At 33.9% G+C, this 57,671-nt stretch carries 44 protein-coding genes and 1 pseudogene (1 of these 45 cut by a window edge); 37 read left to right on the top strand and 8 right to left on the bottom strand.

The window, feature by feature from the left end; translation table 11 throughout:
• Positions 1-22: 22 nt before the first annotated feature.
• From LNP81_RS15095 to LNP81_RS15075, 5 genes are all read left to right on the top strand, one after another.
• A complete protein-coding gene (locus tag LNP81_RS15095; protein ID WP_230037194.1) occupies positions 23-994 on the top strand; it encodes a D-alanine--D-alanine ligase in 972 nt (323 codons plus the stop codon).
• A gap of 218 nt (positions 995-1,212) precedes the next feature.
• Positions 1,213-1,905 (top strand): DUF421 domain-containing protein, encoded by a 693-nt coding sequence (locus tag LNP81_RS15090; protein ID WP_230037192.1) that lies wholly within the window; start codon positions 1,213-1,215, stop codon positions 1,903-1,905.
• A gap of 39 nt (positions 1,906-1,944) precedes the next feature.
• The gene (locus LNP81_RS15085) at positions 1,945-2,568 is read left to right on the top strand and encodes a zinc ribbon domain-containing protein (RefSeq protein WP_230037190.1); all 624 of its coding nucleotides are present in this window, start codon (positions 1,945-1,947) and stop codon (positions 2,566-2,568) included.
• Between the two features lie 36 nt (positions 2,569-2,604).
• Positions 2,605-3,063, top strand: a complete 459-nt coding sequence (gene coaD, locus LNP81_RS15080; RefSeq protein ID WP_078008057.1) for a pantetheine-phosphate adenylyltransferase — start codon at positions 2,605-2,607, stop codon at positions 3,061-3,063.
• Between the two features lie 72 nt (positions 3,064-3,135).
• A complete protein-coding gene (locus LNP81_RS15075; RefSeq protein WP_230037188.1) occupies positions 3,136-3,714 on the top strand; it encodes a PhnA domain-containing protein in 579 nt (192 codons plus the stop codon).
• 124 nt (positions 3,715-3,838) lie between these two features.
• On the opposite strand, the gene LNP81_RS15070 is transcribed toward LNP81_RS15075, so the two are convergent.
• Complete coding sequence (locus LNP81_RS15070) at positions 3,839-4,285, bottom strand: hypothetical protein (protein WP_230037186.1); 447 nt, start codon at positions 4,283-4,285, stop codon at positions 3,839-3,841.
• Between the two features lie 345 nt (positions 4,286-4,630).
• Complete coding sequence (locus tag LNP81_RS15065) at positions 4,631-5,980, bottom strand: DEAD/DEAH box helicase (protein ID WP_230037184.1); 1,350 nt, start codon at positions 5,978-5,980, stop codon at positions 4,631-4,633.
• 290 nt (positions 5,981-6,270) lie between these two features.
• On the opposite strand from LNP81_RS15065, the pseudogene LNP81_RS15060 reads away from it, so the two are divergent.
• The 5 genes and pseudogenes from LNP81_RS15060 to LNP81_RS15040 all read left to right on the top strand — a co-directional run bounded on the left by LNP81_RS15060 (position 6,271) and on the right by LNP81_RS15040 (position 10,818).
• A pseudogene (locus LNP81_RS15060) lies at positions 6,271-7,993 on the top strand (M14 family zinc carboxypeptidase).
• A gap of 242 nt (positions 7,994-8,235) precedes the next feature.
• Positions 8,236-8,577: a hypothetical protein gene (locus LNP81_RS15055; RefSeq protein WP_230037182.1), complete on the top strand. Its 342-nt coding sequence runs from the start codon at positions 8,236-8,238 to the stop codon at positions 8,575-8,577.
• A 710-nt stretch (positions 8,578-9,287) separates the two neighbouring features.
• A complete protein-coding gene (locus LNP81_RS15050; RefSeq protein ID WP_230037180.1) occupies positions 9,288-9,518 on the top strand; it encodes a DUF4287 domain-containing protein in 231 nt (76 codons plus the stop codon).
• Positions 9,519-9,564: 46 nt separating this feature from the next.
• Complete coding sequence (locus LNP81_RS15045; protein WP_230037178.1) at positions 9,565-10,014, top strand: GNAT family N-acetyltransferase; 450 nt, start codon at positions 9,565-9,567, stop codon at positions 10,012-10,014.
• 63 nt (positions 10,015-10,077) lie between these two features.
• Complete coding sequence (locus LNP81_RS15040) at positions 10,078-10,818, top strand: DUF6882 domain-containing protein (protein WP_230037176.1); 741 nt, start codon at positions 10,078-10,080, stop codon at positions 10,816-10,818.
• Positions 10,819-11,112: 294 nt separating this feature from the next.
• Here LNP81_RS15040 and LNP81_RS15035 read toward each other — a convergent pair whose 3' ends face one another.
• Complete coding sequence (locus LNP81_RS15035) at positions 11,113-11,709, bottom strand: class I SAM-dependent methyltransferase (RefSeq protein WP_230037173.1); 597 nt, start codon at positions 11,707-11,709, stop codon at positions 11,113-11,115.
• A gap of 238 nt (positions 11,710-11,947) precedes the next feature.
• The gene (locus LNP81_RS15030; protein WP_230037171.1) at positions 11,948-12,550 is read right to left on the bottom strand and encodes an NUDIX hydrolase; all 603 of its coding nucleotides are present in this window, start codon (positions 12,548-12,550) and stop codon (positions 11,948-11,950) included.
• A 7-nt stretch (positions 12,551-12,557) separates the two neighbouring features.
• Between LNP81_RS15030 and pyrE the strand changes: the two genes are divergently transcribed.
• The 3 genes from pyrE (at position 12,558) to LNP81_RS15015 (ending at position 15,122) form a co-directional block, all read left to right on the top strand.
• Positions 12,558-13,208: an orotate phosphoribosyltransferase gene (pyrE, locus tag LNP81_RS15025; protein ID WP_065447470.1), complete on the top strand. Its 651-nt coding sequence runs from the start codon at positions 12,558-12,560 to the stop codon at positions 13,206-13,208.
• 337 nt (positions 13,209-13,545) lie between these two features.
• On the top strand, positions 13,546-13,938 hold the full coding sequence (locus LNP81_RS15020) for an SRPBCC family protein (RefSeq protein ID WP_208681495.1): 393 nt from the start codon (positions 13,546-13,548) through the stop codon (positions 13,936-13,938).
• A 524-nt stretch (positions 13,939-14,462) separates the two neighbouring features.
• Positions 14,463-15,122: a hypothetical protein gene (locus tag LNP81_RS15015; RefSeq protein ID WP_230037169.1), complete on the top strand. Its 660-nt coding sequence runs from the start codon at positions 14,463-14,465 to the stop codon at positions 15,120-15,122.
• 116 nt (positions 15,123-15,238) lie between these two features.
• Here LNP81_RS15015 and LNP81_RS15010 read toward each other — a convergent pair whose 3' ends face one another.
• On the bottom strand, positions 15,239-15,979 hold the full coding sequence (locus tag LNP81_RS15010; RefSeq protein WP_230037167.1) for a biotin--[acetyl-CoA-carboxylase] ligase: 741 nt from the start codon (positions 15,977-15,979) through the stop codon (positions 15,239-15,241).
• 93 nt (positions 15,980-16,072) lie between these two features.
• Between LNP81_RS15010 and rsfS the strand changes: the two genes are divergently transcribed.
• From rsfS to LNP81_RS14935, 15 genes are all read left to right on the top strand, one after another.
• Positions 16,073-16,444 carry a ribosome silencing factor gene (gene rsfS, locus LNP81_RS15005; RefSeq protein WP_065447466.1) on the top strand — a complete coding sequence of 124 codons (372 nt, stop codon included), beginning with the start codon at positions 16,073-16,075 and terminating at the stop codon, positions 16,442-16,444.
• Positions 16,445-16,459: 15 nt separating this feature from the next.
• The gene (gene ftsH, locus LNP81_RS15000) at positions 16,460-18,385 is read left to right on the top strand and encodes an ATP-dependent zinc metalloprotease FtsH (protein WP_230037165.1); all 1,926 of its coding nucleotides are present in this window, start codon (positions 16,460-16,462) and stop codon (positions 18,383-18,385) included.
• Between the two features lie 113 nt (positions 18,386-18,498).
• A complete protein-coding gene (locus LNP81_RS14995) occupies positions 18,499-19,104 on the top strand; it encodes a lactate utilization protein B/C (protein ID WP_230037163.1) in 606 nt (201 codons plus the stop codon).
• A gap of 1 nt (position 19,105) precedes the next feature.
• Positions 19,106-19,996 (top strand): phosphatidate cytidylyltransferase, encoded by an 891-nt coding sequence (locus tag LNP81_RS14990; protein WP_230037161.1) that lies wholly within the window; start codon positions 19,106-19,108, stop codon positions 19,994-19,996.
• Positions 19,986-20,639: a phosphatidylserine decarboxylase family protein gene (locus LNP81_RS14985; protein WP_230037159.1), complete on the top strand. Its 654-nt coding sequence runs from the start codon at positions 19,986-19,988 to the stop codon at positions 20,637-20,639. The genes LNP81_RS14990 and LNP81_RS14985 overlap by 11 nt, the downstream gene beginning before the upstream one ends.
• Positions 20,639-20,908, top strand: coding sequence for an acyl-CoA-binding protein (locus tag LNP81_RS14980; protein WP_230037157.1), 270 nt, complete (start codon positions 20,639-20,641; stop codon positions 20,906-20,908). Before LNP81_RS14985 ends, LNP81_RS14980 begins: the two co-directional genes overlap by 1 nt.
• 6 nt (positions 20,909-20,914) lie before the next feature.
• Complete coding sequence (locus LNP81_RS14975; protein WP_230037155.1) at positions 20,915-21,697, top strand: superoxide dismutase; 783 nt, start codon at positions 20,915-20,917, stop codon at positions 21,695-21,697.
• 377 nt (positions 21,698-22,074) lie between these two features.
• A complete protein-coding gene (locus tag LNP81_RS14970) occupies positions 22,075-26,283 on the top strand; it encodes a hybrid sensor histidine kinase/response regulator transcription factor (RefSeq protein ID WP_230037153.1) in 4,209 nt (1,402 codons plus the stop codon).
• A gap of 207 nt (positions 26,284-26,490) precedes the next feature.
• On the top strand, positions 26,491-29,592 hold the full coding sequence (locus LNP81_RS14965) for a SusC/RagA family TonB-linked outer membrane protein (protein WP_230037151.1): 3,102 nt from the start codon (positions 26,491-26,493) through the stop codon (positions 29,590-29,592).
• A 9-nt stretch (positions 29,593-29,601) separates the two neighbouring features.
• Positions 29,602-31,086: a RagB/SusD family nutrient uptake outer membrane protein gene (locus tag LNP81_RS14960; RefSeq protein WP_230037149.1), complete on the top strand. Its 1,485-nt coding sequence runs from the start codon at positions 29,602-29,604 to the stop codon at positions 31,084-31,086.
• A gap of 80 nt (positions 31,087-31,166) precedes the next feature.
• Positions 31,167-32,225, top strand: coding sequence for a glycoside hydrolase family 130 protein (locus tag LNP81_RS14955; RefSeq protein ID WP_230037147.1), 1,059 nt, complete (start codon positions 31,167-31,169; stop codon positions 32,223-32,225).
• Positions 32,225-33,511 carry an MFS transporter gene (locus LNP81_RS14950; protein ID WP_230037145.1) on the top strand — a complete coding sequence of 429 codons (1,287 nt, stop codon included), beginning with the start codon at positions 32,225-32,227 and terminating at the stop codon, positions 33,509-33,511. Before LNP81_RS14955 ends, LNP81_RS14950 begins: the two co-directional genes overlap by 1 nt.
• Positions 33,512-33,529: 18 nt before the next feature.
• Positions 33,530-35,248, top strand: a complete 1,719-nt coding sequence (locus LNP81_RS14945) for a glycoside hydrolase family protein (RefSeq protein ID WP_230037143.1) — start codon at positions 33,530-33,532, stop codon at positions 35,246-35,248.
• A gap of 136 nt (positions 35,249-35,384) precedes the next feature.
• Positions 35,385-37,007 carry an alpha-glucosidase gene (locus LNP81_RS14940; RefSeq protein WP_230037141.1) on the top strand — a complete coding sequence of 541 codons (1,623 nt, stop codon included), beginning with the start codon at positions 35,385-35,387 and terminating at the stop codon, positions 37,005-37,007.
• A 12-nt stretch (positions 37,008-37,019) separates the two neighbouring features.
• Positions 37,020-37,535, top strand: coding sequence for a cupin domain-containing protein (locus tag LNP81_RS14935; RefSeq protein WP_230037139.1), 516 nt, complete (start codon positions 37,020-37,022; stop codon positions 37,533-37,535).
• A gap of 89 nt (positions 37,536-37,624) precedes the next feature.
• Here LNP81_RS14935 and LNP81_RS14930 read toward each other — a convergent pair whose 3' ends face one another.
• Positions 37,625-39,496: an alpha-amylase family glycosyl hydrolase gene (locus LNP81_RS14930; RefSeq protein ID WP_230037137.1), complete on the bottom strand. Its 1,872-nt coding sequence runs from the start codon at positions 39,494-39,496 to the stop codon at positions 37,625-37,627.
• A 680-nt stretch (positions 39,497-40,176) separates the two neighbouring features.
• Here LNP81_RS14930 and LNP81_RS14925 point away from each other — a divergent pair.
• The 7 genes from LNP81_RS14925 to LNP81_RS14895 all read left to right on the top strand — a co-directional run bounded on the left by LNP81_RS14925 (position 40,177) and on the right by LNP81_RS14895 (position 49,629).
• A complete protein-coding gene (locus tag LNP81_RS14925; RefSeq protein WP_428979518.1) occupies positions 40,177-41,856 on the top strand; it encodes an OstA-like protein in 1,680 nt (559 codons plus the stop codon).
• 164 nt (positions 41,857-42,020) lie between these two features.
• A complete protein-coding gene (locus LNP81_RS14920; RefSeq protein ID WP_230037135.1) occupies positions 42,021-43,217 on the top strand; it encodes an aspartate aminotransferase family protein in 1,197 nt (398 codons plus the stop codon).
• Between the two features lie 278 nt (positions 43,218-43,495).
• A complete protein-coding gene (locus LNP81_RS14915; RefSeq protein WP_065447960.1) occupies positions 43,496-44,893 on the top strand; it encodes a tetratricopeptide repeat protein in 1,398 nt (465 codons plus the stop codon).
• Positions 44,893-45,642 carry a shikimate dehydrogenase family protein gene (locus LNP81_RS14910; protein ID WP_230037133.1) on the top strand — a complete coding sequence of 250 codons (750 nt, stop codon included), beginning with the start codon at positions 44,893-44,895 and terminating at the stop codon, positions 45,640-45,642. Before LNP81_RS14915 ends, LNP81_RS14910 begins: the two co-directional genes overlap by 1 nt.
• Before the next feature lie 68 nt (positions 45,643-45,710).
• Positions 45,711-46,460: a lipid A phosphoethanolamine transferase gene (locus LNP81_RS14905; RefSeq protein ID WP_230037131.1), complete on the top strand. Its 750-nt coding sequence runs from the start codon at positions 45,711-45,713 to the stop codon at positions 46,458-46,460.
• A gap of 248 nt (positions 46,461-46,708) precedes the next feature.
• The gene (locus LNP81_RS14900; RefSeq protein WP_230037128.1) at positions 46,709-48,694 is read left to right on the top strand and encodes a DUF349 domain-containing protein; all 1,986 of its coding nucleotides are present in this window, start codon (positions 46,709-46,711) and stop codon (positions 48,692-48,694) included.
• Between the two features lie 515 nt (positions 48,695-49,209).
• A complete protein-coding gene (locus tag LNP81_RS14895) occupies positions 49,210-49,629 on the top strand; it encodes an OsmC family protein (RefSeq protein WP_065447992.1) in 420 nt (139 codons plus the stop codon).
• A 71-nt stretch (positions 49,630-49,700) separates the two neighbouring features.
• On the opposite strand, the gene LNP81_RS14890 is transcribed toward LNP81_RS14895, so the two are convergent.
• Together LNP81_RS14890 and gyrA are read right to left on the bottom strand one after the other, a co-directional pair.
• Positions 49,701-50,969 (bottom strand): tetratricopeptide repeat protein, encoded by a 1,269-nt coding sequence (locus LNP81_RS14890; protein WP_230037126.1) that lies wholly within the window; start codon positions 50,967-50,969, stop codon positions 49,701-49,703.
• A gap of 40 nt (positions 50,970-51,009) precedes the next feature.
• Positions 51,010-53,652: a DNA gyrase subunit A gene (gyrA, locus tag LNP81_RS14885; RefSeq protein ID WP_230037124.1), complete on the bottom strand. Its 2,643-nt coding sequence runs from the start codon at positions 53,650-53,652 to the stop codon at positions 51,010-51,012.
• A gap of 258 nt (positions 53,653-53,910) precedes the next feature.
• On the opposite strand from gyrA, the gene LNP81_RS14880 reads away from it, so the two are divergent.
• Together LNP81_RS14880 and rimK are read left to right on the top strand one after the other, a co-directional pair.
• On the top strand, positions 53,911-56,457 hold the full coding sequence (locus LNP81_RS14880; RefSeq protein ID WP_230037122.1) for an ATP-dependent Clp protease ATP-binding subunit: 2,547 nt from the start codon (positions 53,911-53,913) through the stop codon (positions 56,455-56,457).
• 143 nt (positions 56,458-56,600) lie between these two features.
• On the top strand, positions 56,601-57,671 hold the 5' portion of the coding sequence (gene rimK, locus LNP81_RS14875) for a 30S ribosomal protein S6--L-glutamate ligase (protein WP_230037120.1). Its footprint extends 303 nt past the window's final position; the window shows 1,071 of its 1,374 coding nt (coding positions 1-1,071); the start codon lies at positions 56,601-56,603; its stop codon lies beyond the right edge, outside the window.

Genomic DNA, 57,671 nt, shown 5'->3' with positions numbered 1-57,671 from the left:
ACATAACAAAATAAATCATAGAATGAAAAACATAGCCATCATCATGGGCGGATATTCAAGCGAATACAAAATTTCGCTTATCAGCGGAAACGTCGTTTATCAATATCTTGACAAAACAAAATACAACGGATTCCGTATTCATATTTTTAAAGAAAAATGGGTTTACGTAGACGAAAAAGATGCCGAATATGCAATCGACAAAAATGATTTCTCTGTAACTATAAACGATCAGAAAATTACTTTCGACTGTGTTTTCAACGCAATTCACGGAACACCGGGTGAAGACGGATTAATGCAGGCTTATTTCGAACTATTAGGAATTAAACAATCGTCTTGCGATTATTATCAAGCCGCATTGACGTTCAACAAACGTGATTTATTATCAGTTTTAAAACCATACGGAATCAAAACGGCAATTTCTTATTACCTAAATAAAGGTGACACTATCAATACAGCCGAAATCGTTAAAAAAGTTGGTTTACCATGTTTCGTAAAACCAAACAAAGCAGGATCAAGTTTCGGAATCTCAAAAGTAAAATCAGAAGCCGAATTGCCAATCGCAATTGAAGTAGCATACAAAGAAGACAACGAAATCATCATCGAAAGTTTCCTTGACGGTACAGAAGTTTCTGTTGGCGTAATCAATTATCAGGGAGAAATAAAAGTTCTACCAATAACCGAAATTGTTTCCGACAATGATTTCTTCGACTACGAAGCAAAATACGAAGGAAAATCGCAAGAAATCACACCAGCCAGAATCTCTGACGAACTAACACAAAAAGTTGGTGAAACAGCAAAACGCGCTTACGAAGTTTTAAAAATGAAAGGTTTCTCAAGAAGCGAATTCATTATCGTAGACAACGAACCGTATATGCTGGAAATGAACACCATTCCAGGTTTAACAACTGAAAGTTTGATTCCGCAACAAGCAAAAGCCGCCGGAATATCGCTTCAGGATTTATTCACAAACGCGATTGAGTTAGCGCTTTCTTAAAGATACTATCCCGAAGTTTCGGGACTGAGATGCTAAGTTACTAAGATCTCAGAACCTTTTTTTTACCCAGTATTGTCAGACTGAGCGAAGTCGAAGTCCCGAAAGCTACGAACTGTACGAATTAGCAAGTGAGATTGCCTCGTTCTTCGCAAAGACAAAAAATTCATAATCTAAAAACCTTAGCAACTTAGCATCTCAGAACCTTAGCACCTTAAAAAATGAAAGAAATCTTCGAATGGAATAGACTTTTTTACAACAATCTTCCCGCAAACTTTGCGCTCGAAGTGATATTTCGTTCTACAGTAATGTTTATCATTTTATTGCTCACCTTAAAATTAGCAGGGAAACGAGGTGTTAAACAATTATCGATTTTCGAAACCGTAATCATAATTGCATTAGGTTCCGCAGCAGGAGATCCAATGTTTTATGAAGATGTTGGTATAGTTCCCGCTGCAATTGTTTTTACTGTAATTATTATTCTATATCGCTCTGTAACCTGGCTTACCGGAAAAAGCAAGAAATTCGAAGAATTTATAGAAGGCAAAACCGAATGCTTAATCAATAATGGAAAATTTTCTATCGCTACTTTCAAGAAAGAAAGCTTAGCACAAGACGAATTCTTCTCTGAACTTCGCATAAAATCTATCGAACATCTCGGACAAATAAAACATGCTTTTATAGAAACAAGCGGAGAAATCAGCGTATTTTTTTATGAAGATCAGGAAGTAAAATACGGATTACCTATCTTACCGGCTGCATTCAATAAAAAAAGCAAAACAATCGAAAAAGAGGGCATTCACGCCTGCACTTTTTGCGGTCATACCGAAGAGCAAAAACCAGGAACCGCAAAATGCGAAGTCTGTAAAAAAGACGAATGGGTTCCGGCTTTAAATACAAAAAGAATAACTTAATAGTAGCTTTGTAAACCAGAAACTTTCAAATAAAAAAATATGCTATTTCTTGTTGGGACTCGAGATTCAAATATCAAAAACGGTGTGATTTTAAACGAAAAATGCCCAAAATGTAATACACAAGATACATTGCATTTTAGCATTTATAAAAAATACACACACGTTACTCTCATTCCATTATTTCCGGTTGGAAAATCTGTTTACATAAGATGTAGCCATTGCGAAGAAAACTTTGATTATGAAGATTTATCTGAAAGTGCTCAATTACAACTAAGAAATGAAAAATTAGATAATTCGATCTGGATGTTTTCCGGTTCTATCATAATAGCCTTATTCCTTATTTTTACAATTAATAGATATTTTGAAAATAAAGACGAAGCAGGAGTTTTAGTAAAAAATCCAATGCAAGGAGATGTCTATAATTTAAAATTAAATAATGGCTATTATTCAAATATGCGAATTGATAAAATTACCGGTGATAGTGTCCACGCCACATTAAATGATTTTCAGGCATATATGCCAAATGAAATAGATGACTTAAACAAACCTGAAAACTACTCAAATCGAAAAGTTTATTATTCAAGAAAAGATCTAATTAAACTTTATCAGGAAAATGAAATATTAAAAATTACTCAAAAAAAAGCTAATGGTTTTAGTAATTAAAACCTTTGTAACTTTAAACCTCTGAACCTAAAAAAAATGAGAAAAGCCATATTCCCAGGATCATTCGATCCTATAACACTAGGACACGAAGATATCATCAAAAGAGGAATTCCTTTATTTGATGAAATTGTAATCGCTATTGGTGTCAATGCCGAAAAAAAGTACATGTTTTCACTCGAAGAAAGAAAACGCTTTATAGAAGAAACTTTCAAAGACGAACCGAAAATTTCGGTAATTACTTATGAAGGATTGACCATCGATTTAGCCAAAAAGGAAAAAGCCAATTTCATCCTAAGGGGACTTCGCAATCCAGCCGATTTCGAATTCGAAAAAGCCATTGCCCATACCAACAGAAAACTTTCTAAAATAGAAACCGTATTTTTATTAACAGCGGCAAGTACTTCATTTATTAGCTCAAGCATTGTACGCGATGTATTGCGTCATGGAGGCGAATACGAAATGCTGGTTCCGGATGCAGTTAGGGTAAAAAAATAACACAAAAAAACATAAACTTGCAAGCGAAGCAAATTATAAGTAATTTCGCATTTTTAAAATAAAAACCAAATAATGAGCATCGAAAGAGAATTAAACAAACGTAGCGGATCTAAATGTGAACTTTGTGGCGCCGAAGAAAACCTAAAAGTATACGAAGTATTACCAACTAAAAAAGGTGGTCTTGACGAAAGTATTTTAGCTTGTAGTACGTGTATTGACCAAATTGAAAACACGGATAATGTAGATTTAAATCACTGGAGATGTCTTAATGACAGCATGTGGAATGAAAACGTTGCGGTACAAGTGGTAGCCTGGAGAATGTTAAGCCGTTTACGCGCTGCAGGATGGCCACAGGAATTACTTGACATGATGTATTTAGACGAAGATACGCTGGAATGGGCAAAGGCAACAGGAGAAGGCGAAGACGACGAGAATAAAATCATTCACCGTGACAGCAATGGTGTAATTTTAGAACACGGAGATTCTGTTGTTTTAATCAAAGACCTAAAAGTAAAAGGATCGAGCATGGTGGCCAAACAAGGAACAGCTGTTCGTAACATCCGTTTAGACCACGAAAACGCCGAGTATATCGAAGGAAAAGTAGATGGTCAGCAGATTGTGATTATTACACAATACGTGAAGAAAATATAAGTTTTCAGTCACAGTTGCAGTTTTCAGTCATTTGCTAACTGAATACTGCGACCGAAAACTGTAAACTAAAAAAGGGCGATTCAAAATATGAATCGCCCTTTTTTTATGCTGTATTTAAAGTAAATTATTTTTGGAATAATTTATTGATCTGATCTTTCAATAATGGCTCAGAAACACTGCTTGTTGCAGAAGAAGCATCTTTAGAAGAAACCATAAACTGAACTGTTGCTTTCTCAGGAATAACACTTCCTGTGTAGTGTAACCAGATATAGTTGTTAGGTAACTCTAATTTGATATCATATAAAGGCGTTGCAGTAAAACCGTTTACAATGATACTGTAAAGACTGTTGTAATCATTATTTACATTTTTGAATGTAAATTTTCTCAAACTTGATGATTCATCATCGTTCTGGATACTTGTATAATAAACAGTATACTCATCTCCAATTTTTTGAATATAATTGTTATTTACTTTTCCTAATCTTTCAACTGGTACAGTTTCAAGAACCTTAATTTGTGCAAAAGAGACAAAACTAAACATCAAAATGGCAATCGTAATAATTCTTTTCATAATTAATTTGGGGTTTATTATTTACGGGCACAAGAAACGCAGAAAATATGATAAATTAAAGCCTTATCCGTTAATTTATTAACAATAAATTAAGATTGTTGTTTAAAATCAATAAAAACTCGCAATGTATTAAATTAAAATATTGAAATTCAATATTTTAACACACACCTAATACCCCAAAATATATTAAAAATCGACCAAATGCAGTGATCTCCAAGGATCAAAATATGTCGCAATTATAAAAATTATACTACAATAAGCACTTCTTGATTTTAATAAACTTCTTTCATTAAAAGAAGATCTGATCCAAAACAAACCTGAAGCTTAAAACCTGCAACAAAAAAACTACTTCTCCTCCTCTTTCTTTACGACTTTACGGGCAACTTCGATTTTAAATTTCTTGCCTTTCATTTTCTCGTCTTTAATATTATGCAACAAGTCTTTTACCTTATTGAATTTTACAGCCGCAAATGAAATAAAATCTTTAACCTCTATTAAGCCTAAATCACCTTTCTCCAATTTCCCTTTTTGGGAAAAGAAACCAACGATATCAATTTTATTTAGTTTTGTTTTCTTTCCGCCACTAATATAAATGGTTTGATATTCCGGTGGTTTAGGTAAAGTTGTGGAGTTTTCGACCTTTAAAACTTCCATTCCGTAGTCGATATAATCCAGTTGTTTTTCACTTTCGTGAATGATAATATATGCCGTTCCCGAAGCCTGCATACGGGCAGTACGACCGTTACGATGTGTAAACTCGTCTTCTTTAAGCGGTAAATGATAATGAATTACGTGTTTCATCTCCGGAATATCCAATCCACGAGCCGCTAAATCGGTTGTGATGAGGTAACTCATACTTCCGTTTCTAAACTGAATCAAAGCACGTTCGCGCTCGTCCTGATCCATTCCGCCATGATAATAGGTAGCGTAAATTCCTTTTTCGTTTAAAGTATCACTAATACGTTCTGCCGCATCACGATGATTACAGAAAATAATAGCCGATTGTGATTTCAGTGAACAAATCAAATTGAACAAACTTCCTAATTTGTCTTTGGAAGGAGAAACAACCATTTTCATCGAAAGATTCGTTTTCTCTTCCTGCTCCGGAATAAAATCCAAAATCGTAGGATTTACCACTCTCGTATATCTTGGAATTTCAATATCTGAAGTTGCAGAAACCAAAACGCGTTTGTTCAGTTTTGTCAACTTCCCAATAATATATGACATTTGCTCATGGAAACCCAATTGCAATGATTTATCAAATTCATCCAGAATTAAAGTCTGAATTTTATCTGTGCGGAAAGTATCTCTGTCAATATGATCTGCTATTCTTCCGGGAGTTCCTATCAAAACTGCCGGAGGATTGCTTAAATTTTTGATTTCGGTATCAATTGAGTGACCTCCGTAACAAATATTTACTTTGTATTGCGTTCCCATTTTTTTCCAAACCTGCTCAATCTGCAAACCTAATTCGCGCGAAGGCACCAAAATCAAACATTGAACCGAAAGAATTTCCGGCTGCAATAATTCTAGAACCGGAAGCAAAAAAGCCAGTGTTTTTCCTGATCCTGTTGGTGAAAGTAATAATACGTTGTTATCGTTTAAAATTGCGTCTTGAGCAACTTCCTGCATTTCGTTTAGGGTTTCAATTCCTAAGTTCGAAAGTATGTTGTTGGAATGGTGATTTTTATTCATTTTGCAAAAGTAGGCAAAAAAAGTTGTTTCAGGTTTGAGGTTTGAAATACTAATAAAAATTTAACCGCAAAGAGCTCAAAGGTTTTTATATAGACTATGTTTAGATTATGTTGACAAACGCAAAGTTCGCAAAGCTTTGCGAACTTTGCGTTTTTATAAAACCTTCCTGATTAAAAAAACTTTGCGCCTTTGCGGTAAAAATCTCAAAGTGGTTTTACTCTCATTTCAACTTGAAACTTTAAACCTGAAACAAATTAGTTATATTTGATTCTCGCTTTAAAACCAAAACCATGAAACTTTTTACCATTCCTTTTTTACTTTTCACCATCGCAATTTTCGCTCAAAACAGTAAAAAATACGATACTTTTTTTGAAAAAGGAAATGGAAATCAATCGGCTTCTTATGAAGAAACAATTGCTTATTTTAAACTTTTAGCCAAAGATTTCCCGACGATTCAGATGACAACAATGGGTCTTACAGATTCCGGAGAACCTTTGCATATGGTGGTTTATAATCCTGACAAAGAATTTGATTTTGATAAAATACAGAAAAACAAAGCAGTTCTCTTTATCAATAACGGAATCCACGCCGGAGAACCTGATGGGATTGGTGCCACGATGCAATTCTACCGGGATTTAGCCATTGGTAAACTAAAAGCGCCTAAAAATACGGTTTTGGTTACGATTCCCGTTTATAATATTGGAGGAGCTTTAAATAGAAATTCAACTACAAGAGCGAATCAGGATGGTCCGGAAATTTATGGTTTTAGAGGAAATGCCAGAAATTATGATCTGAATCGGGATTTAATGAAATCTGATACCCGAAACACGAAAAGTTTTGCCGAAATTTTCCAGAAAATAAATGCCGATGTTTTTATTGATAATCACGTGAGTAATGGATCTGATTATCAATACAAACTAACCTATATCATGACACAACAAACTAGGAACTGTATTGGGTGATTTTTTAAATGATGAAATGATGCCGGCGCTGGTAAAAGATTTACAGCAAAAGAAAATTGAAACGACACCTTATGTAGATTCGTTTAAAGATACTCCAGACAAAGGTTTTGGTCAATTTGTAGATAGTCCGCGTTATACAACGGGTTATACTTCGTTATTTAATACAATCGGTTTTGTGGTTGAAACCCACATGCTAAAAAAATATGCCGAACGTGTAAAAATGACATACGAATACACCAAATCGACTTTGGATTTTACGGATGCCAATTACCAAAAAATAAAAGCGCTTCGAGTGAAGAATCTGGAACAATATCAGTCCAAAAAACGGTATACTTTAAAATGGGAATTAGACAGTACAAAAGCGACCACATTTTCGTTTTTAGGATATGAAGCGAGTTACAAAAAAAGCGATGCTACAACCGGTAATCGTTTGTATTATGACCGAAGCAAACCGTATAAAAAAGACGTTCGGTACATCAAAGAATTCAAATCGGTTAAAGAAGTGGTGATTCCGACAGCTTATGTTATTCCGCGTGGTTACTGGAATATTGTTGATTTGTTGAAGAATAACAATATTAGTTATTCTCAACTTAAAAACGATACGCTTATTGAGGTTGAAAGTTATAGAATTGTCGATTTTAAAACGGTTCCTAATGCGTACGAAGGACATTATTTGCACTACAATACTTCTTTAACTTCTAAAGTTGTAAAAATAGCTTTCACCAAAGGGGACTACCTGGTTCCAACCAACCAAAAAGGCGTTAAATATTTAGTAGAAGCTTTTGAGCCGGAAGGTGTCGATTCGTTCTTTAACTGGAATTTCTTCGATCCTATTTTACAACAAAAAGAACATTATTCTGAATATATTTTTGAAGATACGGCTTCGAAATTGCTAAAAGAGAATCCGCAACTAAAAGCCGAATTAGAAAATAAAAAACAAAACGATCGCGAATTTGCCAAGAATTCTGAAGCACAATTAAACTGGATTTATAAAAATTCTGTGCATTATGAAAAGGCGCATATGCAATATCCTGTTTATCGTATTTTGTAGATTTTTTATTGGTGCGCTTTTTTTTACCGCAAAGTTCGCTAAGGCTTTTTTATTTTACTTTGAATGCTTTGTGTATAAGTTAAGTTCGCAAAGCTGTTCGTGGAAATATTTGTCAAAGTTTTGAACTTTGACAAAGATAAAATTACTTCAATTGATATTACGGATTTCCATAATACTATAGCGTTTTAAGCTTCTATATTTGAAAGTATAATAACAATAATAGAACTTAAACGAATTTAATTATGAGAGAATTTTTATGGATAATATTAATAGTAATTGGTTTCTTTTGGATTGTTGGAAAATGCAGCGAAGAAGACAATACTATAATTTCCGACAAGAGAACTTATGAATCAAGTTGGAGACAAGCAACAAATGAAGAGCTCTTTACAATTAGTAAACTAATGGTAAAAAACAGTATTACAGGTTGTGGTGAGTATCACATAAAAGAGATAGAAAATGGAGAATATATAATTGCTTGCACAAGGGATGGAAAGAATTGGAAATATTATGTCGCTTGGCCAAATATTGATAAAATATACTTAGCAAGTGTAGATATGGAAAAAAAATTAAAACCGCCATATTAACCGTAAAATGCAGATTTTCAAATATTCCGTAGGAATATCTCATCGGTAGAAAAAAAATAATATTGTTTTGAGTTGTGTCCTGTAAGGACACCTGTTTTCAAGGAAATAACACATCTAATCCATTAATCAAACGTTCCTACAGAACGTTAAATTAAATTCTACCCAGCAAACATTCCTACGGAATGGGGTGTTCTTTGTATATTTTATAATAAATATAGATCCAGATAGCAATATTAATATACCCGATAGTGCGGATTTGTAATTATTAAGTGTTCAAAACCTGTTGCTCTAAAAGAGCCATAGCAATAGCATGGTGCGAAGCACTATGAATAAAAAACGATTATATTTTTAAGCCCTGTAACGGCGGAAGCATAATTTCAAAAAAGACGTTTACCCTATTTTACATGATGTTCTCTTAGAAAACTCTTTTTTCTTTGAATCTTTATTCTCAATTTTCTTTTGCCCTTTCAGGGCAATTTCCTCTTTTGATTAATTCGTAGTGCGTTGCACTACGCTATTGCTTTTTAGGGCTTTCAGCCTATTTTTAAAGTTTCGAATACTTATGATTGCAAAACCCAATAGCGCGGATTTGCAATCTGTTGCATTAAACTTTGTCAAAGTTGGACCAAAAGAAATAAAAACCTGAAAACCAATTATATTTTAATTTGTATTTTAGTACTCCATAAAACTAACCCACTAACTACTACTTTATGTCATTTCAAGGATACTTAAAAACTATTAAAGAGAAAACAGGAAATGGTCCGGCTGAGTTTAGAACGCTGGCAGAACAAAAGGGATTTACAATTGATGGAAAACTCAAACCTGAGGTAAAAGCAGGAGACATTGTAAACTGGCTTAAAAATGATTTTGACTTAGGTCAGGGACATTCAATGGCAATTTATGCGCTGCTTAAGGGCATAAAAAATGAAGATAGCGAATAGAAAGTGTAACTATTAAAACTTTTACACGATAATTTTAAAACAAAAAATGAAAATAATTTCGGTCAGGGAAAACCCTCAATATAAAGATAGAGCCATTCAATATTTTCAAAATAGCTGGTCTGAAGTAGCACCAATTATTTATGAGGATTGTATTAGCCATAGTATAAATGCCAAAAATTCGTTGCCACAATGGTATTTGTTAGAAAATAACAATGAAATTATTGGCTGTGCCGGGCTTATTACAAATGATTTCATTAGTCGAATGGATTTATATCCATGGGTTTGTGCCATTTATATAGATGAACAACACCGTGGAAATAACTACAGTAATTTACTTATTGAAAAAGCCAAAGAAGACTCTAAAAAGGCTGGATTTGAAAACTTATATCTCTGCACGGATCATATTGGATTTTATGAAAAACTAGGTTTTAACTACATCGGACAAGGATATCATCCCTGGGAGGAAGAATCCAGAATTTATCAAATCGATTTGTAAACGTATTTCAGAACGACAAAACATAAAACAACAATTTTATATTAACTAAAAAACCATAACGGAATGGGAATTTTCAATAACATTTTTAAAAAGAAAGAAGAAAATACAGAAGCAGCTATCAATCAACTCAGCGATAATAAACACTTTGGATCTGAAAATGATTTTTTGGAAAAATTTGGAGCGATTGCTTTAGAAAAACAGAGAAACCTTTTTAGTGTGACCGGCGGACTTTCCTGGAATGTTGATATGGGTAAAGAAGAAATTACTTTTGGAGACGATCTTACTTTTCCGATGCAGGTTTTGGGATCTTTTTCTCATTCGTCAGAAACATGGCTTTGGATTTGGGAGAATAAGGCTGGTGGATATGCTGAATCTGTTATGAAACAGGCTCTCTTACTTAAACAATATGGAGAGGAAAATAATATTGATTTATTGACCGTTGGAAAATTTGACGCTGTAGACAACGATTTGCATCTAATAGGAATGATTGCTGTTGAGATGTTTAATTTAAGTGGTTATTATCTGGGAAATTATGGTCAGGGTACAATGGTGGTTACCATTAAATCTGATCTAATAGACAACTCTGAAAGTGAGGAATTGTCCCGAATTTTAACTGTTTTTCCAGAACTAATTTCAACATTTGAAATTCAAAACCACAAAAATGCTTTTACAAATTATCTATCTCAAAAAGGTTATAAACTGACTGTAAATGGAAATGAAATTAAAGCAGAGAAAAATGAAAATATAATTAATGCTGTTTTTAATGAAAATAATCTTTTGGTACAATTAAATGGTAATTCTTAAGCTTTCCTGTCTACCTTAAAAACAACGAAAGAACCAAAAACGTGTTTTAACCGATTGCCCGCGTGAGGGATAGAAGTTCCGCTACCGAAGTAGCACGGATAGCCCGACAGTATTTATAAAAAGACCCAATGCACGCAAAGTTGATTGGGTCTTTTTATAAATACTGGCACGCCCAACTTAAGATGCTAAGTTACTAAGCTGCTGAGAAACTAGTTTTTTGATTTTGAATATGTTGAAAAACTTTATATTTTTTTAAACTGCCTTAAACCTTTGACAAAGGTGGCGGTTCAAAAGTCATGACTTCTTTTTCCAAAAATTTAATACTCCGTCGCAGGCAGAATATTCTAAATCAAAACTTTCGGGTATTTCTTCCCAGGTGCTCCAATAGGTTACAAGTCTTGTGTTTTTGGGCGTTTTATGGAGTTGATCTCTTACGTAATTTGAATACGATAGAAACAGTTCGTTTTTGGGAACTATAATTTTATCTATGGGACAGGATGTATCTATGTTTTCGAAAAAAGAATTGTAGAAATAAAATGCATCGTAATCTGAAAAAGAAATGTCGGTGATGTTGGAATGAATAAATTCGACATTTTCTACCTGATGTTTTTCGGCTATTTTTTTTGACAGTTTTATAAGTGACGCTCTTTGCTCGACACCATAAAAAATACCTTTTGTTGAAGCAGCACCTACCAAACAAAATTTACCTGCACCGGCACCAATATCTAATACTTTTTTATTGGGTTTATCGACAAGATAATCTGCTGCTGCCTGAGCAATGGCAACTGGTGTCCAATGTCGCTCAGAAAGTCTTCGGATGCGTGTAGAGTATAGCATATTGAAAGTGCTGTCTTCTATTTCTTTATTTTTTTTTAAGGCCTTAAAAATCATTTTGCGCGTTGTTTGTATTCTTAACCCCACATTTAAATTAAGTTAATCCAGAATTAAAAACCAAAAATACAGTATTTTCTCTCAAAAAAAGTATTGATTGCGATAATTTCACAATCAAAATTAATTAAGCTACTACAATTAAAAAACCAGCCCAATGAGCATTGTGTTCATTGGGCTGGTTTTTAATATCAAAATCAATTGGGATTTGGAATTTTAAAAAATTTGGAATTTAATAGTGTCATTGCAGTTTATTCTCTTCTTCAAACAATAGTTTGATGTTTTCGTAAGAGTTTTTTAGCGCATCTTTGATTTGCTCCGGATTTAACCATGCTACTTTTTCGATACCTTCTTCGGCCTGGCCTTGTGGGATTCCGTCAAAATCAGATTGCATTTCGAACCAATGGGTCACTTTGAGTTTGTATTTTCCGTTGCGTTTAAAAACGTGATAGGTTTTTTCGAGTTTATTGGTAATGCGTAGTTTGCCTACTCCGGTTTCTTCTTCGACTTCGCGCATGGCAGTGTCTTCGATTTCTTCCCCTTTTTCGATTCCGCCTTTTGGTAAGTCCCATTTTCCGTTTCTGAAAATAAATAAAACTTCGCCTTTTTTATTGTACACAAGCCCTCCTCCTGCTTTATTTACGGGAATTTTAGCTTTTAGCGTCTTCATAATTTCCTTTTCGTCAGGATGATACAAATAAGCTTTTTGAATTTTATTTTGAAACATTTTGACTATAAGATGCTCGATATCAATACTCTCTAACAAGAACAATTGAAAATCAGTCTCTTTCGAGATCTCATTTGTCAAAAAAAGTGGTTTGTCGTTCACAAAAACTTTATACATTTGTATTATGATTTTTAATAAAGATACTGCCGAAAAAACAGCCGAATTGCTTTTGCAAATAAATGCAATTAAATTGAATCCCGAAAATCCTTTTACATGGGCTTCTGGTTGGAAATCTCCTATTTATTGCGATAATAGGTTAATTCTTTCATTTCCGAGCATCCGAAACTACGTTCGTGATGAGTTTGCGAAAAATATTGAGAAACAATTTGGGAAACCAGATGTTATTGCCGGTGTTGCCACTGGAGCCATTGGAGTGGGGATTCTTGTTGCCGAAAGCCTTGGATTGCCATTTGTATATGTGCGCCCGGAAGCAAAAAAACACGGTCGACAAAACCAGGTGGAAGGTTTTTTACAAAAAGGCCAAAATGTTGTTGTTGTTGAAGATTTAATTAGTACAGGAAACAGCAGTTTGATGGCTGTTGAAGCTTTACGTAACGAAGGAGCCAACATAAAAGGTATGGCAGCGATTTTTACGTACGGTTTTAATGTTGCCGAAGAGAACTTTAAAAATGCTAATATCGATCTGTATACGTTAAGTAATTACGAAAATTTATTAGACTTAGCGGTTCAGAAACAATATATTACCGAAGACCAACAATCGACTTTGCTGGAATGGAACGAAAGTCCATCGACGTGGGGGAAAGAGGAAATTTAGATTTTAGATTTTAGATTTTAGATTTTAGATTTTAGATTTTAGATTTTAGATTTTAGATTTTAGATTTTAGATTTTAGATTTTAGATTTTAGATTTTAGATTTTAGATTTTAGATTTTAGATTTTAGATTTTAGATTTTAGATTTTAGATTTTACCAAAAAATCGCTTCGCTCTTTTTTGGAATTTGGGATTTAAAAAAATTGGATTTTTATTAGGATCTGCTTTGCGAACCTTTATTCATAAAGATTTACAATCAAAATCAAAAAAAAACTTGCGCTCTTTGCGGTAAAAACAATTGCGGTTAAAAATAAATTTAGATATTATAAAAAAATATAAATATGAACTTAGAAAGTCCAAAAGTTACTGTTCAGAAATCAGCTCAAGATTTATTTGATTTATTGACTGATGTTAAGAATTTTGAAAAATTAATGCCGGATAATATCGCTAAATTTGAAGTGATTGGCGAAGATGCTTTTATTTTTGGATTGAAAGGTATGCCGGAAATAAAACTTAAAATGAAAGAGAAAACAGCACCAAACAAAATTGTTTTAGGAGCTGCAAGTGATAAACTTCCGTTTACTCTGGTTTCGAATATCGATAGTGTTTCAGCTACCGAAAGTGCTGTACAATTGCAATTTGAAGGCGAATTTAACCCAATGATGGCGATGATGATCAAAGGGCCAATCAGCAAGTTTATTGAAACTTTAGCGACTAATATGACGAAGCTTTAATTTTTAATTATCAATTGTGAATTATTAATTATTAATTCCTGAAGTACATAAATTATAAGGTCCGATTAAGTCGGACCTTTTTTTTGTTGCTACAAAGGCGCTAAGACCAATGTCATTAAGCTAAGGAGAAATCTACAAAATTACTTAACAGTTTAATCAGGAAAGTAATTAGAAAATCCGTTTTTATCAGCGTTTTCGCTTTAGCGAATCAGTAAAATCAGCGTCTAATTTTGACGCGGATAAAACAGATTTACTTCGTAAAAACGCAGATAAAAACAGATTTTATTTTCTAAAAGCTTAACTTAATGACATTGCGATAAGACACAAAGAAAATCAAAACTTTGCGCCTCTCCATCTTTGCGAGATTATTCAAAAAAAAAAAAAAAAAAAAAAAACTTTGTGCCTTAGTGCCTACGTGGCAAAACCAACAATTCATCCTTAAAAATTAACAGTTCGGAACTATAAATTATTACACCCAAAATTATTCATCGAAGTTTGATCCATCAAAACTAAACAACACCAAAATGGAACACACTATTAAGATTTTAATTTACATTCACGCGTTTTTTGGCGGAATCGGGTTACTTACGGGAATTGGAAGTATTCTTGTCAAAAAAGGAGGTTTACTGCACAAAAGAATGGGGAAATTATTCTCTATCGGAATGATTACGAGCTCTCTTATTTCTATCCCTATTTGCTGGATGCCCCAACACCAGAATATCTTTTTATTTTTAATTGGCTTATTTACTATTTATCTGGTGATTGCAGGAAACAGGGTTTTGACTTTTAAAACCAAAGCAAAAGCTGACATGACCGATTTTATGATTTCAGGAAGTATGTTGTTCTTTTCCATTATAATGGTTTCACTGGGTATTTATTGTCAGTTGGCAAACATCGAAAACGGAATACTTTTTACTTTCTTCGGCGGATTTGGACTTTATATGACAATTAAAGATTTTATATTCTATAAAAATACTTCGGAAATGAAAAAACAATGGCTCTCTAAACACATTGGCAAAATGATTGGAGCTTTAATCGCCTCTGTAACCGCTTTTATCGTTGCGGGAATTGGAATAGGAAATGTAATCGCCTGGATGACTCCCTCTATTCTTGGAACGATTTACATCATGTATTGGAACAGAAAGATAGCACCAAAAAAACAATCTTTACAAAGTGTAAACTAATGTGATGGCGCACGGATTTTACGGATGCAACGGATTTGCACTGATTTTTTTTATGTCACGTAAAGCAAAATCAAAAAAAACTCAGAATCTTAACAGCTTAGAATCTTAGTAACTTTTCAATACAACATCTGAATTTCTTTGATTTCGAATTCGGAAACTGAATCGTCCTCTAACAAAATCTGTATTTTACCAACAGGAGAAACTCCCTGAATGATTCCCATAAAGTTTTGTCCTGAATCTTGGCTACTGAGCTTTTTAAACGGCATTGGTATTCCCTGACGAAATAAGGAATTAAAATATTCTTTCCATAAATCAGCCGAATTGTTTTCCCAGGAATCAATCTTTTGCTGTATTTTTTCCAATATGAGTATCACTAAAGATTTTTTATCAAATTCCCTTTTACAAATTACCGCTAATGAAGAAGCATTAGGCAAATGATCAAAATTGGTTTGATTTACATTTACACCTATTCCGACAACTGACACGATCCTGCCATCGCTTTTGATGGTATTTTCGATAAGTATGCCACCAACCTTTTTGTTGTATGACATAATGTCGTTAGGCCATTTTATACATAAATCAGGAATATTTAATGATTTTAAGACATCGATTACGGCTAATGAGACAATAACACTGAGGTTAAAAACTTGTTCATTATCATAAAGAAAATCCTTTACCAAGACACTCATAATTAAGTTTTTACCTGATTCTGACTGCCACTTAGAGCCCATCTGCCCTTTTCCTTTTGTCTGATTTTCAGCGGTTACTACGGTAAAATTATCGAGTTCATCCTGACTTGCCAATGATTTAAGGAAGTCATTTGTTGAATCTATGGCATCGAGTTTGATTAGTTTCATTAAACGAATTTAATTAACTTAATTTAATATTTTGTTAAGGTTCAAAAATAATCACAAATTTTGGTAACTTTACAAAATCATATAAAATAATTCATGGCGAAAAAGACTATTAATAATGATGTTCTATTGGCGAACATAATCAAAGGGATTGAAGAAGTAAAAGGAAATGACATCGATATTCTTGACTTAAGAGATATAGACACGGCAGTTTGTGACTATTTTGTTATTTGCAACGGAAACTCAAATACCCAAGTTAACGCCATTGTAAGCTCAATTCAAAAAACAGTATCTAAAGACTTAAAAGATAAACCTTGGCACGTAGAAGGAACCGATAACGCAGAATGGGTTCTTATGGATTATGTGCACATTGTTGTACACGTTTTCCAGAAACATATTCGCGAATACTATAATATCGAGAGCCTTTGGGGTGACGCCAAAATAACTACAATCGAAAACAAATACTAAAAGAAACTTTCTCTAATGGCTAAAGATAATAATCCAAATCCGAGTAAATTTAAAATAAGTCCCTGGTTAATATATACCGCAATACTTCTAGTCTTTTTATTTATAAGTTTTGCAACCGGAGGATCAAACTTAAGCGAACCTGCTCAATTAACTTCTTCTAAATTCAATGTATTATTAGAAAAAGGTCAGATTGAAAAAGTTATCGTATATAATAAGGCTGAAGCCGAAGTTTACTTAAATGCTGCTGCTCTTAAAGACCCGGCAAATAAAAAAGTAGCTAATGATATTTTCGAAAGACCTAACAAAGGTCCTCACTATACATTAGAAATTGGTAACGACCAGATTTTTCAAACTAAATTAGAAAAAGCAGTTGGCGAAGGCAAACTGAAAGATTTTAATTTCTTGCAGAAAAACAACTGGAGCGATATTTTAATTAGCTTACTTCCTATCATCATTATTATTGGTGTTTGGATTTTCATTATGCGTAAAATGTCAGGTGGCGCTGGTGGCGGTGGCGGACAAATCTTTAACATTGGAAAATCGAAAGCTAAATTGTTTGATGAGAAAACAGACATTAAAACTACTTTTAAAGATGTTGCTGGTTTAGAAGGTGCTAAAGAAGAAATACAAGAAATTGTAGAATTCCTTAAAAACCCTGAAAAATACACGAATCTTGGAGGTAAAATTCCTAAGGGAGCTTTACTTGTAGGACCTCCGGGAACTGGTAAAACCTTATTGGCAAAAGCAGTTGCGGGAGAAGCTCAGGTACCTTTCTTCTCGTTATCAGGTTCTGATTTCGTAGAGATGTTCGTAGGTGTTGGTGCTTCACGTGTTCGTGACTTATTTAAACAAGCTAAAGAAAAATCTCCTGCTATTATCTTCATCGACGAGATCGATGCTGTGGGTAGAGCAAGAGGAAAAAGCAATATGTCAGGCGGAAATGACGAAAGAGAAAACACGTTGAATCAATTACTGACAGAAATGGATGGTTTTGGCACAAACTCTAACGTAATCGTTTTGGCAGCGACAAACAGAGCAGATGTTCTTGATAAAGCTTTAATGCGTGCCGGACGTTTCGACAGACAAATTTTTGTTGACTTACCAGACATTCGCGAAAGAGCTGAAATCTTCAAAGTACACTTAGCTCCTATTAAAAAAGTTGAAGGTCTAGACCTTGATTTCTTAGCAAAACAAACTCCGGGATTCTCTGGTGCTGATATTGCAAATGTTTGTAACGAAGCTGCATTAATTGCTGCACGTAACAACAAAACTGCAGTAGACAGACAAGATTTCCTTGATGCGGTTGACAGAATCATTGGTGGTCTTGAAAAGAAAAATAAAATTATTACACCAGAAGAGAAAAGAGCAATCGCTATTCACGAAGCTGGTCACGCGACTGTAAGCTGGATGTTAGAGCATGCTGCACCACTTATTAAAGTAACTATTGTTCCTCGCGGACAAAGTTTAGGAGCGGCTTGGTACCTTCCGGAAGAAAGACAAATCGTAAGAACCGACCAAATGTTGGACGAAATGTGTGCTACTATGGGCGGAAGAGCTGCTGAAAAGGTAACTTTTGACAGAATTTCGACTGGTGCATTAAGCGATTTAGAAAAAGTTACACGTCAGGCTCGTGCTATGGTAACGATTTACGGTTTGAATGATAAAATCGGAAATGTTACTTATTACGATTCAAGTGGTCAAAGCGAATACAACTTCTCTAAACCATATTCTGACGAAACTGCCAAAGTAATTGACAAAGAAATTTCAGAATTAATTGAAGGTCAATACCAAAGAGCGATTCAAATTCTTGAAGAAAACAAAGACAAGCTAAATCAGTTAGCTGATATATTAATTGAAAAAGAAGTTATTTTTAAAGATGACTTAGAAACTATTTTCGGAAAACGTACTTTTGACAAAAATTTAGAAGAAGTGGTTTCGTAAATATTCAGTAAATATGTAATATTTTTTAAAATCTTAATTCAAAATAGCCTTTTGAATTAAGATTTTTTTATCTTTGAACGTTTTCAATTAACATGTAAAGTATTTCATATAAAATGAATTTTTTCAAAAAAATATTTGGGTCTGGCGATGCCGCTTCTGATGAAGAAAATGAAAGCGAGTATGGAGGAAATCATACTCCTGATAGTCATTTATCTATCGACGAAAGATTCATTTTTAATTTCAAAAAAAATGGCGGTAAATTCTTGTATTGCGAAAACAAGCAGGAAGTTGCTGAACAATTTGAAAACATACTAGAAGAAAACGATTGGTTCGAAAGCGAAGTTTTATGTTATGAACCAGGGCTTTTTCATTTATTAGAAGAAAATAAATTACTTTATATTTCTCCTAAAAGCCCAAAATTCTTACTGGCTACCTGCGAAAACTTAATTGCTGATGAAGGTTCTATCTTATTTTCATCAAAACAAATCAGGCAGGATAAACCAAACGAATTACCTGCTAATATTGTAATTATTGCCACTACAAGTCAGCTGCAGCTTATTAAAAGTGATGGCTTAAGTGCTATCAAAAGAAAATACGAAAGAGACTATCCTACTAATATTACCACAATAAAATATTTCGAAAAAGCTAAGGAAGAAGATTTTACACAATACGGAAGTGTTGCCAAAAATCTATATTTATTGCTCCTAGAAGATCTTTAAGATGAACGAAACACTCAAGAGAACCATTTCTGGTGCTGTTTATATCGCTTTACTCCTAACTTCTATTCTGTTTTCTACCGAAAGCTTTATTATCCTTTTTGGCATTTTTTTAATTATTACCATATATGAGTTTTGCAATTTAGCAAACCTTAATAAAGTGTTTTCAATTCTGTTTGGAGTTTTATTATACTCCGCCACTTTATTGATTAGTCACTACAATAAACAAACTACAGCATTTTTGAATAAAACATTTAATACAGAGTTAAATTTAAATGTCAATATTCAGGAGTTAGACTTAATACTACTTGCTGTGACTATTGTTGTATCGATAAAATGTATCTTGTTTTTGTTTTATGATTCTGTTCAAAAAATAAGTACTTCTTCAAAATACCTGTATCTATTAGGATATATTACGCTTCCATTTGTATTTATTGTTAAAATTTCTTTTGGAACAAATAATTACAATCCAAAGATCATTCTAGGGTTGTTTATTTTAATCTGGACCAATGATACTTTTGCCTATTTGGTTGGAAAATCAATTGGAAAACATAAATTATTTGAACGCGTTTCTCCTAAAAAAACTATTGAAGGATTTTTGGGCGGTGCTGTTTTTGCTGCTTTTGCAGGATTTTTGATTTCTAAATTTTACATACAGCCTAATCCTGAATTTAGCAGCAAGTCAATCTTGATCTGGACAATAATCGCTTTAATTGTAAGCGTTTTTGGTACAATTGGAGATTTGATTGAATCAAAATTTAAAAGGATTGCCGGAGTAAAAGACAGTGGTTCAATAATGCCTGGCCACGGAGGTATCCTAGATCGATTAGATAGTGTTATATTTGTAGCACCAATTATATTTTTATTTTATCAAATTTTATACTATGTTTCATAAAGAAGGAGGACCATCCATTTTATTAGGTACTGCATTTGCAGTAGCTGTACTTTTAATTGCTGACAAATTTATTGATATTACCTGGCTAAGAATGCTTGTTCAGATTGCTGGCGTGGTAGTTTTGATTATTATTTTGCAGTTCTTTAGAAACCCTAAAAGAATTGCAATTAGAAACAGTGATCAGATTCTTGCTCCGGTTGATGGAAAGGTTGTGGTTATTGAAGAGGTTTATGAAGGTGAATACTTTAAAGATAAACGTTTACAGGTTTCTATCTTTATGTCACCAATAAACGTGCACGTTACGCGCTACGCAATGGACGGAATTATAAAATTCAGCAAATACCACCCGGGGAAATTTTTAGTTGCCTGGCATCCTAAAGCAAGCGAAGAAAACGAAAGAACTACGATTGTAATCGAAAATGAAACTTTTGGACAAATATTATACAGACAAATTGCAGGTGCTCTTGCGAGAAGAATTGTAAATTATGCTCAGGAAGGTATGCAAGTCGTACAAGGTACTGATGCAGGTTTTATAAAATTTGGTTCAAGAGTAGATTTATTTTTACCTTTAGGTACTCCTATTAATGTAGTATTAAACCAAAAAGCAATTGGCGGAAAAACCATTATTGCTACAAAAGCTTAATGACCAAAAAAGATTTAGATACTCGTTTTTTAGAGGCTGTAGAAACTGCTTTAAAAATGACTCAGGCCTCTCTGCCGCAAGATGTGCAGCTGCGCTTGTATGCGTATTACAAACAGGCAACTTTTGGAACTGCTGTCTATAATCAATCTGAAAATTTTGATTTAAGAGATGCTTTCAAAACAAATGCCTGGATGCAAATTAGCCATATCTCGATAGACGAAGCGAAAGAAAGCTATATTGAAATCATTAATTCACTAACATCAAAATAACTCATTATGAAGAAATACATTGTCCATTTCAGCACTTTAGCTTCATTTTTTCTTTTATTTTCATGTAATGATAACAACAAGTTAACCGAAGTTGTTGAAGTTCCTTTGCCTACAAAAGAAGAAAAAATAACAATAGGATCACCAAATGATGTAAAAGCAGATCCAGGTTCTTTTGAGATGACGAAGTTGCCTTTTTCTTACGATGCTTTGGCTCCTGCGATAAGAACCCTTACTTTAGAAACTCATTATTCTAAACACTATCTAACTTATACCAACAATTTTAATAAAGAAATTTTAAATACAGAATTTGAAAATATGCCTATTGAAGATATCCTGAAAAAAATGGATCTCAGCAATGCAAAACTTCGCCAAAATGCGGGAGGCTATTACAATCACACTCTTTATTTTAATATATTAACTCCTAAGCAGGAAACTCCAAAAGATACTCTTGCAGGTTCAATCAATAAAGAATTTGGTTCTTTTGCCAATCTTACGAATCAGTTTAAAGGACAGTCAACAAAGCAATTTGGTTCTGGTTGGGTTTGGCTAGTCGTAGATAGATACGGAAAACTTCAAGTAACTACAACTGAAAATCAGGACAATCCTTTAATGAAAAATGCTTTGATTCCCGGAACACCAATTTTAGGAATCGATTTATGGGAACATGCTTATTATCTGGACTACCAAAACAGAAAAGGAAGTTATATTGATGCTTTTTACGATCATATTAATTGGGAAAAAGTAAACGAAAATTACATCGAGGCTTTAAAGAAAGTCAAAAAAGTATAAAATACAAAAGCTGATACAATCGAGTATCAGCTTTTTTTTGCGCTACATTCTTCTATCTTCTACTTTACCGCCAACTATATAAAAGAAATTCAACTTTTATATCTTCTTATCGTACATATTTTGATTTTAAAGCTATTTACAGTAAATTTCAAAATAAAAGGATTTAAAAATTTTTATTATCTCAAAAAAGAAATGATAAAAATCACAAATTAACAATATCCTTTTACATACCTTACACACTGTATAGCAATTACTTAGCAAACATATTTATATCACAAAACAAGATATGCAAATGTTTATGAATGGTAAGAAAAAATTATGCTATAGAACCTGAAAATTGAGCGTACTCATTTTGGAATTATTAAAGAATTATCCCATTGAAAATTAAACATATATTTTGCTGTTTTATATCTATCCTTCTTTTTGCCTGCACCATTAAAGAGGAAAACACTTCTATTAATACAACAACACTTAGTCAGTTAAATAAAAATGAACAACCTAAAATTAGCACTTCAGATTATAAATCAATCTGGGATTCATTTAAATCTTTAGACGTAAAATATTCACTGGAACAATTAGACAATACAAAGGGGCTGTCGAATAGTTCAATCAATACTATATTTCAGGATTCTGAAAACCTACTCTGGATAGGAACCTGGGATGGTCTCAACCGATATGATGGAAATAGTTTCGAAATTTTCAGACCCGAATTAAACAATAAAAACAGTCTTAGTAATCAGGTGATCCTCAAAATAGATGAGGACAATACAGGTAGAATTTGGATATTAACGATACACGGAATTAATCGTTATGATAAAAAAACCGGTCTATTTGAGCATTACTACTTTTCACGAGAAAATATTCCGCCATTATCTGAATCTGAATTTAATATGGCGCTTAATACTTCCAAGAAAGTTTTTTGTGCCGTAAAAGACTGGGGAATTGGCTTTTTTGATGGCGATCGTTTTCAATTACTAAACACTGGAAAACTTTCAAAAAAAGCGGTAAAAAAAATGGAATTCACTTTAAGTGGTGAATTATTGGTATTATTTGAAGATAATAAACTCTTTTCATTATCCTTTAAAAACAAACCAAACAAAAAACCTTCTCTTTCTAAAGCGGTTTTAATTGCTGATGACATTCGAACTTTTGGAGTTGTTTCAAAAGAAAAAATATGCATTGTATCTGTAACCGGAAATAGTAATTTATATTCTTTTACCACTAAAGAAAAAACAGTACTTAGTAAAAAAGACATTGAAAACAGCATAGGAAATCTTCCTGAAGGACTTGTTGTTTCGAGTAAGACGGGATATTTTATTATTGATACAAATGGTACGATCATTAATCATAGTTGGTTAAAATATTTGAATAACCAAAAAACTACAACATTAATTAGAGGAAATGAAAACATCCTTTGGGCCGGAACAGATGGCGACGGAATAATCAAAATGTATCCGCTCAAGAAGTCATTTAATCTTATTTCAAAAGCTCAGGTTCCGGAACTGGATGGAGCGATTGTAAGAACATTTCTTCAGGTTGACGAAAATTCTTTTTTAGTGGGTACAAAAGGAAAAGGCTTATTTCGTTTTTCATCTCACTTTTATCTCAATTCTGAAAAACCGCTGGAATATAAAAATTATAATGAAAATAACAGCGCCATCAATAATGCGGTATTTTCTTTATGTAAAGGACAAGATGACTTAATTTTTATAGGGACTGATGGTGAAGGGATTTCTATTTTCGATCTAAAAAAATCTAAATTAATTAATTGGAGCAATATTCCAGGAAATAAAGATTACGATTACTTTAAATCGATTTACTCTATTTATCAGGATGAAGAGGGATTTATTTGGATGGGAACTAACGGCTACGGAATGATTCGTTGCAAAATTGAACGCTCTGGAGAAAATTTAAAAATCACTGATTTTAAGAGATATATTGCGGCTAACAATCAAAAAAACACTTTAAGTAGTAATATTGTTTTTTCTATAATTCCTAAAGATAAAAACCAACTTTGGATTGGAACCCGATTGGGAGGTTTGAATTTATTCGATAAAAAATCAGAGTATTTCAATGTTTATAAAAACGACCCAAATGATGCCTATAGTTTATCAAATAATGATATTTTGTGTTTGCAAACTGATGCTAAAAACAGACTCTGGATTGGTACCAGTTTTGGTCTCAATTTATTAAATCCTGTAAAAAATGGCGGAAAAGCAATCTTTAGAAACTTTACTGTAAAAGACGGACTTTCTAACAATACGATTCACGGAATTGTTTCGGATAAAAAAAACAATCTTTGGTTAAGCACCAATTTTGGTTTATCAAACTTCAATCCTAGTCAATTAAAATTTACCAACTATACCCGAAATGAAGGTTTGCAAAATAATGAATTTGCAGACGGCGCCTTTTATCAGGACTTAAAATCTGAATTTATTTTTATGGGAGGAATTAAAGGTTTTAATTATTTCCTGCCTCAAAAAATAAAAGAATCTACTATAATTCCGGATCTTTTTATTGATAAAATAAGTGGTCAAAATCAACCTATTCCCTATTATCAAGGATTGGTAATAACGCCAAATTCAGATACTCACCCCTCGATTGTTTTAAAACACAATCAAAACTTTTTTGATATCAAGCTGACTGCGTTAACCTATATTAATACTGAAAAATGCCAATATGCTTATCAATTGATGAATTTTGATAAAGGCTGGAATACCATCAATAACCGACGCATTATTTCTTTTACCAATGTGCCTAAAGGAAACTATTCTTTGTGGATAAAATGGTCGAATAGTGATGGTGTCTGGAGCAAACCCGTTCATGCGATTGATATTTGTGTTAAACCTGTATTCTGGCAATCGAATCTTGCCCTAATAATCTATTCTTTGTTGTTTCTGGGCTTTGTATTATTTGTGCTTAGTTATTACAAAAAACGTCAATCACTAACCCAAAACATTCTTTTTAGACAAAGAGAACAAGAACTTCATGAAAACAGGCTTACCTTTTTTACTGATATTGCCCATGAATTTCAAACTCCGCTAACGCTAATCGTTGGACCTATTCAGAAACTTTCTGAAGCAACAAACCTCAGCGAAAGAAATCAGAAATTCATACAAATGGTTCAACGAAATTCTTCTCGCCTGTTATTCTTAACACAACAATTACTTGAATTTAGAAAAGCCGAATACGATTATCTGGAAGTAACAGTGAAAAAATTTGATCTTGTAAATCTGATCGAACAAATTGCGGAATTGTTTGATGAATGGGCTTTGGATAAAAACATTGAATACAATCTCGACATCCCTCCTGCCCTGCCCGGATGGTTTGATAAGGATAAAATTGAAAAAATAGTATTCAATCTTATGTCAAATGCTTTTAAGTACACTCCTGTAAACGGAAAAATTGACCTTAAATTTTGTATTCAGAAAAATGATTCAAAAAAATTAAATATTACGATCACAAACACCGGTAAAGGAATTCCAAAAGAGGAATTAGACTCCTTGTTTACTCAATTTTTCTTAGCAGATACAAATGCCAAAGAAACCGATAACAATATGTTTAGAACCGGTATTGGTCTGGCTTATGTAAAAAAATTAGTTGGTGTATTAAAAGGTGAAATACAGGTTACGAGTACTCTAAATAAAGAAACAACTTTTACAATATTATTGCCTTGCAGCAAAGAAGCCTTTAATGATAAAGAACTCGATACGGCAATAAGCCCTATTTTAATTTCGCATCATTTAAAAAACATTCTGGAAGAAAATACAATTAAAATTGAAGATACTCCAAATAAGGTTTTATCGCTGGAAGAGCTTGCCGATAATCGCAGAATAATTTTAATCGTTGAGGACGAAAAAGACATTCATACTCTCCTTAACGAATTGCTTAGCGAAAAATACAAACTTATTGTAGCTTATAATGGCCTTGAAGCGATGCAAATCATTGAAGATGTAATCCCTGATATAATTATTAGCGATGTAATGATGCCATTTATGGATGGCGTTGAACTTTGCAAGAAAATCAAAACCAATCTTAAAACCTGCCATATTCCTTTTATTATGCTTACGGCAAAAGACTCTGTTATACACCGAATTGAAGGGATAGAGAGCGGTTCTAATTCCTACATTCCAAAACCATTTTACCCGGATCACCTTTTGATAAGGATACAAAAGTTACTGGAAGAAAAGGAGTTGATTTCAAGATATTTCAAACAAGATACTCTTACTGAAAATCTGCCCCATCTTGATATAAACAAGGAAGAAAAGGATTTTATAAAAAAAGTAATTGAGCTTATTCGTAATAATATCGATAATGAAAACCTTCAGAGTTTATTTATCGAAAGAGAATTAGGCATCAGTAACTCGCAATTGTATCGTAAAACCAAACAACTTTTTGGTTTTACACCTGGTGATTTAATTCGTACCATTCGATTAAAATATGCTGCTGAATTGTTAAGAAAAAACAAATTAACAGTTTCTGAAGTATGTTACCAATCCGGGTTTAATAACCGATCTTATTTTTATCGTGAGTTTAAAAAACTATACGATTTAACTCCCAAAAATTATCAGCTCAAATACAAATAAAAGGGCCGCTAATCACATAAAACACTGAATAACAATACCTAAAACAGCAGTGTACACTTTTGAAGAAATAGTGTACACGTTTTCTTATATCCGCAAGCTAATTTTATAACCGATAATTAATTCAAACGTTATCGTAAAACCACAAAACAAAATTAACCTCAAAAAAAACAATCTAACTAGTAATTCAATTAACAATTCTTTATGATGATGAAAAAATTTATATTCAAATTATTCCTATTCGGAACGATTATGTTGGGCAGCATTATGCATGCCCAAACTGTTAAAGGTACGGTGTCGGATGTCGACGGTTTAATGCCACAAGTAAATGTAAACGAAAAAGGAACTTCCAATTACGCTACAACTGATTTTGATGGTAATTATACCCTTACAAATCTAGGTCCAAATGCTGTTTTGGTTTTCAGTTACATAGGATATCAAACTCAGGAAGTACCTGTAGCGGGCAAAAAAGAACTCAATGTTACTCTGGCAACAGATACAAATACCTTAAACGAGGTGGTTGTTGTAGGGTATACAAGCGAGAAAAAATCGGCTATTACAAGTGCCGTTACCACTGTGGATATGGGCGAACTATCTAAAACAAAAGTAGCCGACGTTGGTCAGGCTTTACAAGGTCAGCTTGCAGGTGTATCTGTAAGTTCAAGCACAGGACAGCCAGGCGACGGACTTGAAATACGTATTAGAGGTGTAGGTACCTTAGGTAACAATGAAGTACTATATGTTGTTGACGGTGTACCAACTCGTGATATCAACTTTTTAAATCAGTCAGATGTTAAGTCAATGACGGTATTAAAAGATGCAGCAGCAACAGCCATTTATGGTTCTCGTGCTGCAGGTGGTGTAATTCTTATTACCACTAAAAACGGTGCTAAAGGAAAATCAAGTCTTAATGTGGATTATTATACCGGAGTAAATTATGCTACAAATCTTCCTAAGCTATTAAATGGAGATCAATATCTAACAGTATTAGACAAAGCATGGCACAATAGTGCTGGTAATGCGGCAAATGCTATAAGCCCTTATCAGGCGGCTCAAACTGCAGGATCTGTAAACGGAATACCTTTGGCTAATACCAACTGGTTAGACGAATTGTTCACGACGGGTCAAACTACAAACTTCGAACTTTCTGCAAGTGGCGGAAATGAAAATACGCAATACTTAATCTCTGGGGGATATTTTGCCCAAAAAGGAATTATAGTAGGTGGCAATAACCAATACGAACGACTTAATTTTAGAGTGAATGTTAATTCTAATTTTTCTGATCGTTTAAAAGTTGGAACGAATATCCAGCTTACTAATAGCGTTAAAGATAAATTATCTTCTAGCGGAGATCAAATGGGTGTCATTCGTTATGCGATGTTTAGACCTTCTATTCTTGGTGTATACAAAGATGTAAATGATCCAACTTATTCTGCTGCAAATCCATATACAGATTTACCATTTTATGTAAGTAATAACACTACTAATGGATGGAGCCGTGATTATGACTCAGCATATAACCCAATTGCAATTGCAAATCTTATAGATTATAAACTTAAAGCATTTAGAGTTTTCGGAAACGTTTACGGTGAATACGGATTTTTAAGCGACAAATCATTGAAATTTAGAAGCAGTTTTGGAGTAGATATGTCTTTTGCACATGATAAAAAATTCAATCAGAATTTTGGAGACGATGATGGCGGATCTCCTCTTGATAAAAATAATGTACCATTATATCCTGGAATGGGAAGAATAAACAGACCTTCGAGTCTTACTGATAGTATGGGACAAGAAATGACTTTTACTTTTAGTAATACACTAAATTATGTAAAAACACTTAACGAGAAACATAGCATTAATGCTTTATTGGGTACAGAAAATATCATCAATAAAAATGATAATGTTGGTGGAACAAGAAACAATTATGATAATACTACTGATGCATTTCGTTATTTAGATTATGGAGGTTTAAATGTAGACAATTATGCAAGTGGTTCTGCGAGCAGTTGGGCATTAGTATCTTTCTTTGCCTCTGGTAACTATGGATATGACAACAAATATTATGTTTCCGGAACTATTAGAGCGGATGGTTCTTCTCGTTTTGGACCAAATAACAAATGGGGATATTTCCCTTCGGTTTCCGGAGGTTGGGTAATATCTAAAGAGAAATTCATGGAGAAAGCCGATTGGATTTCAAACTTAAAGTTAAGAGCAAGTTGGGGACAATCAGGAAATCAGGAAATTCCAAATAATACCTACCAAACACTTGTTTCTCAAAAAGATGATAATGTAAAAATTATCCGTTACGGAAATCCTGACATTAAATGGGAAACTACAACTCAAACCGATTTTGGTGTCGATTTTAGCTTCTTCAAAAATAAATTATCTATTACAACAGATTATTTTGATAAAACAACTAAGGACATTTTGCTGACAGTAGGTTTACCTGCCGTAACAGTAGGAGTTATCGAATCTACCTATGTTAATGCAGGAGTAATAAATAATAAAGGATTTGAATTTGGAGCTAATTTTCAAAACAATGATCATGATTTTAAATACGGTATCAGCGGTAATTTTACCACTCTAACCAATAGAGTTGAAGCTTTACAACAATATATTGCAAATCTCGATGACCTGAGAACAAATACAAGAACTACAGTTGGCCAGCCAATAAGCTCTTATTACGGATATGTATTTGATGGTATTTATCAAAATTCAGCAGAAATAAACTCTCAGTTATTCAATAACACAAATGGTGCTGTACCGGGAGATATGAAATTTAAAGATCTTAATGGAGACGGACAAATTGATGCCAATGACAGAACTTTTATAGGAAGTCCAATTCCTAAATTCACTTACGGTTTCTCATTAAACGCCAGTTATAAAAACTTTGATATCTCTGCACTTTTTCAGGGAGTAGAAGGTATTGATCGCTATAATAATTTAAAACAAGTTACCTCTTACAGCACCAAAATGCCTCTTAACTCTACCACAGACGTATTAAATGCCTGGAACGGAGAAGGAACTAGTAACACAATTCCAAGAGTAACCTTTAATCCTAATGGTGGTGCACAAATGTCAAGCGCATTTGTAGAAGATGCTTCTTATTTAAGATTGAAAAATATTGAAATCGGATACACATTTAATCCAGGTTTAATTGGTGCTGCCAATCTTCGCATCTATATGTCTGGTCAAAATATATTTACGATTACAAAATACACTGGTTTAGATCCTGAATCTACTTCTTTCATTGATATGGGAACCTACCCGCAATCGAAATCTTTTATTCTTGGGTTAAAATTAAACTTATAAAAAACGATTATGAAATATACAAAAATAGCAACGATCCTAATAGGACTTGCAGTATTCACAAGTTGTACTGACGAATTAACCATAGATCCAGTAGGATTGGTAACAGAAGAACAAATAAACGATACACCAACTCTTAATACAGTCGAAAAATCAGTTAGTTCCTCTTATTTATTGTTTTCAAACACATTAAATATAATGGGAGCATGGGACTGGACAGGCGGACTTGTATCTAATAATGATATTATCCTGCAGGATATAGCTTCTGATGATGGTCAAAAAGGATGGAATTCAAATTCTGATCAACCCTGGATGGATGAAGTTGATAATTATACTTTTACTTCTTCTAACGGAGGTGCTAATGGTGTTTGGAAATACAATTACGAAGGAATTAAAAGAACTAACAGTGCCATTAATTTTCTCGTAAATCCGGAAATTGAAGCCATTACCGGAATTACTACGGCAAGAAAAAAACAATTACTGGGAGAAGCGTATTTTTTACGTTCGTTCTATTATTTTGCATTGGTTACTAATTTTGGAGATGTTTCTTTAATCCTGACTCCGGTAAAAACATTTCAGGAAGCTTTCGATCAGGCAGTAAGAGCACCTAAAGCTGAAGTATGGAATCAAATCAATAAAGATTTAGCTTTAGCAAAAGAATTACTTCCAAATCAAAAAATTACTTCCGATACTGAAAAGTGGAGAGTATCTAAAGGAGCTGTAATTGCTCTTCAGGCAAAAGCAGCATTATACAATGAAAAATGGACAGAAGTAATTACCTACGTAAATGAACTGGAATCACTTGGATTTTATAGCTTAAATGCTAACTACTTTGATAATTTTAGTACTGAAAAAGAATTTACAGATTCTGAGGTTATTTTTGCTTTCGATCATCAAAGCAATGTTGTTCCTCCAAGAGGAAATGGATATTGCGCATTAGTAGGTTGGGGATTCTTTGCTCCTACTACAGATTTCTTAAATTCATTTGAACCAAATGATCCAAGAAAAGCATATACCGTAAATGTTGCTGACCAAAGAGTAAATAAAATATTGGGGACTACAAATGGCAATAACAAAGGAAATGATCAATCTCCTAGTAACAAAGTATTTATTCGTATGGCAGATGTATTACTCTGGAAAGCAGAAGCTCTAAATGAAACTGGAGATTATGCTACTGCAATTACTTACATCAATAAAATAAGAACAAGAGCGAGAACTACTCCTACTGTTGACGGAACTCCAGTACCAGCAGGAACATTAGCAGACAGACCTGCATCTACTGATAAAACCACTATTAAAAATTGGTTGATTTCTGAAAGAAGAGTCGAACTTGGTTTTGAAAATCAAAGAATGGCCGATTTAAAAAGATGGGGAATTGCCAAACAAGTAATGACCGCAAGTGGAAAAAATTTCCAGGACAAACACATGTTATATCCAATTCCTCAATCAGAAATTGATGCATCTGCAGGAACTTTAACACAAAATCCTGGCTACTAAACATTTATAAAGAGTAACCTTCTTAACTTTAATAAAAATTAGGTTACTCTTTAACTATAATAAAAACAGAATCTAAAATTATGAAAGATATAGCAAAACGTTTTACAGATAACCCATTACTATCTCCTACAGATATTCCTGCAAGCAGAGAAGGATTAGAAATTACATGTTTACTAAATCCTGGTGTATTTCAATATGAAAATAAAACCTGGTTAGCGGTTCGCGTGGCCGAAAGACCTAAGCAAAAGGACAGTATTATTTCTTTCCCTATACTAACAGAAACTGGAGCTATTAAAATCATTGAAATTCCAAAAGACGATCCGGAATTAATCGCGACAGATGCCAGAGTTATTAATTATAAAGGCGTTGATTACTTAACAACACTTTCTCACTTACGCCTATTGTGCAGCGAAGACGGACATCATTTTTATGAACCTGAAAATTATCCTTCTCTGGTTGGAGAAGGTATGTTGGAAACTTTTGGAATAGAGGATTGTCGTGTTGCTTTAATCGAAGGAACGTATTATTTAACTTTTACCTCTGTATCAGATAATGGTGTTGGTGTTGGTTTACGTACTACTACAAATTGGAAAGACTTTACCAAACATGGTATGATATTACCTGCTCACAATAAGGATTGCGCCATTTTTGAAGAAAAAATAAACGGATTGTTTTATGCTTTACATCGCCCAAGTAGTGTAGATATTGGTGGAAATTACATCTGGCTTGCCTCGTCTCCTGACGGTATTCACTGGGGAAACCACCATTGTATTATTAAAACCAGAAAAGGGCTTTGGGACAGTAAAAGAGTTGGCGCCGGAGCAGCTCCTATAAAAACAGATAAAGGCTGGCTGGAAATTTATCATGGAGCCAATGAAAATCATCAGTATTGTTTAGGTGCATTTTTAATGGATTTAAAAGATCCTTCGAAAGTAATTGCAAGAACCGAAGAACCGATAATGGTTCCTACAACAGAATATGAATTAAGCGGATTTTTTGGAAACGTAGTATTCACCAACGGCCATATTGTAGAACCGGACGGAGATACACTTACCATTTATTACGGAGCTTCGGATGAATTTGTTTGTGGTGCTCAATTTTCGATCAAAGAGATTCTTTTACTTTTAAAAACTAACTAATGTTTAAAAAAATTATATCAGAAATTGACCATTTTAAAAGCCAAACTCACAATTTTCGTATCCTGATTTTTACCAACCTGGTTTATGCACTGGTATTACCTGTAATCGACATTTTTGTTGCTGCTTATATCATGCGAAATTCGAATGACACCTCTAAGGTTGTTATTTACCAGTTGGCCATTTATACCGGGATTCCGCTTACCTTTTTATTGAATGGTTTCTTGTTGAAACACTTTAATATTCGAAAATTATATTCAATCGGAATGATGCTTAGCGGTGTTTCTATGATTATTATGATGTCGCTAAAAACACTGGATTTAACGGGGATTGCGGTAGCGGGAATAACAATGGGATTTTCTTTTGGTTTGTATTGGTCTAATCGCGATTATCTTGCTTTGGCCATTACAAACGACGAAAACCGTAATTATTATTACGGATTGGAGACCTTTATTTATACTATTATTGCCATTGCAATACCGGCTACAATTGGTTGGTTTATTCAATCTAAAACTGGTGAAGATCAAAAACATCAGGCTTATGTCATAATTACCGGAATTGTTTTTCTTATTACAATTGTGGCTTCAATAGTTTGTTACAGAGGTAAATTTGAAAATCCAACACAAAAAAAATATATCTTTTTCAAATTTCATCCTCTTTGGTACAAACTATTATCGCTTGCAACGTTCAAAGGTTTAGCACAAGGCTTTTTGGTAACAGCTCCTGCCATGCTTATTTTTAAAATATTAGGAGAAGAAGGCGCGTTAGGACAAGCACAATCTATTGGAGCAATTTTGGCGGCGATCATCATTTATTTTATCGGACGTTTTTCTAAACCGTCAGATCGAATCAAAACCTTTTCGGTTGGATTAATTTTATTTGCTTTAGGTGCCTGCATCAACGGAATATTATTCGACAAAACAGGAGTCATCATCTTTTTATTGTTATTGCTTATCGCAAAACCTTTAATGGATTTGGCCTACTTCCCTATTCAGCTTAAAGTAATTGATATCGTATCACGAATCGAAAAAAGAGGCGAGTTTACTTATATCTTAAATCATGAAGCAGGCTTGTATGCTGGAAGACTTTTAGGCGCGGGAACTTTTCTTGTTTTATACTATGCAGTTTCTGAAGATTTTGCCTTAAGATATGCCATCGGAATCATTGCATTATTACAGCTATGTTCCATTTTTATCAGCAAAAAAATTATCAAACAAGGAATTGAACTTTCACCGGAAGAAGATATAAAACCAAAAGTTCTGGATGAGGTGGCAGCAAAATTACTTTAAAAATAAAAAATTAATAACATGAATACATTCATAAAAATTACAACTTCGTTCCTGTTAGTATTTAGTTTAAATGCAACAGCACAAGTAAAACAACAAAATATTTCTCGTGTTGATCAAATGCCCAATCTTCCGCAACCTTTAAAAATCATTGATTATAAAAAACTGGCCTTAGATTTTGATAAAACAGTTTATGATTTTAATGCTAAAGGCAAATATTGGCCAATGGTCTGGATGGATGAAAGCCAGAAAAACTTCCCTCAAAAAGTAGTCGGATTGTATACGGCTGTAGCCGATGTACGACAAGGTCCGGATCATAACAACGGAATGTTTCATGAAGCACTCGCAACAATGGGAGCTACTTTGGGAGCTACATTGGTAGGTATAGATAAAAACCAGCCTAATCTTAATTATGTTGGCATGCTTAAAAACTATTTCAATAAAGAAACCAATTGGAATATTATGATGAATAATACCTGTCCTGAAGTTGCTTTATTAGGCGGTGGTTATGGCCGTGATTGGTGGTACGATGTTTATCCTAATCTTTTGTTCTTTGCCGTTTATGACAAATATCCTAACGAACCTGGCTTTACTGAGATCGCCAGAACTATTGCAGATAAATTTTATGAAGCCGATGTAATTTTGAATGGCAATTATGATTATTCTTATTTTGATTACAATAAAATGACGTCAATGACCAATCATATCTGTACACAACCAGATGCAGCGGCGGGACATGCGTGGGTTTTGTATATGGCTTATAAAAAATTTGGTGATGCTAAATATTTAAAAGGAGCAAAAAGTGCATTAGCAGCATTAGAATCGCAATCAAAAAATCCAACTTATGAAGTCTTAATGCCTTTTGGTGCTTATCTCGCTGCCAGAATTAATGCCGAAGAAAATACAAAATACAAAACTGATAAAATGCTTGACTGGACATTTGACGGAACTCCGATTTGTCGCGAAGGTTGGGGCGCATTAGTGGGTAACTGGAACGGTTTTGACATATCAGGAACTTTTGGCAGCACGGTAGATCACGGTGGTTACGGCTTCCTGATGAATACGTATGATGCCGCCTGGCCATTAGTGCCACTGGTTCGCTACGATCAGTCTTATGCAACCGCAATAGGAAAATGGATGCTGAATGCAGCGAATGCTTCTCGCCTTTTCTACCCGCAATATATGCCAAAAGAACACCAAACAATTCCTGAACTTGCTGAGATTACCAAAGGCGTAATTGGTTATGAAGGTATTATTAAACAATCCAGTTATAAGGAATATGAAAATATAAAAGGCCCTGTAGCACAAGGCGACGGTCCGCTTTGGGTTCTTGGAGAAAATCCTAAAGAATCTCAGTTTAGTGTTTATGGCAGCGGACATGTAGGTATCTTTGGTGGTATAATCCGTGCGACGAATGTTACCGGAATATTGCAATTAGATTTATTAGCAACAGACTTTTTTAGCGATAAAGCTTATCCATCTTACTTATATTATAATCCCTATACCACCAATAAAACCATTACTATAAAAACGGAAAAAGGTAAAAAAGTAGATTTATACAATACAGTTTCAGGAAGTTTTGTAGCTAGAAATGTTACTTCATCTGCTAAAATAAATATTGGTGCCTTAAATTCAGCTGTAATTGTTTGTGTGCCTGCTGGAGGAAAAATAACTCATGAAGGAGAAAAAATGCTTATTGACAGTGTTGTGGTAGATTATAAATCGCAAGAGAAAAAATAGTTTATAGTTAATTCTCGCGCAAAAACGCAGAGCCGCTAAGTCAAGTTTTTCAAGCTATTTTCTTTGCTGCTCTGCCTCTTTGTGCGAATAAACAATGTCATTTCTAAGTAAAATAACTTAAATCGAAAAGAATGTTATGAAGCCTAATATATTACATTGTATATTTTTCTTTCTTCTTATACTAAACACAACCAATGCTCAAAAAACAGCAATCGACCAAAAATGGTGGAAAGAATCTGTTTTTTACCAAATCTATATGCCAAGTTATGCTGATAGCAATGGCGACGGATATGGCGATTTTAAAGGAATGACTCAAAAGTTAGATTACCTGAAAGAATTAGGGATAAAAGGCATCTGGCTTACCCCTTTTCTTACTTCGCCAAAAGTAGATAACGGTTATGATATTGCCAATTATTACGAAGTAGATCCCACGTATGGCAACAAAGCGGATTTTGATCTTTTTTTGAATGAAGCGCATCTAAGAGGAATAAAAGTAATTATAGACATGGTTTTTAATCATACATCTACTGATAGTAAATGGTTTCAGGAATCCAGAAAATCGAAAGACAATCCGTATCGTGATTATTATATCTGGAAAGATGCGCCCAACAATTGGGAATCTTTTTTTGGAGGAACAGCCTGGGAGAAAGACACTTTAACGAATCAATATTACTATCATAAGTTTGATAAAAGAATGGCCGATCTTAACTGGTCGAATCCAAAAGTCGTTGCAGAGATTCAAAATGTGCTGCGTTTTTGGCTTGATGCCGGCGTAGATGGTTTTAGACTGGATGTAATTAATTTTCTAACTACAAACGGAATCACAAAGAATAACCTAATAAAAAACGGACAACAAGATCATATAAACGATATTGATCAGGAAGGTGTAAAAAATGCCATGCGCATTATAAAATCGACCGTAAGCGAATATGACAATCGTTTTATTGTGGGCGAAATTGGAAGTGACAAAATCGAAGTTCTCAAACAATATCAATCGCAGGATTTATTAGATGTTGTTTTTAATTTCAATTTTGGAAGTATAAAAAAGTTTTCGACTCAGCGTATTTTTGATGAATTGCAAAGCATGGAAAAAAACATGAGCAATTATCCCACTTTATTTTTTGGAAGTCACGACATGCCCAGAATGATCGACCGATTGGCTGATGGAAATCCTGAAAGAGCAACAGCGCTTACTGCTTTAATTCTTACTGCGAAAGGAGTTCCGTTTGTGTATTATGGCGAAGAGATTGGCATGCATAATATCATCGCGCAAAACATAAATGAAATGGTCGACATACAGGGAAAAACTCATTATAAACTTACACTTGAAAAAGGTAAAACTGATAGTGAAGCACTTCTTGAAGGAAACGATCACAATCGCGATAAATCTCGCAGCCCAATGCAATGGAATTCAGATGCTTTTGCCGGATTTTCTAAAGAAAAAACCTGGATTAAAATTAATTCTGATTATAAAAAAGTAAATGTTGCCGTTTTAGAAACTCAAAAAAATTCGATTCTTAATACTTATAAAAAACTCATATCTTTAAGAAACAAAGAAAAAGTTTTGCAATACGGAGATTACGATAACCTTGAATGTCAGGACGATCAAATATCATTTACAAGATCTTTTGAGGGAAATACAATCTCAGTTATCATTAACTTTGGTTTAAAAAGGGAAATGCAACTACCCAAAAATGCTACAATATTGATGGGAAATAAAACCCTAAAAACAGATAGCTTTATTATTTACAAAAACTAAAACATTACTGAAATGAATTTGAATTTATCCATAAATACCGAAAAAAAGTCTGTTTTTGAACAAATTGAAGCAGAATTAAAAAAAGAAAACTTCACCATTATCAGTCAGGATCAAACAAGGCCTTGGGGAGGATTTTTTGTACTTGACGAATCGCAGGCTGAGGTTTTTGCTTCAAAATTCTTTCCGCATCTTAAAATGACAGACATTCAGATTACAAATAAATTGAGTCCGAAAATTCTAATTGTTGCACCTCACAAACGTTTATCCTGGCAATATCATTTTCGAAGAGCCGAAATCTGGAAAGTTCTCGCTGGTGTTGTAGGAGTTAAAACTAGTGCAACAGATGAAGAAGGAGAAATTCAGGAATTGGCTCCCGGATCTTTTATTAAATTAGAAAAAGGAGAACGTCATCGTTTAATTGGCTTAGAAACTTGGGGAATTGTCGCTGAAATTTGGCAACATACCAATCCGGAAAATCCTTCTGATGAAGATGATATTGTTAGGGTACAAGATGATTTTGGAAGATAAAATCATCTTCATAAAAAAAACAGGTTTAGAAATTAGATTTCCAAACCTGTTTTTTTTTACAATTCTTTATTATTCTATTACAAAAGAATCTATTTCACTTCATAAATAAACGATTCCGAAGGCGCAATTTTTATTCTTGCAATTCCTTCTCCATTCTTTACCGTAAAATACGTTTTACTTTGCAAATACAATTGATCTAAAAGTATATAGGAACCATCTTTCAAATTCCATTTAGAAATAACATCAGCAGGAATTTTCAATTCAAACTCACTTGTTTTTTCTGAAGAGAAATTCGCCACAACAATCAATTTTTGATTTTCAGACCAACGAACATACGAGTAAATTAATTCGTCATAACCAGAATTATTGTGACGATTTACAGATTGAATTTCCTGAAAATTGCCCATTAAAGCAGGGCTTTTAATAGAGAAATTCAGCAATCGTTTATAAAAATCACGAAGGTTTTTTTCTGATTCAGAAAGTTGTCCGCCATCAAATTTTCCGTCATTCATCCAGCGCTGATGATTAGGAACTCCGATATAATCAAAGATTGAAGTTCTTGTAGGTTTTCCGAAACCAGCATCTTCATTTCCGGCTTCTCCTACTTCCTGCCCAAAATAAACCATTGTTGGCGAAGTGCTAATCGTTGTAGAAACCACCATTAAGGGTTTTCCGCGTTCCGGAGTTCCTGCAAATTCAGAACTTGCTAAGCGTTGTTCGTCATGATTGTCTAAGAAATGAAGCATATTGTGTTCGATATCTGTCATTCCTTTCTGAATATCCGATAATCCGTCAGGTGAAGATTTTCCGCGAATAACATCTTTCAGTTTATCATACGTTTCAACTTTATCATATAAATAATCCATTTTTCCTAAACGAATATAATTGCGGTATTCATTTGGGTTATACACTTCTGCCAATAAAAAAGCATTCGGATTTTTCATTTTGATAGCCGAGTTCATATAACTCCAAAACTCATACGGAACCATTTCGGCCATGTCATAACGAAAACCATCAACACCTTTTGCTGTCCAGTACAAAGCGATCGATTTAAACTTTTTCCAGGAATCCGGCACATCTTTATCCTGCCAGAAAGCAAAATGCTCCTGATATGATTTTTGATCAAATCCGGCGGGAAGTTCAGGAAAATCTTTAGAACCATCAGGACGAATTCCGTAATTTACTTTTACCGTTTCGTACCAGTCATTTTGATCCGGTTTTACTTTACGTGAGCCATTTCCGGTCCATTTTGCAGGATTTTCATCAAATACACCATCAACAAGCGCATTCTTTTCTCCATTTAACGGAACATCATTATCCGGAATTTCAAAATGTTGATTTGGGATGTAATAAAAATTGTTGTTTCTGCTGTATTCAACATTTACATTATCATCAGCACCAAAATCCTTAACACCTTCAGGATTATTTTTCCCTTCATATTTTCTCGCAATATGATTCGGCACAATATCAATAATAACTTTCAAACCTGCTTTGTGCGTACGACCAATCAAATCTTCGAATTCCTGCAATCTGTTCGCAGGGTTTACCGCCAAATCAGGATTTACATTATAATAATCTTTTACAGCATAAGGAGATCCTGCCCGGCCTTTTACCACTTCGGGATCATCATCAGAAATTCCGTAAGCCTTATAATCCCTCACCAAAGCATGATGCGGAACTCCGGTATACCAAACATAAGTAACCCCTAAATCTTTTATTTCATGAAGTGCTTTATCTGTAAAATCATTAAATTTTCCAACGCCATTTTCTTCAATCGTTCCCCAGGATTTATTGGTTGTGTTTTTATTTCCAAACAAACGTGTAAAAACCTGATAAACTACAACTTTCCTGTCAGTAGGAACTTCTTCTTTTATTATATTCATTTTTAAATCTTTGGTTTTACATGCAGAAAACAGCATGGTTGCAGCCAATCCTGCAACAAAAACTTTTTTATTTATCATATTCGTTTTTTATAAACTAATGGTTTCCTGACTAAAAATCCGAAAACTATTTTCTAAATTTAAACTAATTTTTAAAATTCAAATGAAACAAAAATCATATTACATTAATACAGTATATAAAAAGCTAACTATAACGAAATAGTTACACTTTTTGTTGGTAACTTAAAAAAAAGGTTCACAGATACGATCCCGAAGCTTCAAGCAATGTCAATAAGTTAAGGGTAAATCTATAAAATTACTTAACAGTTTAATCAAAAAAGTAATTAGAAAAATCCGTTTTATCAGCGTTTTCGCTTTAGCGAATCAGTAAAATCAGCGCCTAATTTTGACGCGGATAAAACAGATTTACTTCGTAAAGACGCAGATAAAAACGGATTTTATCTTTTTTTAAGCATAAATTAATGACATTGAGCTTTGAGACATAGGGACAAATGCTGTTAAAATGACATAAAAATTAAAAACCATTTAAACCCACATCTCTTTCTTTATGTTAGACGCACTGCTGTGCGTCTCTACGATATACATTGCGAATAAAATTCATTTACAAAAAACGCTAACAAACCTTTGTACCTTTGAACCCAATAAAAAAAACTTTGTCCCTAAAAAGAAACATTTAAATTAATCCTAATAACATTATAAGGTTGTAACCTTTTTCATAAATTTGACAAAAATTTAATCAATTGAAGAAATCACTATTTTTCATATCCTATTGTTTGCTATTATTAAGCGTTCAATCCATTTTTGCTCAGGCACCAAAGCCAAAAACAATTAATATTGAAAATGCAGATTTGGTAGAAGTCAATGAAGACTTAGTTCCTGACGGAGTTCTATTGACTGGAAATGTAAAAGTAAATCATGACGGGATCGTATTAACCTGCAATAAAGCCTACGTTTTTAAGAAAGAAAACTACCTTAAAGCATTTGGAAATGTACAATTAGTACAAGGTGATACTTTATTCCTGAACAGTAAATATGCAGAATATAGCGGAAATTCAAAGAAAGCTTTCGCCACCGGAGATGCTGTTATGAGTTCACCGGATGCTACCTTGCAAACAGATACTATTAATTTTGATCGAAATATCCAGCAGGTTTTTTACAATACTAAAGGTACAATTGTAAACAAAGACAATACTCTGGTAAGTAAATCAGGAAGATATTTTGTGGCTGAGAAAAAATTTCAATTCCTTACAGAAGTTACGATTACAAATCCTAAATATGTCATAAAGTCGAATCACTTAGATTATTACAGTAATTCAGGGCATACGTATTTATTTGGCCCTTCGACTATTACAAGTAAAACAAACTACATTTATACCGAAAAAGGTTTTTATGACACCAAGAAAAACCTCGCGCATTTTTTAAGGAAATCGTACATAAAATATGATGACCGACTTATAGAAGGCGATAGTTTGTATTATAATCGAAATATTGAATTTGCCTCGGCAACCCGAAATGTAAAAATTACTGACTCTATCAATAAAGGAATCGTAAAAGGACATTATGCAGAGATTTACAAACTAAAAGATTCGATGTATGTAACTAAAAGAGCCGTAGCCATAAATCTTGTCGAAAAAGATTCGGTTTATATTCACGGACAAAAATTAATGGTGACCGGCAAAGAAGGCGAAAGAATTTTAAGAGCCTTTAAAAATGTTCGTTTCTATAAAATAGATATGAGCGGAAAATGTGATTCTATCCATTCAGACTCTAAGTCTGCATTGACAAAATTAATTGGAAATCCAATTCTCTGGAACGGAGAAAGTCAGATTACGGGAGATATAATGCATTTAATTGGCGATAATACAACCAAGAAACTAGATTCCTTAAAAGTCCTCAATAACACTTTTATAGTCTCGCGGGACACCCTCGGCACGGGTTATAATCAGGTCAAGGGCCTCAATTTATTCGGAAAATTCAAAGAAGGAAAATTACATGACGTCGATGTGATTAAAAACACCGAGGTCGTCTATTACATGCGGAATGATGCTAATGAACTCATTGGTATCAATAAAAATGTGAGTAGTAAAATCAATCTTATTTTAGAAAATAATGATATCGAAACCATTACATTCTTCAATAAAGTAGACGGCGATGTTTATCCCGAAGCCGATTTACCCGAAAATGCACGTAAACTAAAAGGCTTAAAATGGCGTGGAGACGAACGAATAAAATCGAAAGATGATATTTTTACCGCGGAAGACAACGAACTCAACGACAAACTCGTCCAGGAAGGAAAAGACCAGGAAGCCAAGGACAAAACCACCCCGATGAAAGTCAGGAAAGAAACCCTTGATTACGACAAGAAGAAACCTGCTGCTAAAACAAGCACGACGAAAGCTGCTACCAAGACCAAGAAGTAGTTTTCGGTCGCAGTTTTTAGTTTACAAAGCTTTGCGAACTTTGCATTTTAATAATATAATCTTGAGCTAAATCTTAGTAAACTTTGCGATCTTTGCGGTTAAATTCATTCACAGTTTTCAGTCAACTTGAAACCTGAAACCTGAAACTTTTTAAACAAATAACAGTGAATCCAGATTTTATAAAATACCAGGCACAAACTTCCCCTTACCCACTAGGAATGGAAGTTTCTCACGCCGTTGGTTCCTATATTTACGACACAAACGATAAAAAATATTTAGATTTTGTTGCTGGAGTTTCGGCTTGTACACTTGGGCATCAACATCCTAGAGTCAATCAGGCGATCAAAGATCAGCTGGACAAATATTCGCACGTCATGGTTTATGGCGAATATTCGCAAAGTCCTGCCGTTCAATATTGCAAATTACTGGCTTCACTCCTGCCCGAATCTCTAAACAAAACCTATTTAGTCAATTCAGGTACAGAAGCTATCGAAGGCGCACTTAAATTAGCAAAAAGAACAACAGGACGCAGTCAATTGATTTCTTGTCATAACGCGTATCATGGTAACACGATGGGTTCTATGAGCGTTATGGGATTCGAGGAACGCAAACAAGCCTTTCGACCTTTGCTTCCGGATGTTGATTTTATCACCTTCAATAACGAAGAAGATTTACAAAAAATAACCACCAGAACAGCCGCTATACTTTTAGAAACCATTCAGGGAGGAGCCGGATTTATTCAGCCCGAAAATAATTATCTGCAAAAAGTGCGTAAACGCTGTGATGAAGTTGGAGCCATGATGATTGTTGATGAAATTCAGCCCGGATTTGGAAGAACTGGTAAACTATTTGGTTTTCAGAACTATGATGTCGTTCCCGATATTGTCGTTATGGGAAAAGGAATGGGTGGCGGAATGCCCGTAGGTGCTTTTACAGCCTCGGCAGAAAAAATGGATCTCTTAACCGAAAACCCTAAACTAGGCCATATCACCACTTTTGGAGGTCATCCTGTCATTGCGTCAGCCTGTTTAGCTACTTTGCAGGAATTAACTGAAACAAATTTAATGCAAGACGCCTTAAATAAAGAAAAACTCTTTAGATCGCTTTTGGTACATCCTTTGATAAAGGAAGTTAGAGGAAAAGGATTAATGCTTGCCGCAATGACCGAAACTGCCGAAATAACAAACGAAGTTATTTTAAACTGTCAGGACAAAGGGCTTATTTTATTCTGGTTGCTGTTTGAAGGATGCGCAATACGAATAACACCACCGTTAACCATTTCTGATGAAGAAATAAAAGAAGGTTGTGCCATAATCTTAAACGTTATGGATGAAATCATGAAAAAAGAACAAGCAGTTTAATTAGGAGCTATTTCCTGCTATCCGCTATATCTTTTATTTTTTCTAAAGAAAAAAAATAAAAGGATACCGCTGCTATCAGGGCTAGGATTCACGGTTAAAACAAAAATAGAATACAAATCAAATTTAATCTTTTACAGATCAAAAGATTATAACTTAAAACAGAATAGAAATTCTGTCCATATTGTTAATTAAATTGTTCACAACAATTAATTCCCATTCCTCACAACAATAATATGGTTGCCTAAATTTATAACAGGCTAATTTCAAATAAAGACAGTATGCAATTAAGCAACGAAGAAGAAGATTATAACCTATCCCTATCCAAATTTGAGTCGATGTTAAAAACTAACAAAGTACTCTTTTTTGATTCTGAAGAATTCGAAGAAATTATTCTTCATTATTTAGACATAGGTAAGGCTAATTTAGCAAAGAAGGCCTTGAAACTTGCATTAGATCAACACCCAAAATCTACGGGCTTAAAATTAGTACAAGTAGAAATGTTGGTTTACGACGACAAACTAGAGATCGCCGAGAAGCTCTTAAATGAGCTATATGCAATCGAACCTAATAACGAGGAAATTTACATCCAGAAAGCCAATATCTGTTCTAAGAGAGATCAACACGAAAAAGCGGTAGAGCTACTTAAAATTGCCCTGCAATATACTGATGACTACGCTGACGTGTACAACTTGATTGGAATGGAATATCTTTTTATGGATAACCTCGAGATGGCAAAAGACAGTTTTATCAAATGTCTTGAAGAAGATTTAGAAGATCAGTCGGCCTTGTATAACGTGGTATATTGTTTTGAATTTTTAGATCAAAACCAGGAAGCCATTGTTTACTTAAACGAGTACATCAATAAAAACCCATATAGCGAAATCGCCTGGCACCAGCTTGGTCGTTTGCATTATGGCGTAAAAGAATATGAAAACGCCATTCGCGCTTTTGACTATGCAACCCTAATCGACGATGAGTTTTTAGGTGCTTTCATGGAAAAAGCAAAAGCCTATGAGCGTCTTAAAAAATACGCTGAAGCTATTGAAAGCTATAACAGAACCATCGAGTTAGACGATGCTACTTCTTATGCTCTATTGCGTATCGGTAAATGCTACGAAAAACTTGGTAATGCAGTAAAAGCACTTCAATATTACAATCAAACTGTACATGAAGATCCGCTTTTAGACAAAGGATGGATTGCCATTACTGATTTTTATGTTCGCCAGAAAAACTTTCAAAAAGCCTTATTTTTTGTCAATAAAGCATTAGCAATCGACAATCAAAATCGTTTGTACTGGAAACGTTATGCGACGATCAATAAACAAATGAACTTTTTTGAAGAAGCAGAGTTTGGTTATAGAAAAGCAGTAGAATTTGGAGATTATGCCTTAGATACCTGGTTGTTTTGGGTTGATATTCTTCAGTTTTTAGGTGAATTCGAAAGCGCTATTCAGACTTTATTACAAGCTACAGAATATTTTCCGGAAGAAAACGAAATCGAATATCGTTTGGCAGGATTGTATTTTATGATTCAGGATAATACCAAAGCAAAATTCCATTTAAGCAATGGCTTGCGTTTAAACTTTGATAATTACATCCTAATCGAAGATTTATTTCCGGTAGTATGGTCAAAAAAGACAGTTAAAAATTATATAGAAAAACATAGAAAACAATAATGATTGATATTTTAAGAAGACGTTTTGGCTTGTTAGGCCGTAATATTAGTTACTCATTTTCAAAAGGATATTTTACAGAAAAATTTAGCGATGAAGTTTTTGCCGGCAACAGCTACGAAAACTTTGACATCTCTGAAATTAATTATTTCACTGAGTTAGTAAAAAACAATCCCGATTTAAAAGGTTTAAATGTTACGATTCCGTACAAGGAACAAGTTATACCCTTCTTAGATAAACTATCAAAAAAAGCAGCTCTGATTGGTGCCGTAAACACTATTAAATTTACCAAAAACGGAAAATTAAAAGGCTACAACACGGATTATTATGGTTTCAAAAAATCATTAGAACCATTATTAGAGCCACACCACAAAAAAGCACTTATTCTGGGCACAGGCGGTGCTTCAAAAGGAGTTGCATTTGCACTGGATGAACTTGGTATTCCGTATACTTTTGTATCGAGAGAAGCTAAAGAAAACATCATAGATTACAACCTTATAAACGCCACTACATTTGATAATTTCAAAATCATAATCAATTGTACGCCTGTTGGTACAAGCCCAAATACAGAAGCTTGCCCGGATCTTCCGTATGAGTTTTTTACTGATAAGCATATTGCCTACGATTTAATTTATAATCCGGCAGAAACTCAGTTCCTTAAAAATGCTAAAGAAAAAGGTGCTGTAATAAAAAATGGTTACGACATGCTTATTTTTCAGGCAGAGAAAGCCTGGAAAATCTGGAATAAATAAAAAGAAAAAATACACTAAACTCTAGTGTATTTTTTTTTGTAATTTAGACTACTCATTTATAAGCAGTTATGAATAAATTACAACTATTTTATTTATCATTCCTTTTAATCACTTTTTCTACAAAAGCTCAGGATACTATAGAGCTTCAAAAAAATCCTTACACAGAGGCACGTTATCATTATTATCTAAAAACGATTTTACTTTTTAATGAATATTTAGATACAAAGACAGGTTCTTATAATACCACCGAACTTCGTTTTTTACATCCCATCGCCAATAAAGCATGGAACTTAAGAGTTGATCTTCCATTAATATCCACCAATACTTCCTCAATCAATAAAACCAGAATTGGTGATATTGGTGTCGGCATAAGTTATATACCTTATCTAAATCATAGTAAGGGAGTTGCTTTTAGAGCCAGAGTCATTTCGAACTCGGCAGCAGATCCGGCTTTGGGATCAGGAAAATGGGTCTTTGCTCCTGCCATATTTTATGGTTCTTATATAAAAGAAAAAAAATTACTCTGGATTGCTTCTTTAGAGAATCAACTGAGTTTTGCCGGATCAGACAAACGAGATGATATTAATACCACAGCATTCGAAAATTACTTTATGTACATCCTCGGGAAAAACTGGATTGCGGCCGATGTTGCGTTCAGATACAACGCAACAAACAAAGAATTCCCTAATAATGCTTTCGTAGAATTTGGACGAAAAATAACCTCAAATGATATGGCCTATATTCATCCCAGTATTGCTTTTGGAAACCATAAATCCTACAATTATGGTATCGAAATCGGAATGCTTATTTTGTTTTAGTTTGAAAGAAAACTAAAAAATTAAGCTTACAATATTAATTTAATTTGATTTTTCTAAAAATTCTATTAATCCGAAATTTAAATTTACTTCAAAAAAATCAGGTAAAAAACCCATATCATATTCCTAAAATACCTGAATAAATAGGAATTTCGTCTTAAAAAAGCGTATAAACAAACGATTTATTTTGTATTTAGAAACACCTTTAGTATCTTTCGCTCTGTTTAAAATAAAAACCTTATACATTTAAAATGTTAGAAGAAAAGAATGATAACCTGCAGGAAGCAGACGGAAAATTAGAAATCGGGATTAGCGATTCTACGCAAGATAATGCAATTGAAACATCGGAGCCTGAAACAGCTGCTGAAATTTCAACTTCTGAAACTGAAGTAGAAAATACAGCCGAAGAAACAGAAGCCAATCATCAGACTGCATTAGACGCCATAACAAATTCAAACGCTGAAGAAAGTGAAGATGAAACGCTAAAAGAGCGTCATGATATTCCTATGCAGGATTATGATACTTTTGCTATGGATGCGCTTGTAGACGAGCTTAAAAAACTGATCTCTACAGATAAAGTAATGTCTGTAAAAGATCATATCGAAGAAATCAAAAAATCATTTTTATTACAATACAACCACCTTATAGAGGAGAAAAAAGAAGAATTTAACGCTTCTAAACAAGACCCGAATGAGGAATTTGAATATCATTCTCCGTTAAAATCGAAATTTGACGAATATTATAATGTTTTTAGAGAAAAACGAAATGCACATTTCAAGCATTTACAAACCAATCTAAAATCGAATTTAGAAGAGAGACTTGCAATAGTTGAAGAGCTAAAAGAGCTTATCAATCCGCAGGAAAACATCAAAGATACCCTTAAACATTTTAATGATTTAAGAGAAAGATGGAAAAATGCCGGAGCAATACCAAAAGACAAATACAATCACGTTTGGAATAATTACCACTTTCATGTAGAGAATTTTTATGATTACCTACACTTAGATCGTGAAGCAAGGGATTTAGATTTTAAATACAATCTGGAACAAAAACAAAAAATTATTGCACGTGTTGAAGAATTAACAAACGAAACCGACATTAGTAAAGCGTTTCGTGAATTACAGGATTTACACAGAATCTGGAAAGAAGATATTGGTCCTGTTTCTAAAGAACACCGTGATACAATCTGGAATAAATTTAGTGAACTAACTAAAAAAATCCATGACAAAAGAGAAGTTTTGTTTGAAAGCCAAAGAGCAAACGAGCAAAATAATCTTGAAACTAAAAAAGAAATCATTGCAAAAATTGAAGTTTTAGGAACCGAAAAGGTAAACTCTCATTCACAATGGTTAGTACAAATTCAGAAAGTAGAAGCGCTTAGAAATGAGTTTTTTGCTGCCGGAAAAGTACCTTCAGATGTAAACGAAGAAACCTGGGCTGCTTTTAAAACTGCCGTAAGAAACTTTAATTCTTTTAAAAATTCATTTTACAAAGACATTAAAAAGGATCAAAACGACAATTTGAACAAAAAAATGGCTCTTGTTGCAAAAGCCAAAGAACTACAAGAAAGTACAGATTTTGGTGCTACTACTCCTGTTATGAAACAAATTCAGGAAGAGTGGAAACAAATTGGTCACGTTCCTAAAAAATATTCAGATAAAATCTGGAAAGAATTTAAAGATGCTTGTAATCATTATTTCGATAAATTAAAAGAACACAAATCAGAAGAAAATGTTGATGAGGTAGCGGCTTTTGATAATAAAAAAGCATACTTAGACATTTTAAGAGCTTACCAGCTTACCGGTGATCACAAAACTGATCTTGATGCTATTAAAGCACATATCGAAATCTGGAAAGGCTACGGAAAAGTACCTTTTTCAAGACGTCATATCGAAGGAAAATTCAATAAAATCCTGGATGCCCTTTTTGAAAAATTAAGTCTGAGTAAAAAAGAAACTGAAATGATGCGTTTTTCAAACAGAATCGATTCTTTATCTGATAGTAACGATACTCGTAAATTAGATAATGAAAAGATCTTCCTGATGCGTAAAATTGAAGAAGTTCAAAATGAAATTTTCCAGTTAGAAAACAATATTCAGTTTTTTGCCAATACTAAAAATGCTAAAAAAGAGAATTCAATTGTTCTTGAAGTTCGTAAAAACATTGCTATTCACAAAGAAAGCCTTGAACTTTGGAAAGACAAACTGAAACAATTGCGTAATTTAGGTCAGGAATAATACTTTAAGTTTCTACAATAAATAAAAAGGTGTAATGATGTTTTCATTACGCCTTTTTTTTGTGCAGTAATTTTTTTACCGCAAAGAGCGCTAAGATTTTACGCAAAGTTCACTAAGTTTTTTTTTAAATATTTCAATACAATATAAAGTTCTCCAAGCTTTATTTCAATAAACTACACACTGTATAGTTTGTCAATCCCGAGGAACGAGGGATCTCCGTAAGCTGCCCGGCAATTTAGGAAAAACTCTTTGCATTAGTTTCTTGCAGAGATCCCTCGTTCCTCGGGATTACAATATTGTCGATTATAATTACGATGAAACACAAAACTTTGCTCCCGATAGCTATCGGGATTGCGGTTAAGTTCGCTCCAACATTTATCTCATTTCAACCTGAAACTTAACAATGTATTATAATTTCATGAAAAAATTTCTGTAAAATATTGATTATATTTGATAAACCACATTATCTATTGATAATCAACAAATTCAATTATTAATCCTAATAACAACGAAAAATGAAATTTACAAGAAAAGCAAATGCCAACTGGAAAGGAACTGGCATGGAAGGAACTGGAAAAATCAGTACACAAAGTACAACATTAGATAATGCTCAATTATCATTTAAAACAAGATTTGCAGACGGAGTTGGAACAAATCCTGAAGAATTGGTTGCTGCAGCACATTCGGGCTGTTTTACAATGCAACTAAGCTTTTTACTTAACGAAGGTGGTTTTACAGCAGATGATTTAAATACAGAAGCGACAGTTACTTTTGAGGACGGAACGATAACATTAATCCATTTGGATTTAAAAGGGAAAGTTCCCAATATTACTGCTGAAGAATTTGAAAAAACAGCAGCAAAAGCAAAAGAAATTTGTCCTATCTCAAAATTATTAAATACGACAATTACACTTTCTGTAACTTTAGAAAGTTAAGATAAATTTCAAGGCAAAAAAAAACCATTCGCCGCGGCGAATGGTTTTTTTATACTTAAATCTTTTTAGAATTACATTGTAGCTTTCAATGCTTTTGCTTCAGCAGTCATTTCTAATGCTTTGTAAACCCCCAATAATGTTTTAGAAACATCTTCGTTTTTAGGATCTAATTCATTTGCTTTTTTAAGGTAAGGAATCACACCTTTAAAAACGTTTTCTCTTTGTGCTTTCAACACATCGTAACGCTTCATATCTTTTGCAGAAGTACCCAATTTATTCATCTCATCAATAATTGGTTTTTCAGCTTCTAATTTTAAAGCTGCCAGGTTAAGATAAGCATTTGTATATTTTGGATTGATTTCAACAGCTTTCAAATAATATTTCTCAGCATCAGCATTATTTTTTGCATTAGCACTAAGAACTCCTAAATTGAATACTAAATCAGCATTGTTTGGATCTTTTTGTAAAGCTTCACCAACTAATTTTTTGTAAGTATCAAAATCTTTAGACTCTAAATACAAGTTAGCTTCAGTAAGAATCAAAGAACTATCATCCGGATTTGCTTTTCTTGCATCTGCGATTGCTTTTTTAGCATCTTCGCTACGTCCTTTTTGAACTAAAATTAACGCAAGATTTTTGTAAATCTCTCCTCTTTTTGAAGGAATAGCTTCTGTTTGAGGTTTTTCGTGAGTTCCTAATTTTACAGCTAAATCTCTGTCTTTAGCACTATTGAAAGCATCTTCGTTACCTGAAATTTTATTTACAGCAGTATAGCTAGTTCCTTTTCCAGAATAGTTTAATTGTTTCAACTCTTCGTACATTGGCAATGCAAGATCAAAATCCTGAGCATTTACTGCTGTAGAAGCTGCATAATACAAATTGATTGTATCTTTTTTCTCTAACAAATAAGCATCATACAATTTTTTCGCTCCTTCAGTATGTTTACCAGCCTGAGAATCTGCGATAGCTGAATTAATCAACTTTCCTTTGATCTCCGTAATTGAAGCTGCAGCCTGAGTAGAATATTTTAATTTTCCTGAAGCTTTTTCAACATCAATTAACTTTTTATAGTTTTCTGCAGAAAGAGATAGGTTTTTACTTTCATCTATTTTTTTATTAGCTAAATCTAAATAAGCATTAGCTTTTACAGAATAAAATTGAGCCTGCTCAACATCTTTAGCATTTGCTACCATATTTTCCGCATCATTCAGGATTGTAATTGCTCCCTGAGCATCCCCTCCTTTTAACGCTTTTTCAGCACTTTTTATCTGATCTTTTTGAGCAAAAGTAGCTACTGAAATCAATAATGCTGACGCAAGTATTACATATTTACTTTTCATAATATTCAATTTGTGTATTTAATTATAAGTGGTTTACTTTTTATTCCTCAGACTCTTCTTCTTCAGCGTCATCTTCGTCTTCTACTTCTTCATCAGAATCATCGTCGTCGTCATCTTCTACAGGACCTTCGTCCTCAAGAACTTCTAAATCCGGTTTTACTCTTTCGATAGCAGATTCAATAACATTTCCGTCTTCATCAACAACAACTTCCGCAACATCATCTTTCATAACTTTTGTTACAGCAGCAATAGAATCTTTACCTTTTAAGTTAATCAATCGAACACCTTGTGTTGCACGACCCATTACACGTAAATCTTCAATCGCCATTCTAATTGTTAATCCTGACTTGTTGATAATCATTAAATCATCAGCATCCGTTACATTACTAATAGAAATTAATTTTCCGGTTTTCTCTGTGATATTAAGTGTTTTAACACCTTTACCTCCACGGTTTGTAATTCTGTAAACATCTTCTCCATCGTCATCAACTAATTTAGTACGTTTACCGTATCCGTTTTCAGTTACAACCAAAATCTGTGTATCGTTTACATTTTCTTTGTCAACTGTAACCATACCAATTACTTCATCAGTATCGTCTTTTAAGGTAATTCCGCGAACTCCTGAAGCTGTTCTTCCCATCGGACGCGTTTTAGTTTCCTCAAAACGAACCAATTTACCAGACTTAACAGCAAGGATAATTTGGCTTTCTCCGTTTGTTAATTTAGCTTCAAGTAACTCATCACCTTCTTTAATTGTAATTGCAGCAACTCCATTTACCCTTGGTTTAGAGTATTTCTCTAAAGAAGTTTTCTTCACCTGACCTTGTTTCGTTACCATTACAAGATTATGACTATTGATATAATCTTTATCTTTTAAGTCTTGTGTACAAATGAAAGCTTTTACTTTATCGTCACTTTCAATATTTACTAAATTCTGAATCGCTCTACCTTTTGCAGTTTTGCTTCCTTCAGGAATTTCATAAACACGCATCCAGAAACATTTTCCTTTTTGCGTAAAGAACATCATATATTGGTGATTGGTTGCAACGAACATATGCTCAAGGAAATCCTGATCTCTTGTTCCTGCACTTTTTTGTCCAACTCCACCTCTATTTTGAGTTTTGTATTCTGTTAAGTTAGTACGTTTGATGTAACCTGCATGCGAAATTGTAATAACTACATTCTCATCTGCGATCAAATCTTCGATACTTACATCTCCACCAGAATATTCAATAGTAGAACGACGTTCATCTCCGTATTTCTCACGGATTTCTTCCAGTTCTTCTTTAATTAAATTCGTTCTTAAATCTACATCTGCTAATAAAGCTTTCAAATGTTCGATTAATTTCATCAATTCATCGTATTCAGCTCTTAACTTATCTTGTTCCAGACCTGTTAACTGACGTAAACGCATTTCAACAATGGCACGTGCCTGAATGTCAGATAAATTAAATCTTTCGATCAATTTCTCACGAGCTTCTTCTGTATTTTTAGAACCTCTGATGATCGCAATAACTTCATCAATATTATCAGAAGCAATAATTAATCCTTCTAAAATATGGGCTCTTTCTTCGGCTTTACGCAATTCAAAACGAGTTCTTCTAACTACTACATCATGACGGTGCTCAATAAAATAATGAATCATATCTTTTAGATTCAACATTTGTGGGCGACCTTTTACTAATGCAATATTGTTTACACTAAAAGAAGATTGTAATGATGTAAATTTATATAAGGTATTCAATACTACGTTTGGCGTAGCGTCACGTTTCAGGATATAAACGATACGCATACCGTTTCTGTCAGACTCGTCACGAATATTCGCAATACCTTCGATTTTTTTATCGTTAACTAAATCAGCCGTACGTTTGATCATTTCGGCTTTATTCACCTGATATGGAATCTCTGTTACGATGATACATTCTCTTCCGTCAACTTCTTCAAAACCAACTTTCGCACGCATTACAATACGTCCTCTACCGGTTTTAAAAGCTTCACGAACTCCTTCATAACCATATATTACACCACCGGTTGGAAAATCGGGAGCTTTAATATGTGTCATTAATTCGTCAACTTCAATATCGTTATTATCAAGATACGCTAATGTACCATTGATAACTTCAGTTAAATTGTGTGGAGGCATATTGGTTGCCATACCTACCGCAATACCTGTTGCTCCGTTTACTAATAAAGTAGGAACTCTTGTAGGCATTACTTTTGGCTCATATAAAGTATCGTCAAAGTTCAATTGAAAATCAACTGTTTCTTTTTCGATATCTGCCATAATATCTTCAGATATTTTACGCATTCTGGCCTCAGTATAACGCATTGCTGCAGGGCTATCACCATCTACAGATCCAAAGTTACCCTGACCATCCACTAATAAATAACGCATACTCCATTCCTGAGCCATACGAACCATTGCATCATAAACAGAAGTATCCCCGTGTGGGTGATACTTACCCAGAACCTCTCCTACGATTCTTGCAGACTTTTTGTGGGCAGATCTTGAAGTTACACCTAAATCATACATTCCGTAAAGAACTCTTCGATGCACTGGTTTCAAGCCATCTCTAACATCAGGAAGCGCTCTCGATACAATTACTGACATCGAATAATCGATGTAAGCAGATTTCATTTCATCTTCAATGTTAATAGGAATTAACTTTTCTCCTTCAGACATAAGTTGTTATGTTTAAATAATTATATTAGTTTCAAAGCGTGCCAAGATACGTTTTTTTGGAATTTTTTCAGCTATTTACTTACACTTATTTCAATGATTTATTAACAACTTTATTTTCGCTTTTGGTTAATAAATTAAGCGTATTTTAACGCTTTTATTGTTATTTTTTTCGTCCCTTAGCTGTCAGGAGTTCCTTAAGGGTATGGTTTTTGTTTTTCAAACACTAATTCACTAAATTTACAATACCAATTATATATTATGGATGATAATTTTTCACCAAGAGTAAAAGATGTTATTACCTACAGTAAAGAAGAAGCCTTACGTTTGGGCCACGACTTTATTGGTACTGAACATCTAATGCTAGGCATTTTAAGGGATGGAAACGGAAAAGCTATTCATATACTTAATAACCTTGCAGTCGATCTAGATCATTTACGCAGGAAGGTAGAAATACTGAGCCCGGCCAATCAAAGCGTTGAAGTAAATGCAGAAAAGAAAAATCTTCATCTTACCCGCCAAGCGGAAAGAGCACTGAAGACAACGTTTCTCGAAGCTAAAGTATTTCAGAGCTCGTCGATTAGCACAGCGCATCTGCTATTGTGTATCTTACGAAACGAAAACGATCCAACAACCAAGCTATTGAATAAGCTAAAAATAGATTATGACATAGCTAAAGAACAATATTTAAATATGACTCCAAACGAAGAAGAATTCTTAGAAAACTTGCCAAGAAACGAATCGTATAATGACGATTCAGGACAAGATGACAGTCTTAAAGAAAGTAGTTTTAATAATCCCGCCAATAAGTCAAACAAAAAATCCAAGACTCCGGTTTTGGATAATTTTGGGAGAGATTTAACAGAAATGGCCGAGGAAGGAAAACTAGATCCGGTTGTAGGACGCGAGAAAGAAATTGAACGTGTTTCTCAAATTCTAAGCCGTAGAAAAAAGAACAACCCGCTTCTTATTGGAGAACCAGGAGTTGGTAAATCTGCTATTGCAGAAGGACTGGCACTTCGAATTATCCAAAAGAAAGTTTCTCGTATTCTTTTCAACAAACGTGTGGTAACTCTTGATTTGGCTAGTTTAGTAGCCGGAACAAAATACCGTGGTCAGTTTGAAGAAAGAATGAAAGCCGTGATGAACGAATTAGAGAAAAATGATGATATCATTCTTTTTATTGATGAAATTCACACGATTGTAGGCGCTGGCGGAGCAACAGGTTCTCTTGATGCTTCGAACATGTTCAAACCTGCTTTGGCAAGAGGAGAAATTCAATGTATTGGTGCTACTACTCTTGATGAGTACAGACAATATATTGAGAAAGACGGAGCTCTTGAAAGACGTTTCCAGAAAGTAATTGTTGAACCAACTTCTGTTGAAGAAACAATCGCGATCCTAAACAACATAAAAGACAAATACGAAGATCACCACAATGTAACTTATACTCAGGAAGCTATTGAAGCTTGTGTTAAATTAACAAACAGATATATGTCTGAGCGTTTTTTACCGGACAAAGCTATTGATGCTCTTGACGAAGCCGGATCTCGCGTACACATTACTAATATTGATGTTCCTAAACAAATTCTTGATTTAGAACGTCAGTTAGAAGAAGTTCGCGAAATGAAGAACATGGTAGTCAAAAAACAAAAATACGAAGAGGCTGCCAAACTTCGCGATGATGAAAAACGCATCGAAAAAGATCTTGCTGTTGCACAAGAACAATGGGAAGAGGATTCTAAAAACAACAGAATTGAAGTTACAGAAGATAATGTAGCTGATGTTGTTTCTATGATGACTGGAATTCCTGTAAACAGAATTGCACAAACAGAAAGCAATAAACTGGCTAAATTACCTGAATTGATTCAGAATAAAGTAATTGGTCAAAACGAAGCTGTTCTTAAAATTGCACGTTCTATACAACGTAACAGAGCCGGACTTAAAGATCCTAACAAACCAATTGGTTCGTTTATTTTCCTTGGTCAGACTGGAGTTGGTAAAACACAATTAGCAAAAGTTTTAGCAAAAGAATTATTCGATTCTGAAGATGCGTTAGTTCGTATCGACATGAGTGAATACATGGAAAAATTTGCGATCTCTCGTTTAGTTGGAGCGCCTCCGGGATACGTTGGTTACGAAGAAGGTGGTCAATTGACTGAAAAAGTTCGTAGAAAACCATATTGTGTGGTACTTTTAGACGAGATCGAAAAAGCGCATCCGGACGTATTCAATATGATGCTTCAGGTTTTAGATGACGGATATTTGACAGATAGTTTAGGTCGCAAAATCGACTTTAAAAACACTATCATTATTATGACATCTAACGTTGGAGCGCGTCAGTTGAAAGATTTTGGACAAGGTGTAGGATTTGGAACTGCTGCAAAAGTAGCTCAGGCCGATGAAAACTCAAAAAGCATTATCGAAAATGCATTGAAAAAAACCTTTGCTCCTGAATTCTTAAACAGAATTGATGATGTAATCGTATTTAACGCATTAGAAAAAGGCGACATCGATTTGATTATCGAAATCGAACTTGCAAAACTATATTCTCGCATTGCTGAATTAGGATACAAGCTAAATCTTACTGATAAAGCCAAAGCATTTATTGCTGAAAAAGGTTTCGACAGACAATTTGGAGCAAGACCTCTAAAAAGAGCAATCCAGAAATACGTTGAAGATTTATTGGCAGAAGAAATCATAACTTCAAAAATACATTCAGGTGATGAAATCTTAATGGATTTAAAAGATGATTCTCAAGAACTTTCAGTAGAAATTCATAAAGCCGAGGAGCCAACTAATCAATAAATTAGTTTAAATCTATAACAAATTTAATTTACCCGTTACGTTTTCATAACATAACGGGTATTTTTTTTAGATAATTTACTATCTTTAGTAAAAGCAAATAGCTATTTTTGGCTATTAATCTCTATAAAAACAAATAATAACGTATGCTTCAAAATAAAGTCATTTTAGGTAGCGAAGAATGGTGCTCATTTCCAGAACTAGGAATCCCGACAATCAAGGCTCGTGTCGATTCCGGTGCTAAAACTTCGGCAATGCACGCTATAAACATAGCTCCTTTTATAAAAAATGATGCCAATTGGGTGAAATTTGATATTAATCCAATTCAGAATAATATTAAAACCATCATCCATTGCGAAGCTCCGTTGGTTGATAAAAGAATTGTAAAAAGTTCAAGCGGTTTTAGAGAACACCGTTACGTTATCCAGACCAGCATTAAACTTGGCGACATCAAATGGCCAATAGAAATGACCCTGACCAACAGGGATTCAATGGGTTTTCGCATGCTTTTGGGCCGCGAAGCCATGAGCGGACGTGTACTGGTTGATCCCGAAGAAAAATACATGTTGGGTCAGCCTACAACCGAAGCTTTAAAAGAATTATACCAAAACTCTGAAAAAGCAACTTCAGGTTTACGAATTGGGCTTTTAGCCAGTAATCCGGAATTATACAGCAATAAAAGAATCATGGAAGCGGGTGAAATGCGCGGTCATGAAATGCATTTTTTGAATATCAAGGAGTGCTACATGAAACTGGATGCCAAAACTCCAGAAATTCATTACCGTGGTGGAAAAATATTAAATCAGTTTGATGCTATTATTCCACGTATTCGACCAAGTATTACTTTTTACGGTTGTGCATTAACACGTCAGTTTGAAGCTTTGAAGGTTTTTGTTTTAAATTCGGCTACAGCCATAACACAATCGCGAGATAAGCTATACTCCTTGCAATTGCTTTTGAATAACGGAATCGACATACCAACAACCGGTTTTGCCAACTCTCCTTTGGATACTGACAACTTAATCAAAATGGTTGGAGGATCTCCTTTAATTGTAAAATTATTAGAAGGAACACAAGGTAAAGGTGTTGTTTTGGCAGAAACCAAAAAAGCTGCAGAAAGTGTTATCAATGCTTTTAAAAGTTTAAATGCCAATATCCTGGTTCAGGAATTCATTAAAGAAGCGAACGGAAAAGATATTCGTTGTTTTGTAATCGAC

The organism is Flavobacterium piscisymbiosum (genome assembly GCF_020905295.1).
GTDB classification, from domain to species: Bacteria; Bacteroidota; Bacteroidia; order Flavobacteriales; family Flavobacteriaceae; genus Flavobacterium; species Flavobacterium piscisymbiosum.
This window is presented reverse-complemented; position numbering and strand designations above follow the sequence as displayed.

Excerpts from the sequence above, each read along its gene's own strand:
- LNP81_RS15065 (WP_230037184.1), bottom strand. The coding sequence starts at position 5,980 with ATGAATAAAAATCACCATTCCAACAACATACTTTCGAACTTAGGAATT.
- pyrE (WP_065447470.1), top strand. The coding sequence starts at position 12,558 with ATGATTTTTAATAAAGATACTGCCGAAAAAACAGCCGAATTGCTTTTG.
- LNP81_RS14985 (WP_230037159.1), top strand. The coding sequence starts at position 19,986 with ATGTTTCATAAAGAAGGAGGACCATCCATTTTATTAGGTACTGCATTT.
- gyrA (WP_230037124.1), bottom strand. The coding sequence starts at position 53,652 with ATGTCTGAAGGAGAAAAGTTAATTCCTATTAACATTGAAGATGAAATG.
- LNP81_RS15020 (WP_208681495.1), top strand. The coding sequence starts at position 13,546 with ATGAACTTAGAAAGTCCAAAAGTTACTGTTCAGAAATCAGCTCAAGAT.
- coaD (WP_078008057.1), top strand. The coding sequence starts at position 2,605 with ATGAGAAAAGCCATATTCCCAGGATCATTCGATCCTATAACACTAGGA.
- LNP81_RS14915 (WP_065447960.1), top strand. The coding sequence starts at position 43,496 with ATGCAATTAAGCAACGAAGAAGAAGATTATAACCTATCCCTATCCAAA.
- LNP81_RS14965 (WP_230037151.1), top strand. The coding sequence starts at position 26,491 with ATGAAAAAATTTATATTCAAATTATTCCTATTCGGAACGATTATGTTG.
- ftsH (WP_230037165.1), top strand. The coding sequence starts at position 16,460 with ATGGCTAAAGATAATAATCCAAATCCGAGTAAATTTAAAATAAGTCCC.
- LNP81_RS14890 (WP_230037126.1), bottom strand. The coding sequence starts at position 50,969 with ATGAAAAGTAAATATGTAATACTTGCGTCAGCATTATTGATTTCAGTA.
- LNP81_RS14950 (WP_230037145.1), top strand. The coding sequence starts at position 32,225 with ATGTTTAAAAAAATTATATCAGAAATTGACCATTTTAAAAGCCAAACT.
- LNP81_RS15035 (WP_230037173.1), bottom strand. The coding sequence starts at position 11,709 with ATGATTTTTAAGGCCTTAAAAAAAAATAAAGAAATAGAAGACAGCACT.
- LNP81_RS14905 (WP_230037131.1), top strand. The coding sequence starts at position 45,711 with ATGAATAAATTACAACTATTTTATTTATCATTCCTTTTAATCACTTTT.
- LNP81_RS15090 (WP_230037192.1), top strand. The coding sequence starts at position 1,213 with ATGAAAGAAATCTTCGAATGGAATAGACTTTTTTACAACAATCTTCCC.
- LNP81_RS14895 (WP_065447992.1), top strand. The coding sequence starts at position 49,210 with ATGAAATTTACAAGAAAAGCAAATGCCAACTGGAAAGGAACTGGCATG.
- LNP81_RS14940 (WP_230037141.1), top strand. The coding sequence starts at position 35,385 with ATGAAGCCTAATATATTACATTGTATATTTTTCTTTCTTCTTATACTA.
- LNP81_RS14955 (WP_230037147.1), top strand. The coding sequence starts at position 31,167 with ATGAAAGATATAGCAAAACGTTTTACAGATAACCCATTACTATCTCCT.
- LNP81_RS15050 (WP_230037180.1), top strand. The coding sequence starts at position 9,288 with ATGTCATTTCAAGGATACTTAAAAACTATTAAAGAGAAAACAGGAAAT.
- LNP81_RS14980 (WP_230037157.1), top strand. The coding sequence starts at position 20,639 with ATGACCAAAAAAGATTTAGATACTCGTTTTTTAGAGGCTGTAGAAACT.
- LNP81_RS15010 (WP_230037167.1), bottom strand. The coding sequence starts at position 15,979 with ATGAAACTAATCAAACTCGATGCCATAGATTCAACAAATGACTTCCTT.
- LNP81_RS14930 (WP_230037137.1), bottom strand. The coding sequence starts at position 39,496 with ATGATAAATAAAAAAGTTTTTGTTGCAGGATTGGCTGCAACCATGCTG.
- LNP81_RS14945 (WP_230037143.1), top strand. The coding sequence starts at position 33,530 with ATGAATACATTCATAAAAATTACAACTTCGTTCCTGTTAGTATTTAGT.
- LNP81_RS15075 (WP_230037188.1), top strand. The coding sequence starts at position 3,136 with ATGAGCATCGAAAGAGAATTAAACAAACGTAGCGGATCTAAATGTGAA.
- LNP81_RS15015 (WP_230037169.1), top strand. The coding sequence starts at position 14,463 with ATGGAACACACTATTAAGATTTTAATTTACATTCACGCGTTTTTTGGC.
- LNP81_RS15055 (WP_230037182.1), top strand. The coding sequence starts at position 8,236 with ATGAGAGAATTTTTATGGATAATATTAATAGTAATTGGTTTCTTTTGG.
- LNP81_RS15070 (WP_230037186.1), bottom strand. The coding sequence starts at position 4,285 with ATGAAAAGAATTATTACGATTGCCATTTTGATGTTTAGTTTTGTCTCT.
- LNP81_RS14960 (WP_230037149.1), top strand. The coding sequence starts at position 29,602 with ATGAAATATACAAAAATAGCAACGATCCTAATAGGACTTGCAGTATTC.
- LNP81_RS14995 (WP_230037163.1), top strand. The coding sequence starts at position 18,499 with ATGAATTTTTTCAAAAAAATATTTGGGTCTGGCGATGCCGCTTCTGAT.
- LNP81_RS14975 (WP_230037155.1), top strand. The coding sequence starts at position 20,915 with ATGAAGAAATACATTGTCCATTTCAGCACTTTAGCTTCATTTTTTCTT.
- LNP81_RS15095 (WP_230037194.1), top strand. The coding sequence starts at position 23 with ATGAAAAACATAGCCATCATCATGGGCGGATATTCAAGCGAATACAAA.
- LNP81_RS15040 (WP_230037176.1), top strand. The coding sequence starts at position 10,078 with ATGGGAATTTTCAATAACATTTTTAAAAAGAAAGAAGAAAATACAGAA.
- LNP81_RS14910 (WP_230037133.1), top strand. The coding sequence starts at position 44,893 with ATGATTGATATTTTAAGAAGACGTTTTGGCTTGTTAGGCCGTAATATT.
- LNP81_RS15030 (WP_230037171.1), bottom strand. The coding sequence starts at position 12,550 with ATGTATAAAGTTTTTGTGAACGACAAACCACTTTTTTTGACAAATGAG.
- LNP81_RS15085 (WP_230037190.1), top strand. The coding sequence starts at position 1,945 with ATGCTATTTCTTGTTGGGACTCGAGATTCAAATATCAAAAACGGTGTG.
- rsfS (WP_065447466.1), top strand. The coding sequence starts at position 16,073 with ATGGCGAAAAAGACTATTAATAATGATGTTCTATTGGCGAACATAATC.
- LNP81_RS14880 (WP_230037122.1), top strand. The coding sequence starts at position 53,911 with ATGGATGATAATTTTTCACCAAGAGTAAAAGATGTTATTACCTACAGT.
- LNP81_RS15045 (WP_230037178.1), top strand. The coding sequence starts at position 9,565 with ATGAAAATAATTTCGGTCAGGGAAAACCCTCAATATAAAGATAGAGCC.
- LNP81_RS14990 (WP_230037161.1), top strand. The coding sequence starts at position 19,106 with ATGAACGAAACACTCAAGAGAACCATTTCTGGTGCTGTTTATATCGCT.
- LNP81_RS14900 (WP_230037128.1), top strand. The coding sequence starts at position 46,709 with ATGTTAGAAGAAAAGAATGATAACCTGCAGGAAGCAGACGGAAAATTA.
- LNP81_RS14935 (WP_230037139.1), top strand. The coding sequence starts at position 37,020 with ATGAATTTGAATTTATCCATAAATACCGAAAAAAAGTCTGTTTTTGAA.